52 protein-coding genes, 3 tRNA genes and 2 pseudogenes (2 of these 57 cut by a window edge) are annotated in these 56,009 nt (G+C 71.5%); 36 read left to right on the forward strand and 21 right to left on the reverse strand.

Annotation, left to right across the window (positions count from 1 at the left end):
- From HUT18_RS09855 to HUT18_RS09870, 4 genes are all read left to right on the forward strand, one after another.
- A protein-coding gene (locus HUT18_RS09855) for a hypothetical protein (protein ID WP_176099639.1) crosses the window boundary here: on the forward strand, positions 1-127 show its 3' portion. The gene continues 293 nt to the left of window position 1, outside the view; the window shows 127 of its 420 coding nt (coding positions 294-420); its start codon lies beyond the left edge, outside the window; the stop codon is at positions 125-127.
- 186 nt (positions 128-313) lie between these two features.
- Positions 314-1,579: an IS30 family transposase gene (locus HUT18_RS09860; protein WP_254878509.1), complete on the forward strand. Its 1,266-nt coding sequence runs from the start codon at positions 314-316 to the stop codon at positions 1,577-1,579.
- A gap of 260 nt (positions 1,580-1,839) precedes the next feature.
- A complete protein-coding gene (locus HUT18_RS09865) occupies positions 1,840-2,457 on the forward strand; it encodes a PASTA domain-containing protein (RefSeq protein ID WP_176099640.1) in 618 nt (205 codons plus the stop codon).
- A 322-nt stretch (positions 2,458-2,779) separates the two neighbouring features.
- Positions 2,780-3,796, forward strand: a complete 1,017-nt coding sequence (locus HUT18_RS09870) for a hypothetical protein (protein ID WP_176099642.1) — start codon at positions 2,780-2,782, stop codon at positions 3,794-3,796.
- A gap of 86 nt (positions 3,797-3,882) precedes the next feature.
- On the opposite strand, the gene HUT18_RS09875 is transcribed toward HUT18_RS09870, so the two are convergent.
- Positions 3,883-4,560, reverse strand: a complete 678-nt coding sequence (locus tag HUT18_RS09875; protein ID WP_176099644.1) for an HAD family hydrolase — start codon at positions 4,558-4,560, stop codon at positions 3,883-3,885.
- Positions 4,561-4,670: 110 nt separating this feature from the next.
- Here HUT18_RS09875 and HUT18_RS09880 point away from each other — a divergent pair, with 110 nt between their 5' ends.
- The 3 genes from HUT18_RS09880 to HUT18_RS09890 all read left to right on the forward strand — a co-directional run bounded on the left by HUT18_RS09880 (position 4,671) and on the right by HUT18_RS09890 (position 8,271).
- Positions 4,671-5,852: a helix-turn-helix domain-containing protein gene (locus HUT18_RS09880; RefSeq protein WP_254878961.1), complete on the forward strand. Its 1,182-nt coding sequence runs from the start codon at positions 4,671-4,673 to the stop codon at positions 5,850-5,852.
- A gap of 1,107 nt (positions 5,853-6,959) precedes the next feature.
- A complete protein-coding gene (locus tag HUT18_RS09885; protein WP_176099660.1) occupies positions 6,960-7,100 on the forward strand; it encodes a hypothetical protein in 141 nt (46 codons plus the stop codon).
- A gap of 55 nt (positions 7,101-7,155) precedes the next feature.
- Positions 7,156-8,271: a methyltransferase domain-containing protein gene (locus HUT18_RS09890; RefSeq protein WP_176099662.1), complete on the forward strand. Its 1,116-nt coding sequence runs from the start codon at positions 7,156-7,158 to the stop codon at positions 8,269-8,271.
- A 27-nt stretch (positions 8,272-8,298) separates the two neighbouring features.
- Here HUT18_RS09890 and HUT18_RS09895 read toward each other — a convergent pair whose 3' ends face one another.
- Complete coding sequence (locus tag HUT18_RS09895) at positions 8,299-8,586, reverse strand: hypothetical protein (protein WP_176096575.1); 288 nt, start codon at positions 8,584-8,586, stop codon at positions 8,299-8,301.
- 324 nt (positions 8,587-8,910) lie between these two features.
- Between HUT18_RS09895 and HUT18_RS09900 the strand changes: the two genes are divergently transcribed.
- Together HUT18_RS09900 and HUT18_RS09905 are read left to right on the forward strand one after the other, a co-directional pair.
- Positions 8,911-9,297: a lamin tail domain-containing protein gene (locus HUT18_RS09900; RefSeq protein ID WP_368661514.1), complete on the forward strand. Its 387-nt coding sequence runs from the start codon at positions 8,911-8,913 to the stop codon at positions 9,295-9,297.
- A 225-nt stretch (positions 9,298-9,522) separates the two neighbouring features.
- Positions 9,523-9,744, forward strand: a complete 222-nt coding sequence (locus HUT18_RS09905) for a hypothetical protein (RefSeq protein ID WP_176099665.1) — start codon at positions 9,523-9,525, stop codon at positions 9,742-9,744.
- Positions 9,745-9,982: 238 nt separating this feature from the next.
- Here HUT18_RS09905 and HUT18_RS09910 read toward each other — a convergent pair whose 3' ends face one another.
- On the reverse strand, positions 9,983-10,186 hold the full coding sequence (locus tag HUT18_RS09910; RefSeq protein ID WP_176099667.1) for a cold-shock protein: 204 nt from the start codon (positions 10,184-10,186) through the stop codon (positions 9,983-9,985).
- 403 nt (positions 10,187-10,589) lie between these two features.
- On the reverse strand, positions 10,590-12,035 hold the full coding sequence (locus tag HUT18_RS09915) for a Gfo/Idh/MocA family protein (RefSeq protein WP_176099669.1): 1,446 nt from the start codon (positions 12,033-12,035) through the stop codon (positions 10,590-10,592).
- Between the two features lie 482 nt (positions 12,036-12,517).
- Here HUT18_RS09915 and HUT18_RS09920 point away from each other — a divergent pair, with 482 nt between their 5' ends.
- The 3 genes from HUT18_RS09920 (at position 12,518) to HUT18_RS09930 (ending at position 15,891) form a co-directional block, all read left to right on the forward strand.
- On the forward strand, positions 12,518-13,558 hold the full coding sequence (locus HUT18_RS09920) for an SDR family oxidoreductase (protein ID WP_176099670.1): 1,041 nt from the start codon (positions 12,518-12,520) through the stop codon (positions 13,556-13,558).
- A gap of 223 nt (positions 13,559-13,781) precedes the next feature.
- Positions 13,782-15,305: an alpha/beta hydrolase gene (locus tag HUT18_RS09925; RefSeq protein WP_176099672.1), complete on the forward strand. Its 1,524-nt coding sequence runs from the start codon at positions 13,782-13,784 to the stop codon at positions 15,303-15,305.
- A 58-nt stretch (positions 15,306-15,363) separates the two neighbouring features.
- On the forward strand, positions 15,364-15,891 hold the full coding sequence (locus HUT18_RS09930; RefSeq protein ID WP_176099674.1) for a nuclear transport factor 2 family protein: 528 nt from the start codon (positions 15,364-15,366) through the stop codon (positions 15,889-15,891).
- 62 nt (positions 15,892-15,953) lie between these two features.
- Here HUT18_RS09930 and HUT18_RS09935 read toward each other — a convergent pair whose 3' ends face one another.
- Both HUT18_RS09935 and HUT18_RS09940 read right to left on the reverse strand, forming a co-directional pair.
- Complete coding sequence (locus HUT18_RS09935) at positions 15,954-16,742, reverse strand: spermidine synthase (protein WP_254878962.1); 789 nt, start codon at positions 16,740-16,742, stop codon at positions 15,954-15,956.
- A gap of 447 nt (positions 16,743-17,189) precedes the next feature.
- Positions 17,190-17,561 (reverse strand): hypothetical protein, encoded by a 372-nt coding sequence (locus HUT18_RS09940; protein ID WP_254878963.1) that lies wholly within the window; start codon positions 17,559-17,561, stop codon positions 17,190-17,192.
- A gap of 484 nt (positions 17,562-18,045) precedes the next feature.
- Between HUT18_RS09940 and HUT18_RS09945 the strand changes: the two genes are divergently transcribed.
- From HUT18_RS09945 to HUT18_RS09980, 7 genes are all read left to right on the forward strand, one after another.
- On the forward strand, positions 18,046-19,425 hold the full coding sequence (locus HUT18_RS09945) for a hypothetical protein (RefSeq protein WP_176099676.1): 1,380 nt from the start codon (positions 18,046-18,048) through the stop codon (positions 19,423-19,425).
- A gap of 415 nt (positions 19,426-19,840) precedes the next feature.
- On the forward strand, positions 19,841-20,812 hold the full coding sequence (locus HUT18_RS09950; protein ID WP_176099678.1) for a phosphatase PAP2 family protein: 972 nt from the start codon (positions 19,841-19,843) through the stop codon (positions 20,810-20,812).
- Positions 20,802-22,013, forward strand: coding sequence for a hypothetical protein (locus tag HUT18_RS09955; RefSeq protein ID WP_254878964.1), 1,212 nt, complete (start codon positions 20,802-20,804; stop codon positions 22,011-22,013). The genes HUT18_RS09950 and HUT18_RS09955 overlap by 11 nt, the downstream gene beginning before the upstream one ends.
- A complete protein-coding gene (locus HUT18_RS09960) occupies positions 22,010-23,881 on the forward strand; it encodes a hypothetical protein (protein WP_254878510.1) in 1,872 nt (623 codons plus the stop codon). Before HUT18_RS09955 ends, HUT18_RS09960 begins: the two co-directional genes overlap by 4 nt.
- Positions 23,878-25,353, forward strand: a complete 1,476-nt coding sequence (locus HUT18_RS09970) for an AAA family ATPase (RefSeq protein ID WP_254878511.1) — start codon at positions 23,878-23,880, stop codon at positions 25,351-25,353. The genes HUT18_RS09960 and HUT18_RS09970 overlap by 4 nt, the downstream gene beginning before the upstream one ends.
- 82 nt (positions 25,354-25,435) lie before the next feature.
- Complete coding sequence (locus tag HUT18_RS09975; protein ID WP_176099679.1) at positions 25,436-26,083, forward strand: dihydrofolate reductase family protein; 648 nt, start codon at positions 25,436-25,438, stop codon at positions 26,081-26,083.
- A 183-nt stretch (positions 26,084-26,266) separates the two neighbouring features.
- A complete protein-coding gene (locus tag HUT18_RS09980; RefSeq protein ID WP_176099681.1) occupies positions 26,267-26,617 on the forward strand; it encodes a hypothetical protein in 351 nt (116 codons plus the stop codon).
- 127 nt (positions 26,618-26,744) lie between these two features.
- On the opposite strand, the gene HUT18_RS09985 is transcribed toward HUT18_RS09980, so the two are convergent.
- A complete protein-coding gene (locus tag HUT18_RS09985; RefSeq protein WP_176099683.1) occupies positions 26,745-27,464 on the reverse strand; it encodes a DUF2470 domain-containing protein in 720 nt (239 codons plus the stop codon).
- Positions 27,465-27,686: 222 nt separating this feature from the next.
- On the opposite strand from HUT18_RS09985, the gene HUT18_RS09990 reads away from it, so the two are divergent.
- The gene (locus HUT18_RS09990) at positions 27,687-28,457 is read left to right on the forward strand and encodes a cyclopropane-fatty-acyl-phospholipid synthase family protein (protein WP_176099685.1); all 771 of its coding nucleotides are present in this window, start codon (positions 27,687-27,689) and stop codon (positions 28,455-28,457) included.
- Positions 28,458-28,868: 411 nt separating this feature from the next.
- A pseudogene (locus tag HUT18_RS33630) lies at positions 28,869-29,372 on the forward strand (bifunctional DNA primase/polymerase); the annotation flags it as partial.
- A 212-nt stretch (positions 29,373-29,584) separates the two neighbouring features.
- Here HUT18_RS33630 and HUT18_RS33635 read toward each other — a convergent pair.
- Positions 29,585-29,912, reverse strand: a pseudogene (locus tag HUT18_RS33635) (hypothetical protein); the annotation flags it as partial.
- Between the two features lie 321 nt (positions 29,913-30,233).
- On the opposite strand from HUT18_RS33635, the gene HUT18_RS10005 reads away from it, so the two are divergent.
- A tRNA-Lys gene (locus HUT18_RS10005) sits at positions 30,234-30,307 on the forward strand.
- Between the two features lie 56 nt (positions 30,308-30,363).
- Here the strand turns inward: HUT18_RS10005 and HUT18_RS10010 are convergent.
- Positions 30,364-31,956 (reverse strand): M6 family metalloprotease domain-containing protein, encoded by a 1,593-nt coding sequence (locus HUT18_RS10010; RefSeq protein WP_254878512.1) that lies wholly within the window; start codon positions 31,954-31,956, stop codon positions 30,364-30,366.
- Positions 31,957-32,363: 407 nt separating this feature from the next.
- On the opposite strand from HUT18_RS10010, the gene HUT18_RS10015 reads away from it, so the two are divergent.
- Positions 32,364-34,325 carry a bifunctional diguanylate cyclase/phosphodiesterase gene (locus HUT18_RS10015; RefSeq protein ID WP_254878513.1) on the forward strand — a complete coding sequence of 654 codons (1,962 nt, stop codon included), beginning with the start codon at positions 32,364-32,366 and terminating at the stop codon, positions 34,323-34,325.
- 154 nt (positions 34,326-34,479) lie between these two features.
- Positions 34,480-34,956, forward strand: a complete 477-nt coding sequence (locus tag HUT18_RS10020; RefSeq protein ID WP_217710478.1) for a DUF1203 domain-containing protein — start codon at positions 34,480-34,482, stop codon at positions 34,954-34,956.
- A 19-nt stretch (positions 34,957-34,975) separates the two neighbouring features.
- On the opposite strand, the gene HUT18_RS10025 is transcribed toward HUT18_RS10020, so the two are convergent.
- From HUT18_RS10025 to HUT18_RS10035, 3 genes are all read right to left on the reverse strand, one after another.
- Positions 34,976-36,106, reverse strand: coding sequence for an LLM class flavin-dependent oxidoreductase (locus tag HUT18_RS10025; protein ID WP_176104407.1), 1,131 nt, complete (start codon positions 36,104-36,106; stop codon positions 34,976-34,978).
- 242 nt (positions 36,107-36,348) lie between these two features.
- Positions 36,349-36,846, reverse strand: coding sequence for an FBP domain-containing protein (locus HUT18_RS10030; protein WP_176099692.1), 498 nt, complete (start codon positions 36,844-36,846; stop codon positions 36,349-36,351).
- 141 nt (positions 36,847-36,987) lie between these two features.
- On the reverse strand, positions 36,988-37,488 hold the full coding sequence (locus HUT18_RS10035; protein ID WP_176099693.1) for a hypothetical protein: 501 nt from the start codon (positions 37,486-37,488) through the stop codon (positions 36,988-36,990).
- Positions 37,489-37,857: 369 nt separating this feature from the next.
- Between HUT18_RS10035 and HUT18_RS10040 the strand changes: the two genes are divergently transcribed.
- A complete protein-coding gene (locus HUT18_RS10040) occupies positions 37,858-38,646 on the forward strand; it encodes a helix-turn-helix transcriptional regulator (protein ID WP_254878965.1) in 789 nt (262 codons plus the stop codon).
- Complete coding sequence (locus tag HUT18_RS10045; protein WP_176099695.1) at positions 38,643-38,825, forward strand: DUF397 domain-containing protein; 183 nt, start codon at positions 38,643-38,645, stop codon at positions 38,823-38,825. The genes HUT18_RS10040 and HUT18_RS10045 overlap by 4 nt, the downstream gene beginning before the upstream one ends.
- Positions 38,826-38,885: 60 nt before the next feature.
- Here HUT18_RS10045 and HUT18_RS10050 read toward each other — a convergent pair whose 3' ends face one another.
- Together HUT18_RS10050 and HUT18_RS10055 are read right to left on the reverse strand one after the other, a co-directional pair.
- The gene (locus HUT18_RS10050; RefSeq protein ID WP_176099697.1) at positions 38,886-39,623 is read right to left on the reverse strand and encodes an aspartate/glutamate racemase family protein; all 738 of its coding nucleotides are present in this window, start codon (positions 39,621-39,623) and stop codon (positions 38,886-38,888) included.
- 28 nt (positions 39,624-39,651) lie between these two features.
- A complete protein-coding gene (locus HUT18_RS10055) occupies positions 39,652-40,548 on the reverse strand; it encodes a decarboxylase (RefSeq protein ID WP_176099699.1) in 897 nt (298 codons plus the stop codon).
- Positions 40,549-40,837: 289 nt separating this feature from the next.
- Between HUT18_RS10055 and HUT18_RS10060 the strand changes: the two genes are divergently transcribed.
- Together HUT18_RS10060 and HUT18_RS10065 are read left to right on the forward strand one after the other, a co-directional pair.
- Positions 40,838-41,833 carry a D-2-hydroxyacid dehydrogenase gene (locus tag HUT18_RS10060; protein ID WP_176099700.1) on the forward strand — a complete coding sequence of 332 codons (996 nt, stop codon included), beginning with the start codon at positions 40,838-40,840 and terminating at the stop codon, positions 41,831-41,833.
- 28 nt (positions 41,834-41,861) lie between these two features.
- A complete protein-coding gene (locus HUT18_RS10065) occupies positions 41,862-43,295 on the forward strand; it encodes an amidase (protein WP_176099702.1) in 1,434 nt (477 codons plus the stop codon).
- A 35-nt stretch (positions 43,296-43,330) separates the two neighbouring features.
- On the opposite strand, the gene HUT18_RS10070 is transcribed toward HUT18_RS10065, so the two are convergent.
- Entirely contained in the window at positions 43,331-44,083 is a 753-nt protein-coding gene (locus HUT18_RS10070) for a YqjF family protein (RefSeq protein WP_176099704.1), read from the reverse strand.
- Between the two features lie 171 nt (positions 44,084-44,254).
- Positions 44,255-44,758, reverse strand: coding sequence for a DUF3830 family protein (locus HUT18_RS10075; RefSeq protein ID WP_176099706.1), 504 nt, complete (start codon positions 44,756-44,758; stop codon positions 44,255-44,257).
- 117 nt (positions 44,759-44,875) lie between these two features.
- Between HUT18_RS10075 and ehuB the strand changes: the two genes are divergently transcribed.
- The 5 genes from ehuB (at position 44,876) to HUT18_RS10100 (ending at position 48,202) form a co-directional block, all read left to right on the forward strand.
- Positions 44,876-45,805 (forward strand): ectoine/hydroxyectoine ABC transporter substrate-binding protein EhuB, encoded by a 930-nt coding sequence (gene ehuB, locus HUT18_RS10080; RefSeq protein WP_176099708.1) that lies wholly within the window; start codon positions 44,876-44,878, stop codon positions 45,803-45,805.
- Entirely contained in the window at positions 45,802-46,539 is a 738-nt protein-coding gene (gene ehuC, locus HUT18_RS10085; protein ID WP_176099710.1) for an ectoine/hydroxyectoine ABC transporter permease subunit EhuC, read from the forward strand. Before ehuB ends, ehuC begins: the two co-directional genes overlap by 4 nt.
- Positions 46,536-47,183, forward strand: a complete 648-nt coding sequence (gene ehuD, locus HUT18_RS10090; protein ID WP_176099712.1) for an ectoine/hydroxyectoine ABC transporter permease subunit EhuD — start codon at positions 46,536-46,538, stop codon at positions 47,181-47,183. Before ehuC ends, ehuD begins: the two co-directional genes overlap by 4 nt.
- 34 nt (positions 47,184-47,217) lie before the next feature.
- On the forward strand, positions 47,218-47,988 hold the full coding sequence (gene ehuA, locus HUT18_RS10095; RefSeq protein ID WP_176104409.1) for an ectoine/hydroxyectoine ABC transporter ATP-binding protein EhuA: 771 nt from the start codon (positions 47,218-47,220) through the stop codon (positions 47,986-47,988).
- 140 nt (positions 47,989-48,128) lie between these two features.
- Positions 48,129-48,202, forward strand: a tRNA-Lys gene (locus HUT18_RS10100).
- 97 nt (positions 48,203-48,299) lie between these two features.
- On the opposite strand, the gene HUT18_RS10105 is transcribed toward HUT18_RS10100, so the two are convergent.
- From HUT18_RS10105 to HUT18_RS33640, 3 genes are all read right to left on the reverse strand, one after another.
- Positions 48,300-48,839 carry a DUF3592 domain-containing protein gene (locus HUT18_RS10105; RefSeq protein ID WP_176099714.1) on the reverse strand — a complete coding sequence of 180 codons (540 nt, stop codon included), beginning with the start codon at positions 48,837-48,839 and terminating at the stop codon, positions 48,300-48,302.
- A 161-nt stretch (positions 48,840-49,000) separates the two neighbouring features.
- Entirely contained in the window at positions 49,001-49,747 is a 747-nt protein-coding gene (locus tag HUT18_RS10110) for a nucleoside/nucleotide kinase family protein (RefSeq protein WP_176099716.1), read from the reverse strand.
- A 63-nt stretch (positions 49,748-49,810) separates the two neighbouring features.
- A complete protein-coding gene (locus HUT18_RS33640; RefSeq protein WP_254878514.1) occupies positions 49,811-52,447 on the reverse strand; it encodes an SPFH domain-containing protein in 2,637 nt (878 codons plus the stop codon).
- A 13-nt stretch (positions 52,448-52,460) separates the two neighbouring features.
- On the opposite strand from HUT18_RS33640, the gene HUT18_RS10120 reads away from it, so the two are divergent.
- A complete protein-coding gene (locus HUT18_RS10120; RefSeq protein WP_176099718.1) occupies positions 52,461-52,727 on the forward strand; it encodes a hypothetical protein in 267 nt (88 codons plus the stop codon).
- A 515-nt stretch (positions 52,728-53,242) separates the two neighbouring features.
- On the opposite strand, the gene HUT18_RS10125 is transcribed toward HUT18_RS10120, so the two are convergent.
- On the reverse strand, positions 53,243-54,760 hold the full coding sequence (locus tag HUT18_RS10125; protein WP_176099720.1) for a peptidoglycan-binding protein: 1,518 nt from the start codon (positions 54,758-54,760) through the stop codon (positions 53,243-53,245).
- A 256-nt stretch (positions 54,761-55,016) separates the two neighbouring features.
- Between HUT18_RS10125 and HUT18_RS10130 the strand changes: the two genes are divergently transcribed.
- Positions 55,017-55,090 (forward strand) — tRNA-Lys (locus tag HUT18_RS10130).
- A 118-nt stretch (positions 55,091-55,208) separates the two neighbouring features.
- On the opposite strand, the gene HUT18_RS10135 is transcribed toward HUT18_RS10130, so the two are convergent.
- Positions 55,209-55,700 carry an ester cyclase gene (locus HUT18_RS10135; RefSeq protein ID WP_176099722.1) on the reverse strand — a complete coding sequence of 164 codons (492 nt, stop codon included), beginning with the start codon at positions 55,698-55,700 and terminating at the stop codon, positions 55,209-55,211.
- Positions 55,701-55,912: 212 nt separating this feature from the next.
- Between HUT18_RS10135 and HUT18_RS10140 the strand changes: the two genes are divergently transcribed.
- On the forward strand, positions 55,913-56,009 hold the start of the coding sequence (locus HUT18_RS10140) for a FadR/GntR family transcriptional regulator (RefSeq protein WP_176099724.1). The gene runs 668 nt beyond the window's last position; only the first 97 of its 765 coding nucleotides appear in the window; the start codon lies at positions 55,913-55,915; its stop codon lies off the right edge, out of view.

Genomic DNA, 56,009 nt, shown 5'->3' on the forward strand with positions numbered 1-56,009 from the left:
GCATTCGCTGCTCCTCCTCCTGACTGGCGGCCGCCCAGAGCGCGACGCTCCGGGCTGGGTCAAGGGTGCAGCTTGGACGGTTGCAGCCCTCGGCGGTGCCGCCGCCACCGGCTGGGTAACCGCCTGATACGAACCGCGTCTTACCCGATGCCATCCTGAACGAAGGCGGAATCTCTTGTAGTTGCATTCAGCAAGGCGGTGCGCCATCCTGGTGCCGCTTCCGGCGTGCCCGGAAACAGAACCTCGCAGCAGCCCCCGGCCGTACAGCTTCAGTTCAAGAGGTCGTTGCAACACCCGTCCGTAGGGAGTTGCAGTGGACTTCGATGTCAGGGAGGACCGTCGGCCGCAGGGGCCCAGGAAGCTCCTGAAAGAGCGTGAGCTCTACCTTTCCCTTGTGGATCAAGGAATGGGCAACGCGCAGGCCTGCCGGATCGTGGGGGTCCACGATCGGACTGGCAGGGAGTGGCGGTACGGACGGCCGAAGGGCCGGGTGAAGAGACCGCGGCCGAAGGCGAAAGATGCGCCCTCGGTCGCGGTCCGTGCCGTCAGGACCGCGAAGACGCGGCTGATCGAGGTCCGCGGGGACTCCCGGTATCTCGGTGAGGACGAGCGGATACACATCGCCGACCGGCTGCGGGAGAAGGCCACTGTCCGTGCCATCGCGGCCGAGCTGGGCCGCAGCCCCTCGACCATCAGCCGGGAGATCCGCCGCAATCGGCACCCCGTGAACGGCCAGTACCGGCCACACGCCGCGCACGCCCGGGCACGGGCCAGGCGGCCCCGCCCCAAGGGCGGGAAGATCGCTGCGTGTCTGCTGCTGCGTGACACCATCCAGTCGTGGCTGGGGCTGAAGTGGAGTCCCGAGCAGATCAGCCGGAGCCTGCGCCTGCACTTCCCCGACCAGCCGGAGATGCACGTGTCGCACGAGACGATCTACCAGGCGCTCTACGTCCAGGGCCGGGGCGAGCTGCGCCGTGAGCTCACGAAGGCACTGCGCACCGGCCGAACCCTGCGCAAGCCTCAACGCCGTCCCGACCAGCGGATTCCGCGCTTTCCGGCGCCGATGGTGATGATCAGCGACAGGCCGGCTGAGGTCGAGGACCGGGCCGTTCCCGGCCACTGGGAGGGAGACTTGATCATCGGCAAGGACAACGGCTCCGCGATCGGCACGCTGGTCGAGCGGACCACCCGCTACGTGATGCTGGTCCACTTGCCCGGCAACCGCGACACCCTCACCGTCCGCGACGCGCTGATCGACACGGTCAGCACGCTCCCGGCCCACCTGCGGCGGTCGCTGACCTGGGACCAGGGCTCGGAGATGGGCCTGCACCACCAGTTCTCCATGGCCACGGGCATGCCGGTCTACTTCTGCGAGCCCTCCAGCCCCTGGCAGCGCGGATCGAACGAGAACACGAACGGGCTGCTGCGGCAGTACTTCCCGAAGGGCACCGACCTGTCCCGGCACAGCCGTGAGCGCCTGGACGCCGTCGCCACCGAACTCAACGGCCGTCCACGCAAAACGCTCGGCTGGGAAACCCCAGCCGAGCGCCTCGCTAAGCTCCACACAACAGCCGCATGACCAGCGGTGTTGCCACGACACCTTGAATTCGCCACAGGTCGGGGGCTGTTCGCATTCCACCCACAGACTTCCGCGCGGGGTCAACCCATGGACCGCTCACAGGGGTTGCTGCTGGCGCTCGCCCCGCGCGGAACACATCACCCAGCCAGCCCAGCATCCGCGGCACTCAAGGGCGGCGTGTCACAGCGTGGACACACCATCAACACGTAGTACACACAGGGCGCATGATGAGCCCTCACCACACACCCCTGGGCGGTTCTATGCGCATTCATACCATCGGTGGCGCCGTCGCTGTCAGCCTCGTCAGCATCCTGGGCTTGGCCGCCTGCGGAGACTCCGGCACCGACGAGAGCCCACCGACGAGCAACCCAACTGACACCAGCACGGGCAAGGACGACGCCAAGAAGGCCGACCTGCCCAACATGGTTGGCAAGGGCCTCCAGAACGCGCAGGACGCAGCGCAGAAAGCGGGCTTCTACAACCTCACCTCGCATGACGCCCTCGGGCGCGCACGCACGCAGGCATTCGACCGCAACTGGAAGGTCTGCTCCCAGACCCCCACACCTGGCAGCCATTCCACAGACACAAAAGTCGACTTTGGCGCCGTGAAGGTCGGCGAGGACTGTCCCGCAAGCGACCAGGGCGAGCCAACGAAAGCGGGCGACACCATGCCCGACCTGAAGAACAAGGGCGTCAAGGCCGCGCGGCAGGCACTCGACAGCGGCACCACCATCACCGTCAAGGACGCCTCCGGCCAGGACCGGATCATTGCCTTGGAATCCAATTGGAAGGTGTGCTCCCAGGAGCCCGCCGCCGGAACGAAGCTCGACGGCCAGCCGGTCACACTCAACGCGGTCAAGACCGACGAATCCTGCTGACCCCTTCAACTCCGGGCCCGGCCGAGCATCCCCCACCTCGGCCGGGCCGTTGCGCGCCCGGAGGTGACCTGTGCCCGCAAAGAAGCCTCGTCCGGTCACCGACGAGACCCGCGCCGACATCCAGCGCCTGCATGCTGAAGGGCTCGTGCTGCGGCCGGAGTCGATGGTCATGAGAACGGACAGCACCGTCGCGCCCGGCACGTGTTCTCGATCAGTTGGCCGCCATCCGATCGCTGTGACGGCGGAGGCCCCTGAGCTGCACGGGGGACCGAGAGCGGTGTGGTGCAACGGCGCGGCACCGTGGGCCGCCTTATGTGAACCCATGAGCCTCTTCTCGCCCTTCCCCCGCCGACTCGCCACCGCACTCAGCGTGCTGACCGTCGCACTGACATCCCTGCTCACGGCCGCCACCGCACAGCAGCCCGTCGACCCGATCCTGGCTCAGCGACCGTTCCCGCCGACGGATGTCTCGCTGTTCACACCAGCGGTGTATCCGGCCTCCGGCCCGATGACTCCCGCCACAGGACCCGCTCCCAGCGAGCGCCAGCTCGCGCAGCGGCTCGCATCCACACTGGGGCAGCGCTGCCCGCCGCGCGCCGCCGAGGGCGTCCGGCTCTTCCTCGTCGACCCCGGACTGCGGCGCACCGTCCCCGACCCGGTGCTGCGGGCATCTGCCGCCTCTCTGCTGTGCACCTTCGGAGAGCCGGGTATTGCGGCGCTACGCAGCGGCACCGTCTTCACCCGCGCCCAGTTCGCCAACCTGCCGTCAGCATCCATTGCTCAGGTCGGACCGCCCGGGCCCGGTGAGACGCTGCCGAACATCCTCTTCAACCAGCGCTACCGCTTCGAGGACTTCCGGCAGCTTGGATCGACCATGTTCCACGAGACGCTGCACCAGGACCCGAGCCCAGGGAACAAGGAAGAGCTGACCGCTGCTGCTCTGGACTCGCTCGTCCAGGCCCAGGTCTACCTGACCGATCCCGCGCTCGCGACCTCCGGAACCGAGCTGACCCGCCGTCTCAACACCAAGCTCATGGCACGCATCAACAGCGGCCCCGGTCCCCGGTTGGGACTGTTCACCGCCAACGGCCCGAACGTCTACCCCGGCGGCACACCACTCCCCTCCTTCGCCGCCGCGTTCCCATCCGGTGGTCCAGACACACCAGGCAACCCCACCCTTCGCAACACCCTTCGTCTCATCGCCAACCCCGGCACGACTCCGCCGCCGAACACAAACTTCGACGACACCACCCTCGCCTTCATCGACACCAACCAGGGCCTCCAGCCCCTTCAGGTACTGCGAACGGCCCGGACGCTGCGACTCGACATCCCTGACTGAGTAGAGCCGGGCCCGGATCTCGTCCCACCTTCCCCCCGGTGGACAACGCCACAGCCCCCACCGCCTACGGGCGGTGGGGGCATTCGTCACGTCTGAAGCCGTACAACAGCACCGACTACCCGCTCCGTATCGGTGAGCCCTTCCAGTACCACTCGGGCGCCTGCGGCACGCAGCTCATCCGCAGTTGTGCGGCCCGTGGCCACAGCGACGACTCGAATCCCTGCCCCTCGACCCCCGGTAACGTCCGCAGGAGTATCCCCAAGGAACACGGCATCCTCGGCCCCAACTCGGGCGCGGGCCAACGCAGTCCGCAGCAACTCGGGCCGCCCTTCCCCGTCCTCAGCGAATGCGCCGATCGTGAGGTCGAGGTACGCATCGAGACCGAATACATCGAGCTTGACCTCCGCAGCACTCCGGACGTTCCCAGTCACGACGCTCTGCGGCACCCCGAGGTCAGCCAGGGCGGCGAGCACTGCCGCTGCCCCCGGCAGCGCATGCCCACGCTCCCGCAGCTCGGGCGCCCGCCGCACGTGTACATCCCCAAGCGCCGCGGCGAACCGGTCGAACAGCTCAGGGCTGTACTCCACGCCGTGAAGCCACGCCGTCTCCCGCAGGATCACCCGCTCCGTCGACCCCGTGACCGCTGCCTGCTCCCGCATCGGCAGACCGGTTACTGCCTCGAACGCCTCGGCCCATAGCTCCCGGCCGAGGCCCCGCGTCGCCATGAGCGTGTGGTCGATGTCCCACAGCACCAGCCGCAACACAACGGCTCCCCTCGTCAGATCAACCGGCCTTGCCCCCTGTGCGTAGCGTGCACCATACGCTGAGTACAAACTCACGGCGGAGGTAGGACATGGTCGCCCCCGATCTCCCCATGGGAGACCGAGTCAGGCACTACCGCGGCTCTCGGCGCCAGGACGTTCTGGCCGGGCTGGTCGGTATCAGCCCCGATTACCTGTCTCAGATCGAACGAGGCCTCAAGGTCCCTTCCTTGCCCATCCTCCACGCCCTCGCGCAAGAGCTGGGAGTACCAACCGCAGCACTGCTTGCCGAGGAGAGGCCGATGGCCGAGCCCATCGCCGACACCACCGAGTCCGAGGTAGCACGCGCACTGCTCGGCTACGGCCCTCCCCGCAGCACTGCGCCCGATCCGCCAGCCGTACTACGAGAGCGGGTTGAGTCTGCGTGGCGTAGCTGGCAGAGCAGCCCCACCCGCTTCACGGAAGCCGCCACGGTGCTGCCGGACCTCATCGCGGACACTGAGCACGCCGTCCGAAAGGCCCGGACCCTGCCCGATGACGCCGCCCGTCGGGCCGTGCTGAGGGCCGCCGCCGACCTGTACTGCCTGCTTCGCTCGTACCTTCGCCGCACGGGCCGGGTCGACCTCGCGACTCTCGCTGCGGATCGGGCGATGCGGGCGGCCGAGGATGCCGACGATCCGCTACGGATCGCTGCGGCGCAGTGGAACCTTGGTCACGTTCTCCTCGCCGCAGGCGACGCTGCGGAGGCCGAGGAGATGGCTCTGATGGCTGTCGAACAACTGGCGGCTCAGCAGATGGACGACGCAGACCGGACCGCGATGGCGGGCGCCCTGCATTTGGTGGCAGTTGTGGCGGCGGCGCGGCGCCGCAGGTGGTGGGAGGCACGCGACCGGCTTCGGCAGTACGCGGCGCCTGCGGCCCGCGCGGTGGCGGACAGCAGCAACGTGGCGTGGACGGTGTTCGGTCCTACCAACGTCGCGCTGCACGCTGTCTCGATCGAGATGGAGGCCGGGGAAGCGGGTGAAGCATTGCGTACGGCGGATGCCATCGACACGAGCGGACTTCCCTCGCTCGAAAGGGAGTTCACGTTCGGCCTGGAGGTGGCCCACTGTCACAGTCTGCGCCGTGACGATGCTGCGGCTCTCCTCTCCCTGCTCGGCTTGGAGGCCGTCGCCCCCGAGGATCTCGCGCGTACGCCGCTAGCGCGGCAACTGATCCTCACAGTGATTCGGCGTGCCCGTGCGATGCACGCGCGACAGGCCGAGCAACTCGCTTCGCGGATCGGGCTGGTGTGACCGAGCCTGCGGTTCACCCGAGCTGATAGTTCGGGTGGACCTACAGCCGCGTTCTTACTGTCTGTTCCATGGAGACCACGGGATGTAGGGGTGACGGTGTATCGCTGCCCGACCCCCGCGCGCTGACCGATGGTCAGGTGCGCGGAGCGGAGTGCGTCGGATGCGGCACAGACCTGACGCGCGCGGCGTTCAAGGTAGATCTTGGACAGCAGCCCTACCCAGGGCCCGGTGCGCGATCGATGTGGTTCCCACGCGCCTGTCCGGGCTGCACGTTCGGGGGCGAGAGATGAGCATCGAGACCGCTCGCCGCCCCTCAGACGCTGACGGCCTTCAAAGCGAGTACCGACGGCTCCTCGACCACCTGCATGAGTGCCAGGACTGCGGGACGTTTCCGCTGTGCGCCACAGGTGACCCGCTCATGCGCGTCTTCCGCGACGCCCTCAGCACGGCCATGCGAGCCGCGTCTGCCCCTCCGCCCGAATCTGACCAGGAGCTGCCCATGCCAGTCTGCGCGCGCTGCGATCGCCCCATCAAGCCCGGGGAGGAAGAGACCGTCACGTTCGAGCGTGTCTCGGCCGCGCCTGTATCCGTGACTCGTCACAAGAGCCCCTGCCGCAAACCGAAGTAACCCACAGCCCCCGCACGCTCGGTCGCGTCTCCTACCCCGTGGCGCGGATGGTGTGCGGGCCCGAGCGGCTGCTCGACGGCGATCTGTGGAGAGCAGCCGCCCACCCACTACCGCCCCTGCCAGGACAACCGCTCTGGGGGTGGGCACCGAATCCTCACACCTGGCAGGGCCCCAATCCCCCCGCTCCGGCGACCACGCCCCCCGGTTGCAGCCGGAGCGGGGCCGGGCGGCTGCCCGCCGCTGACCGGGCAGCCGCCCATCCACGCCCCGTGCCCAAGCAGGGCCGCAAAGAAGAGGACACATGGAACGCACCGTGACCGCATTCGCATACGGCAGCAACGGAGGCGGCAAGAAGCCCGAACCCCAGCCCACCCCGACACCCGCCCCTGCCCCTGCCCCTGCCCCTGCCCCTGCCCCTGCCCCTGCCCCTGCCCCCAACCCGCCCACCAACTAGGCAGATTCCAGGAAGGATCGACGACATGACACAGGCACACCTCGGCTCCCGCCAGCACGGCGGAGGCAGCGACCCGCTGCCCGGCGAGCCCTGGCCCGGTCCGCCCACGCCGCCGACGCCGGACGGTGGCCCCGGCGTCCCCAACCCGCCCAAGAAGGACCGCTGATTTGGCCTCCAACAGCCAGGCACGCCCCACCCACACCGGGCTGGGGCGTGCCCTCATGAGCGCAGGCATACTCACCCCCGACTGGGCGCCGTTTTACGCCGCCGTCCCCCGGAGCTTGTTCCTGCCCGAGACGATCTGGCCGTTCGACATGGACAAGGGCAGCAGCGTCACCGTCTCGCGCGCCACAGACCCCGAGACCTGGCAGGACTACGCACTCGCCGATGTCCCGATCGTCACCCAGTGGGACGACGGCGAGCACACCGGCCACGACCCCGGCACCGTCCCAACGTCCTCGGCCTCCATGCCCAGCGTCGTCTTCAGCATGCTGTCCGCCCTCGACGTACAGGCCGGGCACCGCGTCCTGGAGATCGGTACCGGCACCGGTTGGAGCGCTGCTCTGCTCGCCCACCGCCTCGGCCCCGGCAACATCACCACCCTGGAAGTCGACCCGGCCCTGAGCGAGAGGGCACGGGGCGCACTCCGCCGCGCCGGATACGCAGTGGGAGCGGTGTGCGCGGACGGCGCCCTCGGATACCCCCGGCGCGCCCCCTACCCGCGGATCATCGCGACGTGCGCAGTGCGCGCGATCCCACCTGCCTGGATCGAGCAGTGCGCACCCGGGGGCGTCATCGTCACCCCCTGGGGCACGCACTGGGGCAACGGTGACGCAGTGGTCAAGCTCGTGACCGCAGCCAACGGCCGTAGCGCTACAGGGCATTTCGTCGGCCCGGTCGAGTTCATGAAGCTGCGCGACCAGCGGCAGCCACCCGTCCAGCACAAGGACTACGTCACCCCCGACGCCGAGCGCGAGGAGAGAACCAGCAGCCTGACCGCGGACGAGTTCCTCGGCGACCGCTTCGACCCTCTTCAGTTCGCCCTCGGCCTACGTGTCCCGCAGTGCGTTCGCGTCGTGGCCACGCCTGAGGACGGACGGCAGCCGGTGTGGCTGTACAGCCTCGCGGACCGCTCCTGGGCCTGCGCCCTCTTCAAGGGACAGCAGCCCACCCAGGTCTGGGAGTCCGGACCGCGCCGCCTGTGGGCCGAGGTCGAGAGCTCATGCGCATGGTGGAACAGCCACGGCAAGCCCGCCCACGATCGGTTCGGGCTCACCGTCACACCACACGAGCAAACCGCCTGGCTCGACAGCCCGGACAACCACTGGCCTGTGTGAGGCCCGGTGTCACCTATTTGGGCACCCCTAATCCCCGCACCGCTCCCAGAAGTCCGGAGTGCCGTGGGAGATCACGAGGCCGTACGACTCCACCAGCCCGCAGTCGTTCTGCTCGGTCCACTGGTAGGCGAGGACCGACCAGACCACGGCCACGATCACCGCCACCACGCCCGGCACGCTCCAGTGGGAGCGACCGTCGGGGCCTTCGCCTCCGTTGTGGGGCGGCCGTTGGGGCGGATCGTGCTTGGGGGGCTCCCAGTTCGGCCCGTTCCAGCCGGGAGGCCGCCACCCGCCCTCTCCCTCGTCGTTCGGCATGCCTGTCAATATCCCGCGCACGTTCCGGCCGGTGCAGCTTGCAAACCGGCCAACTCCCCTGAGGCGAGTGGGGTTTGCTGCCCAGCTCACCTACGCCTTCCCAGCCGGACACTTCGGCGGGGGCGCCCGGCGCACAGCTCAACCACCGGAAAATGAGGAGGAGTTGACGAGGTTCGTGAAGGCGGAGTGAAGAATGTGAGGTAGCTTGTCGGTCTGCCGGGATCCAAGGGGGGTGCCCGGCTCTCGACCCGAGGAGTCTCCATGTCTCGTATCCGTGCCGTTTTACCTGCCGCAGCCGCCGTGTGCGCCGCGACGATCGCTCTCGTGCCGTCCCAGGCGCACGCCGCCAGTGCGATCCAGGTCCACAAGGTCCACTACGACAGCCCGGGCAGCGACCGGGGCGGCAACAGTTCGATCAACGGTGAGTACGTCGAGCTGAAGAACACCAGCCGTTCCGCGATCGAGCTGCGGGGCTACCGGATCAAGGACCAGTCCGGGCACTGGTACACGTTCCCGTCGTACCGGATCGGCGCGGGCAAGACCGTGAAGGTGCACACCGGCAAGGGCAGTACGAGCGCCGGGCATGTGTACCAGGGCCGCGGCTGGTACGTGTGGAACAACGACAAGGACACCGCCACCCTCTACAAGGGCAGCAGCTGGGCCGACTCGTGTGCGTACAACTCCACCAAGGTCGACTACAAGATGTGCTGAGCGGCCGCCTGACGCGCGCCCTCGGCGGCGGACGGCCTCCTTTCGCCCACGGGCGGGAGGAGGCCGTCCAGCGCCCGCTGAGCCCGCCCACCGAGCCCGCTCGCCGCCGGCCCGCCCGCCGCGCCTCCTCGGTGGGCCGACAGGGGCCCGGGTGACCTCGTATGAGCACGATCTCGTCGCCCCGACCACAACTCCGGAGCCCGGCGGGCACATACTGAGCGCACGATGACGAAGCCCCCAGCGCCTCGGCGCCATCTGCCCACCAGCCCCTTCAACGCTCCGGCCGCTCCCCCGGTCAAGGAGTTCGCGCTCGACGACCGCGTCTCGCACGACCAGTACGGCCTGGGCCGCGTGCTTCAGGTCGAGGAGGGGGTCGCGCTGCTCGTCGATTTCGGTTCCCGTCAGGTCCGCGTCCTCAGCCCGTACACGAGACTGCACAAGCTCTGATCACCGGGCCGCGCCACGGCCCGCCGACCGCCGCACGCCCACCGGAGACCGGCCCTCGTCCGGCAGCGGTCTCCGGGCAGTCCCCGAGCAGCACCCGAGCACTACCCGACCCCGAGCAGTACCCGAGCAGCCACCGCACCCGTACCGCCCCCGTACCCCAAAAAACGGGACCGGGCCCGCACCTTTCGCAGTGAGACTGCGAGAGGTACGGGCCCGGTCGGGCAGTGCGCCGCGGCGATTAGGCCGGGACGATGTTCTCCGCCTGCGGGCCCTTCTGACCCTGCGTGACGTCGAAGGTCACCGACTGGCCCTCGCGGAGCTCACGGAAGCCCTGGGTGGCGATGTTCGAGTAGTGGGCGAAGACGTCGGGGCCGCCACCCTCCTGCTCGATGAAGCCGAAGCCCTTTTCCGCGTTGAACCACTTCACGGTTCCCTTAGCCATGTGAATCTCCCTGAGTGTGAGGCAGTGCCGGAAATCCGCACCTCGCGGATTCCTCGTCGCCGCATTGAGCCCCACTCTCCGAAGGATCCGCCGCCGATGGACTCCGACGCGCCGGACAAGGCCGGGGAGCGCCGGTGTGCATCGGTGGGATCCGAAAGACCCGGAAAGCCCGGAAAACAGTAATGCGCCTGACGGAGCAATCCCATCAGGCGCACATAAAGTTCATGGGTACCAAAACTGCAACGCGGAAACCGTAGCATGCCCGGCAGTCCGGCCCCGCCGATTTACGGCGGGGCCGGGTCCCGTGGGGGGATCGGGGCGCGTGACCTCCCTCACGGTGGCGGCGGTGCCACCGGAACCGGCCGGAGGGGGCCGGAGGGGCGGGTGCGCCGGGCTGACCGGGTCAGCGCACCGGGGGCATGTCCAACGGCTTGGAGTCCAGGCCGGGGCGCTTGCCGACCCAGGAGCCGCGGGTGAAGTCCGGCACCGCGACCGAACGGCCGCCCGCCTCAAGGGACTTGACGCTCAGCGGGACGGCCGAGCACCAGGCGGCGGAGTCGTAGACGTCGAAGTCGGGGACCAGGCCCGCGCGCATCGCCTGCACGATGCGCCACTGCATGATGTAGTCCATGCCGCCGTGGCCGCCGTTCTCGGCGTCCTCACCGTTCTTCACCCACAGCCAGTGGTCGTACTCCTTCTGGTACGCGGCGAAGCCGCGCCACTCGTGGCCGCTGTGGTCCGGCTCGAAGTAGATACGGGCGCCGGTCTCGTCGGTGCCGGTGTAGTCCTCGAAGATGCCGCGGCTGCCCGCGAGGGTGTTGATCCTGCTGTACGGGCGCGGGGAGCTGACGTCGTGCTCGGCGCGGATCAGCCTGCCGTTCTCGGTCTTGATCAGGCAGGTGGTGAGGTCGCCCTCGACGTAGGTCTCCTTCCAGGACGGGTGGCCCTTCGGCACGAAGCGCTCGCGGTAGTCGGCCAGGCCCTTGGGCTCGGTCGCGGTGGCGCTGAGCGTGGCGAAGCGGTCGCCGCGGTTGATGTCCATGGCCGCCGCGATCGGCGCGAGCCCGTGCATCGGGTAGAAGGACGCGCGGCTGCGGGTGTGCCACAGACGGCGCCAGGAGTCCGTGTAGTACGTGTCGGAGAACAGCAGCTCGCGCAGGTCGTGCAGGTAGCCGCCGTGGCCGTTGGTCAGCTCGCCGAAGGCGCCGTCGTGGGCCATCTTCAGCATGGCCAGCTCGTTGCGTCCGTAGCAGCAGTTCTCCGCGAGGATCAGGTGCTTACGGGTGCGCTCACTGGTGTCGACCAGGTCCCACAGCTCGTCCAGGCCGGTGGCGATGGGCAGTTCGACGGCGGCGTGCTTGCCCGCGAGCAGGGCGCCCTTGCCCTGCTCGTAGTGGAACTCCCAGGGCGTGGCGATGTAGACGAGGTCGATGTCCTCGCGCTTGAGGAGTTCCTTGTACGAGTCCGCCGTGCCGCCGAACTCCAGGGGCCGCGGCTTGCCCTCCGCGACCAGCTTGTCCGCGGTGCGCTTGGTGCGCTCCGGCCGGATGTCGCAGACCGCGGTGACCGTACAGCCGGGTATGACGGACCAGCCGACGGTCATGTCGTGACCGCGGTTGCCGAGGCCGATGACGCCGACACGGACGGTCTGCACGCCCTCGTACGGCACGTTGATCATGGACTTCTGGCCGCGCGCACGCCTGGGCGCGGCGGCGGCCTCAAGGGCGGTCGCGGCGGTGCCTGCCTTCGCGGGCGCAGCCTGGGCGGAGCCCATCCCGGCCGCGAGGGCACCCGTGGCGAGGGCACCACCCAGGACCAAACGGCGTGGGACAGCGGGGATTTCAGGCATCGGCGATCCGTCTCCTGTGAGTGGGGTGACTGGAGGGCAAGAGGGGTGGCTGGTGCAACAGGCCGACTGGTGTGAGGGCCGACTGGTGTGAGCCACATCGCAAGCACTGAAAACTGTCGCGGGGTTACCCGGTAGATGTCAATAGACGCTCAAAACAAGCTTGTTTCAAACAGAAAACGTCATCCAGGGGGTGGTTCGGTACCGCTCTCCCCTTCTGTGACACCCCCTGCCACCCCTGATCACCAGCAACTCCCCGACTGAACTGGGCACCTCCACTGGCCAGTTCGGCCTCGAATCGCACGGATCCGAACAGAAACTCTCAACAGAGCGCGCCGAAGTACGCCGTAAGACACAGAGGAGCGCATACGAAAACGCGCGCGGAACGTGAACGAGCCCCTGCGCGGACCCTGCCGGCGGCGCGCGAGGGCACACCCGGGCCGCTCCATCCGCCCGTTGTCAGAGCCTCCTGACAGACTCACAAGATGACTTCGAGGACCTCACAGAGCGGGACGAACAAGGCATCGGGCGGAGCGGAAACAGAGGCGGCCGGCTGGGCGCCGGACCCGGCGGCGCTCAAGGGGCACGTCGCCCTGGTCGCGGGCGCGACGCGCGGTGCCGGGCGGGGAGTCGCGGCCGCACTCGGCGAGGCGGGCGCGACGGTCCTGTGCACCGGCCGCAGCAGCAGGAACGGGTCGCTGCGCTCGGACTACGGCGGGCGCGACGAGACCGTCGAGGAGACGGCCGAACTGGTCACCTCGCTGGGCGGCGAGGGCGTCGCGATCCCCGTCGACCATCTCGACGCGGACCAGGTCGCGGCCCTCGCGGCGCGCGTACGCGGCGAGTTCGGGCGGCTCGACGTCCTGGTCAACGACATCTGGGGCGGCGAACTGCTCACCGGCGGCCCCGCCCAGTGGGACACCCCGCTGTGGGAGCTGAACCTCGACGACGGACTGCGCCTGCTGCGGCTCGCGATCGACACTCATCTGATCACCTCGCACCATCTGCTGCCGCTGCTGATCGAGCGGCCGGGCGGTCTGGTCGTCGAAGTGACCGACGGGACCATGGCGCACAACGCGGACCGGTACCGCATCTCCGTCTTCTACGACCTCGCCAAGATCTCGGTGAACCGGCTGGCCTTCTCGCAGGGCCACGAGCTCGCCGCGCACGGCGCCACCGCCGTCGCGCTCACCCCCGGCTGGCTGCGCTCGGAGATGATGCTGGAGCACTTCGGCGTACGCGAGGACAACTGGCGCGACTCCCTGCGCCCCGGCCCGGACGGCCGGCCCCCGTCCGCACCCGCCGACTTCGCGCTCTCCGAGACCCCGCGCTTCGTCGGCCGCGCGGTGACCGCACTGGCCACCGACCCGGAACGGGCCCGCTGGAACCAGCGCTCGGTGGACGCGGGCAGCCTCGCCAAGGAATACGGCTTCACGGACGTCGACGGTTCGCGGCCGGACTGCTGGCGGTACATCGAGGAGGTCGGGGAGCGAGGTCTTACGGCGGACTACGCGGACTTCCGGTAGCGGATTGCCGGTGGCCGAACTCCCGATGGCCGAACTCCTGATGGGAGGGGAAGGGAGGGGAGGGATGAGGCGGTGCGGCACCGTGTGACTCGCCGGGCCGGAACCCTCCCGCCCCCCTGCCTCAACTCCCCACTCCCCTAAGGGAATTGGTAGGGAAAGCCCCACCACGGATCGACCCGCGAGCAGGATGGGGCCGGGGCACGGGACGGGCGAGTCTTGCCGTATGACGACTCACGCACGCAAGGCCGTGCTCCTCACCCTGACCGCCGCCGCCGTGGCGAGCGCGCTCACCGCCGCCGGACCGGCCGGTGCCACCGGATCCGGCACCGGCGCGCGCGGCGGCACCGCCCCCGCCCTCGACTGGCGCCCCTGTGACCAGCCGAACGGTCCCGCCGGTCAGGAGTGCGCGGACCTCTCGGTGCCGCTCGACTACAGCGAGCCCGACGGGCAGCGGATCAGCCTCGCCGTGACCCGGCTGCGCAGTGACCGGCCCGAGGCGCGGCGCGGCACCCTCGCGGTGCTGCCGGGCGGGCCCGGCGGCTCCGGGGTGCAGCGCCTGACCCAGAAGGGCAAGGCGCTGCGCGAGGCGACCAAGGGCCAGTACGACCTGGTCGCCTTCGATCCGCGCGGGGTCGGCGGGAGCACCACCGCGAGCTGCGAACTCGCCCCGGAGGACCGGTACTTCACCACCCTGCGCTCATGGCCGGGCCCGGACGGCGACATCACGGCGAACCTCGACCGGTCCCGGCGTACCGCCGAGTCCTGCCACCGCAACGGCGGCGCGGTGCTGCGCAGCTTCAGCACCGCGAACGAGGTCCGCGACCTCGACCTGCTCCGCCGGGCTCTCGGGGAGCGGAAGCTCTCGGCCTGGGGCAGCTCGTACGGGGCGTACGTCGGCGCGGTGTACGCGCAGAAGTTCCCGCGGCACACCGACCGTGTGGTGCTCGACAGCAGTGGCGACCCCGATCCGCGACGGGTGGCCCGGGGCTGGCTGGCGAACATGGGGCAGGCCGCCGACGACCGCTTCCCGGACCTCGCGGCGTGGGCGGCCGACCCGGAACGCGAGGCCGAGGGTCTGCGGCTCGCCGAACGGCCTGAGGACGTACGGCCGTTGATACTCGCGCTCGCGGAGAAGCTGGACCGCGAGCCGCGTACGACCACCACGCCGGAGGTCCCGCTCACGGGCACCGTCCTGCGCCAGGCCCTCCAGAGCACCCTCTACAGCGATGCGGCGTTCCCCCAGTTCGCCGCGCTGGTCAAGGCGGCGCAGGACCCGGCCCGTACGCCCGAATTGCCCTCGGCGCTCGCCCGTCCGATGACCGACGAGGAAGCCGCCATCACCATGGGCGTCATCTGCAACGACGTGCGCTGGCCGCGGCTCTCCGACGAGGAGTTCCGGCGTGCGGTCGCGAAGGACCGGACCCGGCACCCCCTCACGGCGGGCCTGCCGGTGAACGTCACCCCGTGCGCCTTCTGGAAGGACCGGCCGACCGAGGAGCCGACCCGTATCACCTCCGAGGGCCCCTTCAACATCCTCATGATCCAGGGCCGTCGCGACCCCGCCACCCCGCACTTCGGCGCCCTGGAGATGCGGCGCGCGCTGGGTGACCGGGCCCGTATGGTCACCGTCGAACACGGCGGCCACGGGCTCTACTTGGGCGACGGCAACGCCTGCGGGAACGAGGCGGTGACCACCTTCCTCACCACGGGGCGGCGCCCGTCGGAGGACGTGTCCTGCCCGGACTGACACGACCCCGGGCAACCGGGCTTGACCTCAACAACACTTGAGGTTGAACGATCTCCTCGTGACCACGCAGACGCATCAGACGTACGACACCGCACACCACGTCGAGCTGACCACCCTCGTCAGCCGCTACTTCCGCTCGCTGGACGAGACGGCGGCCGACGGGGGCTGGGCGGCCGAGCGGTTCTTCACGCGGGACGCCAGTACGCGGACTCCGATCGGCGATGTCGAGGGGGCGGCGGCGATCGCCGAGCACACCCGCACGGCGCTCGGCAGGTTCGCCGCCACGCAGCACGTGTCCAGCGATGTACTCACCGAGGTCGACGCCGACAGCGGGCGCGCCGAGGTCTCGTGGAACGCCCTGATGACCCATGTCCACCACGAATCCACCCTGGAACGGCGAGGGCCCGGGGCCACTGCCCTGTTCACGGTGGGCGGCCATGTGCGGGCCGAGGCCCAGCTCACCGAGGCGGGCTGGCGCTTCACACGGATGTCCATCCGCGCCGTGTGGCGCACCGGTGAGCCGCCCTTCCTTCCGGAGGAGGTGCTGGCTCAACTTCCCGACGCACCCGGGGAGTTGAGCAAGTGAGAGGAGCGTGCACCGCCGGTCCACCGGGGCCAACCGGCCAACCGGCCAACCGGCCAACAGCCTCAGTCGAAGACATCCTTCGGCGGTGCGGGTGAGTCCACGGCGTCCGCGTCGGTCACCGGGGCGGCGCCGCCGGTGAAGTCGAGCAGTTCGCCGCCGGTCAGTACGCGGCAGGGGTGGGCGTCCCCGGCCGCGCGCCGGGTCAGCTCGGCCACCGGCAGCGGCGTACCCGAGGCCACGAGGACCGTGTTGCCGAACCGCTTTCCGCGCAGCACCGGCGGATCGGCGAGCAGCACGAGTTCGGGAAAGACGGTCCGGGCCGTGGCGATCTGGCGCCGCAGATGGGCGAGCGGCGGACCGTCCGCGAGGTTGGCCGCGCAGCTGCCGCCCGGTGCGAGCACCCGGCGCAGCTCGGCGTAGAACTCGCCGCTGGTCAGGTGTGCGGGGGTGCGGGCGCCGCCGAAGACGTCGACGAGGATCAGTTCGGCCCAGCCGTCCGGGAGTCGCCCGAGGATCTCGCGGGCGTCGCCGCCGCGCACCCGGATCCTGGCGTTCGGGTCCAACGGCAGCTCGCTGCGCACGAGTTGGACGAGTCCGGCGTCCTTCTCGGCGATCTGCTGAGTCGACCGCGGCCGGGTCGCCGCCACATAGCGGGCCAGGGTGAACGCGCCGCCGCCCAGATGCAGGACCCGCAGCGGAGCACGTGCGGGCGCGACGGCGTCGATGACATGGCCCAGCCTGCGCTGGTACGGGAACTCCAGCCGGGTGGGGTCGTCGAGGTCGACGTGCGACTGCGGGGCGCCGTCCACCAGCAGGGTCCAGCCGCGCGCCCGCTCCCGGTCCGGGACCAGTTCGGCGAGGCCGCCGTCGACGGGTACGCAGAGCGTCCCGGCATCCCGCGTACCACTGCCGGAACGGCGAGCGGACCGCCCGCCCCTGCCCTTGCCCGTACGTTCCTTCGCCACGCGGCCATTATCGGCGGGGCGGGAGGCAGGGGCGCACCGAGCGCTACGGCAGCGGGCCCGACGAGGGGCGCGGACAGGACAAGCGGAAGGGCGCGCCGCGCACCACCGCGCACAGCGCACCGTACGGCGCACCGCGCACCCGGCGCAGACCACCGGCGCGGGCCGCGCACACAAGCCGCACACGCCGTTCACGCGGGCGCACGGACGGCGCAGGCGAGGGCGGAGAAGTCTGGACGCGAAGAAGCCGGACGCGAAGAAGCCCGAGGAAACCCAAGGAAACCCGAGGAAGCCTGGAGCAGCACCCGCGCCCCACGGCCCGCGCAGCCCGCCCCCTCACTGGCAGCTGTCCGCCGCCTCGATCGTGCGCGCCGCCTCACCCAGTGCCGCCCGCAGCACCTTCGGGTCGGTGACCGGGTCGGCCTCCTCCGGCGAGAGCAGCCAGCCGGTGGCGCCGGGCGGGTGCGGGGTGCCGGTCGCGCCGTCGCGGGGTGCGGGGGCGCCCTCGGCACGGGTGCAGTCGCTGCCCGGTACGTCCCAGGCGTCGGCGGTGCCCCAGGGGACGAGGAAGCTCAGGGTGTCGTGGTCGTCGTCGTGCAGGACCGGGCCGACCGGCTCGTCGTTCTGCCGCCGCAGGATGTCCACCGCTTCCAGCCCCTGCCGGGAGGGGACGGTGACCAGGTCCGGCGGATCGGCCGGGCCCGGCACGAACGGCGGCCCCTCGTACGGCCCGCCCCGCCCGCACAGGCCGTCCCTCTCGGACACTCCGCCCCGCTCGGACAATCCGTACCGCCCGGACGGCTCGCCCCCTTCACACGGTGCGGACGCGGACAACCGCGTTCCCGATGCACTGGCGTCCATCCCGGCCTCGAACACGGAAAATCCTCCTCGCGCCCCCGCAGGAACGCTTCGCCCTGTCACCGCAAGGTCCAACGGCGCCGCGGGCGGACGGCTACGGCCCAACTGCGCCGTAATGGATGGCAGTTCATAGCAGAACCGGGATGGGATATCCGGTTTGTAGGCAAACCCGCTGTATCCACTCCCTCACGCACGGTACGTTCGGGCCCGCTGGACACAGGCGCGCCGTCCCGCGGCGCCTTCGCGGGGGCCGCCCACCGGCAACTCCCCCCGCACACCGGCACGAAGCACACGGGGCGCGGGACGCACGAGGCGCGCAGGAGGAGTTGCCCAGATGGCGTCGTTACCGGGTTCCGTGCCGACACCCGCACCGGGTTCGCCCCGGCCGAACCCCGTCTTCCGCGCGTTGCGCGGGCAGCGTTCGCCGGGCGAGTTCGCCGCCGCGGTCCGCCGGGCGGCCCGCGAGATCGGTGAGCGGGTGAGCTGCGACGCACGGTACGTGGGCCGGGTGGAGGCGGGCGAGATCCGCTGCCCCAACTACGCGTACGAGCGCGTGTTCCTGCACATGTTCCCCGGCCGCACCCTCGCCGACCTGGGCTTCGCGCCCCGCTCCCAGGTACGCGGACGGGCCCCGGCCCCGATGCGGCCCGAGCCTTCGACCGCGTACGGCGACACCTCCCCGTACGACCCGGACCCCGGCACGAACCCGAACCCGAACCCTGGCAGGAACCCGGACCCGGGCACGGATCCGTACCCCGACCCGGACCAAGACCCCAGCCCTCCCCCGGCCACCACCGCCGCCCCGCACCCCTCGGGCGAGCACGAGGCCCTCGCCGTGGAGGAGGCCGTGCGGCGGATCCGGCTGCTCGACGACCGGCACGGGGCCGAGGGCCTGTACCGCAGGGCGGCGGGGCCGCTGCGGGCCGCGTACGCGCTGCTGGACTCGGGGACCGCGCGCCGGTCCACGGCCGGGCCGCTGCACCCGGGTGCCGGTGAACTCGCCCTGTCCGTCGGCTGGTTGGCCCACGACTCGGACCGGCCCGAGGACGCCCGCTCGCACTACGCGGAGGCGCTGGCCACCGCGCGGCTGACCGACGACGAGCACCTGGAGGCGCACGCCTTCAGCAATATCGCCTTTCTGGCCCGGGACGCGCACCGGCCGCGCGAGGCGGTACGCGCGGCGCAGGCCGGGCAGCGGGCGGCGCACGGGCTCGGTTCGCCGCGGCTGCTCGCACTGCTCGCACTGCGCGAGGCGGGCGGCTGGGCGGGGCTCGCGGACCGGGCGGGCTGCGTGCGCTGTCTGGCGCGGGCGGAGACGCACTTCGAGCGGGGCCCGTCGCCCGCGGACCCGGAGTGGATGAGCTTCTTCGGGGCCGCCGAGTTCGAGGGGCTGCGGGCGCAGTGCTGGGCGGCGCTCGGCGACTGGCGCTCGGCGGCCCGGCACGCCCGCCGGGCGGTGGCCGCACAGGACGCCCACTTCACCCGCAACACCGCGCTGTACACCGCCGAGCTGGCCACGGACCTGGCGCGGGCCGGACATCCGGAGGAGGCGGCGGCCGAGGGCGGGCGGGTGCTCGGCCTGCTCGGCGAGGTGGAGTCGGCGCGGGTGCGCGCGCTGCTCGGACGGACCGTGCGGGTGCTGCTGCCGCTGCGCAGGAATCCGGCCGTCGGTGACTTCCTGGAACGGCACGCCGCGCAGTCGCGCACCACGTGACCGACGTGAGCTTCGCCACTTCTCCCGGGGTCCGGCACCCCTGCGCGAAACGGCCGTGACCCGCCCCACACCGCCCCCGAGCGCCCCAGCGCCCGGGTCCCACCGGGCCGAACGGCCGCCGCGGTCACGTTCCTTGCCCCACGCACGATTCGCGGCCTCGCGCGGGACTGCATACGGTAACTCCCCGTACACCTGAGGCGGGTGGAACAAATGGGGCGGAAGCTGGCAGGATTGCCCACTTGTGGCTGGTGACCGGAACTCCCCGCAAGCAACCGGGGGGCTCAGCGCTGCGTCTGTGAGGACCGGGGCATTCTCCGGCTCGGTGCACGAAGGCCCTAAAAGGGGGTCTCGGAACAGGCCCTAAAGTGGGGCGACCGGTCCGCGGGCCGCAGTAGCCGAAGAGGAGGGCGATCGCATGCCGCACAGCGACGCGGCGGACGCCGGGCAGTCGGGGAAGTCCCGGTTGCGCTGGTGGACCGAACTGCCGCTGCTTGTGTTGGTGTACGCCTTCTATACGGCAGGCCGCCTGCTCGCCAGAGGCGACGAGTCCACCGCGGTCGAGCACGGCCTGGCCATCCTGGACCTGGAGAAGGCCCTCCGCATCAACGCGGAGCACCCGCTCAACCGCCTGTTCCGCAACGAGATCTGGATCGGTGTTCCGGCGGACTTCTGGTACGCCTCGCTGCACTACGTGGTGACCCCGGCGCTCCTGGTGTGGGTCTTCCGCCGCCGCAAGGAGTACTACCGCTGGGCCCGCACCTGGCTCATGTCCTCCACCGTGATCGGCTTGATCGGCTTCACGCTCATGCCGACCTGTCCGCCGCGCCTGCTCGACAAGAAGTACGGCTTCCTGGACACCATGGCGCAGTACTCGGACTACGGCTGGTGGGGCGGCGAGGCGAGCGCGCCGCGCGGTATGAGCGGGATGACCAACCAGTTCGCGGCGATGCCGAGTCTGCATGTCGGCTGGGCCCTGTGGTGCGGAGTGATCCTCTGGTACCTCGGCCGCGGACGGCTCTCGAAGGCCGCCGCGGTGGTCTACGCGCTGGGCACCACGATCGTCGTGATGGGCACCGCCAACCACTACTTCCTGGACGCCGTGGCCGGCGCCGCCACCATGGGCCTCGGTCTGCTGGTGACGCGTCCGGTGCTGCGGCTCGCGCAGAAGGTGCGCGTCCGCGTACAGGAGCGCTTCGCACCCGCGACGGTCACCGCGCCCGTGGCAGCGCCGAGTTCGGCGATTGTCGGTGCCAAGTGCCAGACTTCGGCGGGTGAGCGAATTCCCGGACAGCGCCAGGAGGCGCAGCAGCCCACTGCCGGTCCCGCGGACCGGGGAGCGGACAGCGAAGAGGCCGCAGGGGAGAGCGCTCCGGCCGCTGCTCGCTGAGCTGCGCGGTCCGGCGCTGGCGCCCCGGCCGCTGGACGCCCGCGCGCTCGCAGCACTCGCCGCCAACCCCGGCTGCCGCCGCCGCGTCCTGCTCGACGGCGCGGGCGTGGACAAGGCCGCCCTCGCCACCGCCCTCGGCTCCCCGTCCGCCTTCGGACAGTCGCAGTTCGCACTGGTACGGGGCAACGCCTTCGAGGCCAAGGTCAAGGCGGACGGCGGCGCCGAGCTGCTGCGCCTGGTCCACGCGCGGATCGCCCCCGGTACGGAAGCCCCGGCGCCGGACACGATCCGTACTCCCGACCTGTCCGCCGCGGGCCCCGAGGGCCGCACCGCCCGTACGGCGCTCGCGCTGCGCGAGGCGGTGACGGCGGGCGCCGAGGACGGCGCCTGGACGCTGCTCGACCATCCGCTGCTCGCCCTGGACGTCGCCGGTTCGCCCGCCTATCTGGAACCGGACGCGGTCGTGGTGCGCCCCGACGGGCGCTGGACCGTGGTGGAGATCAAGTCCTTCCCGATGATCGACGGTTCCTCCGACCCGGCCAAGGTGGGCGCCGCCGCACGGCAGGCCGCCGTCTACGTGCTCGCCCTCCAGGACGTCGCCCGCCGCCTGCCGCCCGCGCCCGACGAGAACAGCGGCGATCACGGCCACGAACCGGACCGCGGCCCGGTCGACGAGCAGGTGCTGCTCGTCTGCCCGAAGGACTTCTCCAACCTCCCGGCCGCCGCCGCGGTGGACATCCGCAGGCAGCTCGCGGTCACCCGGCGCCAGCTCGCCCGGCTGACCCGTATCGAGGAGATCGCCGCCGCCCTGCCCGAGGGCATCAGCTTCGACCCGGGCCGCCCCGAGTCCGAGCTGCACGCGGCGGTCGCGGCGGTGCCCGCCTCGTACGCGCCCGAGTGCCTGGCCGCCTGCGAGCTGGCCTTCCACTGCCGGGCCCGCTCCCGCGCCGAGGGCGAGGTGACCACCTTGGGCCGCTCGGTCCGCGCCGAACTGGGGTCCCTGTCCACGGTGACCGAAGTGCTCGCGGTGGCCGAGGGTGAGCAGGGCAGTACGGACGATCCGACGGTCGCGGCCCTGCGCCGGGCACGCGCGCTGCGCGCACAGGCGCTGGCCGCCGCGCACGCGCACGCCCCCGCGCCGGACGCGCCGCCGTCACCGTCCACGGCCACTTCGGATACTGAGGAGGGGAGCCGCGCATGAGCCTCATCGGCGACCTCGCCCGACTCGAAGCGGTGCGCGAGGGCCGGGCCCAGCCCGCCGCGACGGTCCTGCACCGGCATCTCTCGGACCGCCCGCTGGTCCTCGTACCGCTGACCACGGCGGGCGAGACGGGCGCCCCGCTCGGCGCCCTCGTGGGCACCGACCGCGCGGCACCGCGGCTGCTCCTGGTGCCCCAGCCGCGCGACCGCGACCTGCGCTTCCAGTTCCTGTCCCACCTCGCGGACCTCGTTCTGCCCTACGTCGAGGAGTACGCGCGCCACGCGGAAGTTCCCGAAACCAGTCGGGGCAAGGCGCGGAAGGCGCAGCCGGACTCCCCCGAAGCCGAGGAGCCCGAGCCCGAACTGTGCACCGACGCCCCGCAGTTGATCGTGCCGAGCCGTTCGGGCATCGAACTCCTGCGGCTGCTGGGACGCTCCATGCGCTTTCGCCGGACCGCCGAACAGGACCCGGAGAACGCCTACCCTGCGCCGCCGCACGTCCCGCTGCTCGGCCGCTGGCTCACCCACTTCGCGGAGCGCTCCCGGGTCCCCGGCTCCAGCCTGCTGCTCGCCATGACGGACCTGCTCTCGCGGCACTGGGCCACCGGCCAGAGCAGCCTGGAGGACCAGCATCTCGGCGCGCTGCTCGCGTGGATCGAGGCGGGCGCGCCGGGCGGTAGGGGCACTGCGGGTGACGGCGCCGAGGCCGCGCTGTACGCCGAGCTCGCCCGTGATGCCCACGGCCAGTTGCGCTGCCCGCCCGCGGGTCCGGCCACCGACCCGGCCTTCGACAACCGGCTGCTCGCCCCGGCGATCGAGCGGTACGACCGGGCCCGCGCCGCCCATGCCGCGGCCGAGGACGGCTCCGCCGCCGATGCCGCACTGGGTCAACTCACCGCCGCGGAACGGGAGATCGGCGAGCTGGTGCATTCGGTGACCGCGCCCACCTGGGAGGCCGTCTGGCGCGGCATCGACCTGGTGCGCGCCCTTCCGGCGGCCGCCCACACGGAGCAGCGCTGGGAACGCGACCGCTGGTCCTTCACCGCCCACCGCGACCGGGTCACCGCGGGCGAACCCCCGCAGCCGCGCCGCGACGACGCGGTCACCGCCGCCCGCAAACTGGCCACCCGCGAACGCGAACAGGCCCGCCTCGAAGCCCAGGAGGCCCTGGACGACCCGCTGGCGATGGCGGTCCGCCGCCTGTCCGGCGAAGCCTTCGCGGGCGAGGTCACCGAGGTCACCATGGCCTGGTCGGACGGCAAACGCCCGAGCCCCCGCCCCCTGGTCACGGTCCGCACCGAGGACACCCCGCACCTCGACGCGGGGACGAAGGTCTACCGCGCGCTCGGGGGCAAACAGCAGTCGGCGGAGTTCGTGGGGTACGTACGGCTGGAGGAGTCCGGCGGCGGGGACATGGACCGGGGCATGCCCGAGAACGAGGGCGGGGATGGGGACGGGGACGGTGACAGGGACGGCGCGCAGGAGGGAACCGCACCGTCCGTCACTTCCGCTGTGCCCCAACAAGTCCGGCAAAACGGCGAGTTGGACACCTCACCGAGCGGGAGCGGGCCGGAAGCCGGAACGGAAACCGAGCCGGACAGCAACCCGGAATCCAGGACGGCGGCCACCGGAACGATCGGCGAGACGCTGCTCGTCCTGCGGATCACCGACCGGATGGGCCGGGGCAAGGAGCCGGAGCCCGGCTCGGTGCCCGACAAGGGCGACGAGGTCTGCTTCACCCTGTTCGCGCACGAACAGCGCGGCGGCGGAAAGCTCCCCGAACCGGAGGACACCCCGTGGACCCACGGCGGCCCACCCGGTGAACTCACCGAGGAACCGGACCGGTTGACCCCGGAGGACCTGCTGTGAGCGAGTCGAGGCAGCCGGAGACGGCCGTACCCACGCGCATGACCGAGCCCACGAACGCCCCCGCGCTCACGGGCGCGGGAGCGAGTGCGGGCACGAGCACGGGCACGGGCACGGGCACGGGCACGCGACCAGGACAGGAGGAGCCCGCCCGCTCCCCCGGCGAGGCCGCCGACCGCGCCACCGCGCGCATCCTGGCCGAGACCCTGCACGGGCAGGCGCGCGGAGTGGTCGTCGACTCGCCGCCCGGCGCCGGGAAGTCGACCCTGGTGGTGCGCGCGGCACGCGAACTCGCCGCCGCCGGGCGCCCGTTGATGGTCATCGCGCAGACCAACGCCCAGGTGGACGACCTGGTGCTCCGGCTCGCCGCCAAGGACCCGGAACTCGGCGTCGGACGGCTGCACAGCAGCGACCCGGACCCGTACGACAAGGCGCTCGACGCGCTGCCCGCGGTGCGTACCTCGGCCAAGGCGGCGGACCTGACGGGTCTGGACGTGGTGATCTCGACCGCCGCCAAATGGGCGCACGTTCAGGGGGTGGAGCCCTGGGGTCACGCGATCGTGGACGAGGCGTACCAGATGCGTTCGGACGCGCTGCTCGCGGTGGCGGGGCTGTTCGAGCGGGCGCTGTTCGTGGGCGACCCGGGGCAGTTGGACCCGTTCGCGGTGGTGGGCTCGGAGCAGTGGGCGGGTCTTTCGTACGACCCGTCGGCGAGTGCGGTGTCCACCCTGCTCGCGCACAATCCGGATCTGCCGCAGCTCAGACTGCCGGTCTCCTGGCGGCTGCCCGCCTCGGCGGCGCCGCTGGTCTCCCGCGCCTTCTATCCGTACACGCCGTTCACCAGCGGCACCGGTCCGGCGGACCGCGGTCTCGACTTCCGTGTGCCCGGGGACGGTTCGGGCCCGGACCGGGTGCTCGACGAAGCCGCCGCGACGGGCTGGGGACTGCTGGAACTGCCGCCCGCGCACACGCCGCGCACCGATCCGGAGGCGGTACGCGCGGTGGCCCTGGTGGTCGCGCGGCTGCTAGCCCGCGAGGGGCTCGCGCACTCGGAGTCGTCGGCGCAGCCGGTACCGGTGACGGCGGCGCGTGTCGCGGTCGGCACCGCGCACCGCGACCAGGCGGCGGCGGTACGCGCGGCGCTGGCCGAACTCGGCGTCGACGGCGTCACGGTGGACACCGCCAACCGCCTCCAGGGCCGCGAGTACGACGTGACCGTGGTGCTGCACCCGCTCTCCGGCCGCCCCGACGCCACCGCCTTCCACCTGGAGACCGGCCGCCTGTGCGTGCTCGCCTCCCGCCACCGCCACGCCTGCGTCGTGGTCGGCCGCGCCGGTGTCCCCGAACTCCTCGACGCCCACCCGTCGACGGAGCCGGTCCAGCTCGGTGTGACGGTCAAGTTCCCGGACGGCTGGGAGGCGATGATGTCCACGTGGGACCACTGGTCCGAACATCGGGTGGCTTGGCGGCCCTGACCCACCCGCACCCGGCGGGCGACCGATGAGTTTCTCCCGCCCCGGCAGTCTCACCTCTACCGACCAACACAGGAGGAAACACGTGACGCAGCTGCTGCGGGTCCAGAACTTCAGCGTCTCGGGGGACGGGTTCGGCGCCGGTGAGGGCCAGTGCCTGGAGCGGCCGTTCGGCGACGCGGATCCCGGTGCCATGTTCTCCTGGGCCGGTGCCACGGCGAGCTGGCCCAACCGCACCGACCCCGGTGGGAGCCGCGGTCTGGACGACTACTTCACGCGGGACTTCACCAACAACATCGGCGCGGAGATCATGGGCCGCAACAAGTTCAGCCCGCAGCGCGGCCCCTGGGAGAACCACGACTGGCTCGGCTGGTGGGGCGACGAACCCCCGTTCCACACCCCGGTGTTCGTCATGACCCACCACCCGCGTCCCTCGTTCACGCTGTCCGACACCACGTTCCACTTCGTCGACGCCGACCCGGCCACGGTCCTGGCCCAGGCAAAGGAGGCGGCGCGGGGCAAGGACGTCCGGCTCGGCGGCGGGGCCACCGTCATCCGGGAGTTCCTCGACGCCGACCTCGTCGACACCCTGCACGTGGCGGTCTCGCCGGATGTGGAGATCGGCTCCGGGGCGCGGCTGTGGGAATCCCCCGACGAGCTGCGCGACCGGTTCCACCTGGAGGTCGTGCCCAGCCCGAGCGGCGTGACGCACCACCTGTTCTGGCGCAAGTGAGCCAAGGGCGCGTACTGGGGACGGACGGGCCCCTTCCGTAGCACCCGACAGGCCCCCTTGCGCGGCACGGGACAATGGAAGGTGGTCACCGGTACAGCGACTGTCCGCGCGGCCGAGGGTCCGGGCCCGGGCCGAACGGAAGGTACGGCGACGCAGGCCGTCCAGAACGCACAGGAGGACACGATGGCGGAGCCCGAGCGGCCCCGGACCGAGCCACGGCTGCGCCCCGCGCCGCTGCTCTTCGAGCCCACGCAGGCGGCGGGCGACCCGGAGCACTTCTTCGACCTGGAGTCGATCGAGGACCCGCGGCACCTCCTGGACCGCGCGACCGAGCTCACCCACGCCTTCCGCGCGGCGGCCGACCGCTCGATGGAGTTCCAGGCGCTGGCCGCCGCCCAGCTCGCCGATCCGCGCCGCTTCGACCGGCTGACCCCGGACGCCCTGGCACAACGCGCCGGGTGGACCGAGGACTACGCCCGCCGGATGATCGAGTTCGGGCGGGACCTGCAGCGCGGAGCCGACGCCGACATGTGAGCGGTGTCCGAGGGGACCCCCGACCCCGTCAAGTCCCGTACTCGGGAGGCTTGTTGGGCCCGAATCCGGCCGTCCGCGATCTTTCGCTCGTCTCCCGTCTCCCGTCTCCCGTGTTCCGTGTTCCGGGTCAGCGGCGCGGCGTCATCCGGTGTGGGCAGCCCGAGGCGCGGTCGAGCAGCAGGTGGAGGCGTTCCACGGCCTCGCCCGCGTGGGTGGCGGGGGCGTGGAAGAGGAGGCGGGCGTCGCAGGAGCCGCGGAGGCGTTCGAGGCGCAGCACGATTCCGTAGCGGTCCATGCGCAGGGGACGTACGCGGGTGACGCCGAGGAGTTTCCTGGCCGGGAGCAGCCGGGAGAGCAGTTCCACCGCGTCGGCGTGCGCGGCGTCCAGGTGGCCGAGCAGGTCCGCCTCGTAGCTCGCGAGCGGATCGGCCTCGGCCAGGTCGTACTCGTGCGGCTCGACGGTGTAGGGGCGGCCACGTTCCTCCAGACAGGCGCGCGCCAGGCCGAAGTTGAGCGCGCCCGCGCCGACGCCCGGGGTCAGACAGCCCGCGAGCGTGACCCGGGCCCGTACCCGGTCGCGGACGGCCGTCGGGGCGATGTCGGTGAACTCGACGACCGCGGGCAGTTCCCCGTGTGCCGCGCGTACCTCGGCCGCCAGCTGGCTGTCCGGGGGCTCGTGCAGGACGAGCCGTCCGGACCGGTCCACGGCGTGCAGCCCGACCAGGTCGAGGCGGTGGCCCTGGGTGGTGACGGCCAGCGACGTGGCCGCCGCGAGCACCGAGCGGACCCGTTCGGCGGGGGTCGGTTCCGCGTGCGTGGGTTCCGCGGGCTGGTCCACAGAAGACATGCGCTTCCCCTTCGGCGACTTCAAGTTGGCACTGCGAGCTGAGCCGCTCCGGACGAGCGGCTTTAAGTTAGGTGAGCCTAACCTTAGATACCCCGCACTCTGCTTGTGAACCCCGCCTCCGCGATCCCGCGCCGCCACCCGTACGGCACAGCGGCCTCCAGGGAGGTGGCGGCGCCCACGAATTCGGATGCGCATGTCGAACTCGCCTGCCAGGCTGCGCCGGTGAACCGACAAGAGCTCTCCACCCTCGCCCACCGCCGCCACCCCATCGCCGCACCCCTGTCCGACGATTCCGTAGACGCCCTGCTCGACGAAGCCCTGCCGCACGAGGACGCCCGCGTACTGGATCTCGGCTGCGGCGGGGCCCCGTGGCTGCTGCGCGCCCTGAGCAGTCGGCCCCGGCTGCGCGCCACCGGCGTGGACGTCTCGGCGAGCGCGCTGCGGCGCGCCCGGGAGGACGCCCACCGGCTCGGCGTACAGGACCGCCTCGACGTGCACCAGTGCGACGCCGCCGGATTCCGTGACCCCGAACCCTTCGACCTGGTGATCAGCGTCGGCGCCACACACGCCTTCGGCGGCCTGCTGCCGACCCTCGAAGCCGCGCGCACCCATCTGGCCCCGGGCGGCAGCATCCTGGTCGGCGACGGCTACTGGGAGCGCACCCCCTCCCCCGAGGCGGTCGAACTGCTCGGAGAATGCGACGACTTGGCGACCACGGTCGAGAGCGTCACGGCCGCGGGCTGGACCCCGGTCCACGCCCACCTCAGCACCCGCCGCGAACTCGACGACTACGAATGGTCCTGGACCGGCTCCCTCGCCTCCTGGGCCCTGGACCACCCCGACCACCCGGACAGCGACCAGGCCCTGCGGACGGCACATGCCCACCGCACGGAATGGCTGCGTGTCTACCGCGACTGCTTCGGGTTCGCGTGCTTCGTCCTGCGCCCGACGGGAGGCCGGGAGCCCCGGGAGGAAGGCGCCGGGGTGCAGTAATCCGCATAGGCGCAGGGGCTGTTGGGCGAGGGGTGCGCGTCCCGCGCACTCGGCACGCAGCGTGAGGGCATATGCCTGAGGCGCACGCGCAAGATACTCCGGTGCGGCAACTCCTGTCCGGCTTTCCGGCAACTCTGGGAAACCCACTGCTCACAGCGAGTACACCTGTATCGCATGAGCAGCCCTTGGCACCCCGCGACCGCGTCCCCCGCTCCCGAGTCCCGCCACCCGCTCCCCGCCCTGCCGGGACCCGCGCCACTCGGCACCGGCCGTGACCGCCACCCGCTGTTCGGCGGCGGCCTCGGCCACCTCGGCGGTTACGGCGACCCCGGCGGCCTCGGCGACTTCGACGACCCGTTCGGTGCCGGGCCCGCCTTCCCCGACGCTCCCGGCGGCGGCCTCGACGCGTACGGGGCCACCGCCGAGGGCGCCCGCTGGCTCGCCGCCGCCTCCACGCACCCGCACAGCACCCTCGCCCTGTGGCGCGAGCGGCCCGCCTCGCCGGTGGTGCTCTCCTGCGGGCAGCACTTCGACGTGGTCAACGCTCCGGCCGTGTTCGGGCGCCGGATGCTCGACCGGCTCCTGGAGGAGGGCGCCGGGTCGGGACCGGTCGCCGCCCACCGCGGCCGCGTCCTGCTCTTCGCCGCGCCCGGCACCGCCGCCCGGCTGCCCTCGCTGCTGCACTGGGAGGAATGGGGTTCGGCGGGTTCGCGCGCCGAGGTGCCGGTACTGCTCTGTCACGGCCGCGGCGACGCGGTGACCGTCCCGCCGCCGAGCGCGGCGCACGCCCCCGACGTCCCGGCCGGCGCCGGAGCCAGACCCGACTCCCGCTGGCTGGTCGCCCCCGACAGCGGATCACCCTGGCTGCCCGGGCCGGACATCCTGCTCTGGGCGGCGGTACGCGCCGCACGCGCGGGCGCCCCGCACCGCCCCTCCCGGACGGGTGGGACGAGCGGACACGAAGGGCGCCAGGTTCTCCCGGGTCAGTGGCACGATCCGTCCGGCGCCGCGCACACGACGGGCGTCCCGGGCGGCGGGGCCAGGAAGACGACCGGCCTCGTGTGAGCGCCCCGGCGTTCTGTCAGGCCCCGTTCCGTCAGTCCCGGTTCCGTCAGCCCCCGGTTCCGTCAGTCCCCCAACTCCGACTGGGACGGGGTGACCGACGGCGACGTCTCGTACGTCGCGATCAGGCGGGCGAGTTGCCGGCCCGCCGCACGCAGGGGCTCCTCGCTGCGGGTGACCTGCGCCGTGACCTCGGCACCCTTCCAGGGTGCTGACGACCGTGGTGGCCAGGTCCCGGGCGTCCTCGGCGGAGATGCCCGAACGCAGCAGCTTGTCGCGGACCAGTTGCTCCCAGCCGCGCAGCGCGGTCGCGCACACCTGCTGGATCTCGGAGTCGGTACCCAGCGTCTCCAGCGCCGCGGCGGTGACCGGGCAGCCGTCGGTCCAGCCGGCCGACAGCTTCTCCAGCCTGGTGGAGCTGATGAAGAAGCCGTGACGCGATGGAGGGCCCGACCCCGCGGCCATGCGCTGAAGACAGCCATGCACTGAGGAAGAACTCGCGGTACGAGGAGCCCGTGAAGGCGCCGCGCCCGCTCACCTCCGGCCCGTCGGCCCCGCCCCGCCCCGCCCCGCCCGGCACGGCACGGCACGGCCGACAGCGGACCCGAACGGCCCGTCACAGCCGGATCACAGCAGGCCACAGGCCCCGGGGAGGCCGCGGATTTCGATTTTTCCCCGCGCCGGAGCTGATGCTAAGGTCTACGACGTCAGCAGGCGCCGCTAGCTCAGTTGGTTAGAGCAGCTGACTCTTAATCAGCGGGTCCGGGGTTCGAGTCCCTGGCGGCGCACAGACGGTGAGAAGCCCCTCGCGAAAGCGGGGGGCTTCTCACGTGTCCGGGGGCACTCACTCCGGCCGGATGCGCACCTTCCAGTCGCCCTCCGCCGTACGCCCGTGCACCGAGATGCGCACCCGTTCGCCGGGGACCCTGAAGCTCTCGCCCGTACGCAGCGGGGCGTCGGCGAGCGGCGGATAGACCGAGTCGCCCCAGCACGCCTCCGTATCCGGATGGGTGTCGACCACCTCGACCGGGCCCTCGCCCGAGGCCGCCTCGCCGCGGACCTCGTACAGGAGCACGCCCTCGGTGCAGGTGGTGCGGTCGTTGCCGACCCGGCTGCGGGCCTCGACCGCGAGCACGCTGTCGCGCCCGGTACGGATCACCGCGAGCTTCTTCCCCGGCGCGGGCGCCGCCACCGGGGCACGCCGACCGAGGGCCGGTGCCCGTACCGGTCCCACGGTGTTGCCGCGCAGCATGCTCCGCAAGGGAGGCGAAGGCGGGGGCGCGTACGCCGGGCTGCCGCCGTGCGGCGCGGAGGGATGCGCACCACCCGGCGCGGGCGGCGCCCCGTCCGAGCGCGCCGCGACCCGCACGCCCGCCCCGAGCACCTGTCCGCCCGCGCCCGCAGGAGCGCTCACGCCCGCGCTCGTACGTGCCTCCGTGCTCGCGCCCGTGCCGACGCCGGTGGCCGCCCTCGCCGACGCTCCCGAGGCCAGCTCGGTGGCCGGATCCCGCCGCATCCGCGACCGCCGGTCGACCGGTGACTTGGACACCGCCTCCAGAGTGACGTCCTGGCCGCCCTGTACGCACACCACCTGCGGGTCCTTCAGCCAGCCGAAGCGCCATTTGTGCCAGGCGAAGAAGTCGGGGGCGAGGCCGAACTGGCTGCCCATCAGGTCCCAGTCGCCGACGAAGGTGTCCCAGTCGCCCTTGCCGTCGGAGGGGCGGTGGTAGAGGTCCGGCAGGTCGAAGACGTGGCCGGTCTCGTGGGCGAGGACGTTGCGGTCCGGGGGGTGCCGTTCGAAGACGGTCACGATACGGCGCAGGTCCGTGCCGTCGGCCCGCATCGGCTTCTCGAAGTTGACGACCTTGGTGGCGTCCGAGTCGACACCCGGAGCGTCGGGGTCAGCCACGAAGTAGACGATGTCGTACTTGGCGAAGTCGACGTGCGGATCGCTGACGGCGAGCGCGTCCCGCAGATACGCGCCGCGGCGGTCGCTCTTCCAGTCGCGCCGTACCTCGTAGTCGGTGGACGGCCGCGGCATCCGGATCCAGGAGCTGCGCGGGTGCGCGCGCAGCCGGAACTTCCCGTACGAGGCGCGTTCGAAGAAGTCGGTGGTCGAGGGGAAGTGGTCGGCGGCGAGGGTGCGCGGGGTGAGCAGTGGCCCCGAGTCCGGGAAGGACAGGAAGACCATCACGGCGTCAAGAGTGCGCCGGGGACGGGGATATGCGCCGTTCCAGCTGGAGACGCCCTCGGAGTGGTGGGCGGCCGTGCGAGTCAGACGGCACGGTCCCGGGCCGGTGTCGGCGGTGGCGGCGGGCGCGGCGACCAGCGAGGTGGCCGCGAGTGCGCTGAGCGAGGTGGCGGCGGCCGCGGCGCTGCGCAGGCGCGGCCACTCCCCGGGACGGGTGAGCCGTCGGACGAGGAGCTGACGCGGCACGGCGACCTCCGGGTGCGGGACTTGGGGCAGCGCACCCAGACTGTTGTCAGTTCATATGATTCGTCCTGTTTATCTGGCCCGGGCGAGTGAGTAGCCGCTACGCCGAACGGGGCCGGAAACGATGAGAGAGGGGCCCGGGAAAGATGCGGGAACACCCGGGGGCGCGCACGGCGCGCGGGTAACGCGTATGCCACCGACCGTGTACGGAAACGGAATCCATGGGCCAGGGTTGACGAACCGTGCGGGTCACGGCTGGAACGCGCCGGTGAGCAACCTCTATGATCGGCACACTTTCCCGGCGGTGTCGGCGTGAGTCACCGGCGCACCGAGCCGCCACTCAGCGACATCGATGCGACCGAATCCGATCCGACCCGATCCGAGAAACGACAGCACTGCGGGAGTCAGTGGTGAGCGGAACGTCCGAAGGACCTGCCGTCGCGGCGGCCCCCGACCGCTCTCCCGTCATGTCGCACGCGGCGACGGTCCCGCACCGCGCCGCCTTCGCAGCGGCCCCGCTGGCCCTCGCCGTCGTCGACCACCAGGGTCTGGTGATCGACGCCAACCGGGCCTTCCACTCCCTCTTCGGTACGCACACCGCCGAGGACGGGCCGGGCGGGTCGGTCGAGTCGGGCGGGTCGGCAGGACCGGTCGCCCACCACCCCAACTCCCCCGCCCCCGAGGCCCGTTCGGACTCCGCGGCCGACGCGGACACTCCGGGCGGCCGAGCCGGTACGCACCGGACCCCGGCCCGCCGTCTGGTCGCCGCCGAGCTGCTCGACCTGGCCTCGGACAACCGCACCTGGCAGGCGTACCGCGAGGTGCTGCGCGGCGCGCAGACCCGGCTGCGCTGCACCCGGCGCTTCAAGCACTCCGACGGGCACTCGCTGTGGGCGCAGGTGAGCGTGTCCCCGCTGAGCGGCGGCGAGGAGCCGGGCGTGGCCCTGGTCTCGGTCACCGACATCAGCGCCCGCCGCGACCTCCAGGCGAGGCTGCGCCACCTGCAGATGCACGACCCGGTGACCCGGCTGCCCAACCGCGCCCTGTTCTTCGAACGGGTCACGGCCGCCCTGGAGACCAGTGGCTACGCGGACCTGGGCACCGGCCGGATCGGCCTGTGCTACCTGGACATCGACGGGTTCAAGGCGGTCAACGACACCCTGGGCCACCGGGTCGGCGACCAGCTGCTCGCCGCGGTCGCCGAGCGCCTCACCCGCTGCGCGGACCGTACCGGCTACACGCGTAGCGGCGTACCGCTCGTCGCACGGCTCGGCGGGGACGAATTCGCCCTGCTCGTCGAGGAGTCCACGGGCACCGAGCAACTCGCCGATCTCGCGCAGTCCGTACTCTCGGCCGTCCAGGAACCCTTCGAACTCGGCGGCCAGCGGCTCGCCGTCTCCGCCTCGATCGGGGTGGTGGAACGTCCCGCCGAGGGCACCACCGCGACCGAACTCATGCAGGCCGCGGACACCACGCTGTACTGGGCCAAGGCCGACGGAAAGTCCCGCTGGACCCTCTTCGACCCGGAGCGCAACGCCCACCGGATGACCCGTCAGGCCCTCTCCTCCACGCTGCGCCCGGCCGTGGACCGCGAGGAGTTCGTCCTTGAGTACCAGCCGCTCGTCGGGCTCGGCGACGGGGTGCTGCACGGGGTCGAGGCGCTGGTGCGCTGGCGGCATCCGCAGTTCGGTCTGCTCACGCCGAATCGGTTCATCTCCCTTGCGGAGGAGGACGGTTCGATCGTGCCGCTCGGCCGCTGGATCCTGCGTACCGCCTGCCGCCAGGCCCGCCGCTGGCAGCTGGAGCATCCCGACACCCCGCCCGTGTACGTCAGCGTGAATGTGGCGGTGCGCCAGGTCTGGGACTCCGACCTGGTCGCCGATGTCGAGCAGATCCTCGCCGAGACCCGACTCCCGTCCCATCTCCTGCAGTTGGAGCTCACCGAGTCCGCCGTGATGGGCTCCACCGGGCGCCCCCTGGAGACCCTGCGCGCCCTGCGCGACCGGGGCGTCCGCATCGCCATCGACGACTTCGGCACCGGCTACTCCAACCTCGCCTACCTCAGCCGCCTCCCGGTCTCCGCCCTCAAACTGGACGGCTCCTTCGTCCGCGGCTTCCGCTACCCGGACCACACCGACCCCACCGACGACGCCGTGCCCAACCCCGCCGACGAGGTCGTCGTCGAGGCCATGGTCCAACTCGCGCACCGCCTCGGCCTGACCGTCACCGCCGAATGCGTGGAGACCGCGGACCAGGCGGCCCGCCTGCACCGCGTCGGCTGCGACACCGGCCAGGGCTGGCTGTACTCACGGTCGGTCGCCCCGGAACGGATCGGGCAGATGCTGGGAGCGGGGGCTCGGCTCAAGGTCTGAGCCGACCCGTAAGTCGGCGCGAAATCAGGGCCGTTGGCCTCGGTGCGCAATCAGGGCCGTTGGCCTCGGTGCGCAATCAGGGCCGTTGGCCTCGGCCCAGCGCGACGTCCGATACCCGCCAGCACAGCACGCGCGTCGCCGGAAGCCTGGAAGGGTGACCGCGACATCGACCACCACATTCCGTATCCACGCGCTCTCCGCCCGGACACTGGCCGAGGTGCGCGCCAGTGGCGCCGACGCCATGGGGATCCCCGCCGAGCACCGCGTCGCCGAGGGGGGTGAGCCCCTCCGCTGCTGCCTTCGGGACGCGGGGCCCGGCGACCGACTCCTCTTGTTCGGCTACGAACCCCCACTTCCGGCCAGCCCGTACCGCGAGAGAGGGGCCGTGTTCGCCCATGCGGAACCCTGCGCGGGCCTCACCGACGACGCCGCCTACCCACCGCAGTGGCGCGGGCGGCCCCAGGTGCTGCGGGCGTACGACGCCCGTGGCTGGATCCACGAAGCGACCACGCACGACGGCCGGGACCCGGAAGCGGTGATCGCCGAACTGTTCGCCGATCCCGAGGTGGTGCGGATCCACAGCCGCAACATCGCCTGGGGCTGCTACATGTTCGCCCTCACCCGCCCGTGACGCCGCCGGGCGGGTGCGCTCACTGTCCGCCCGGCAACTCGTAGGCGTCCGCGACCAGTTCGTACGAGCGCAGGCGCAGTTCGCCGCTGTGGCCGTTGGCGGTGAGCATCAACTCGTCGGCGCCGGTGCGCTTTTGGAGGGCGTCGAGTCCGTCGCGGACCTCGTCGGGGGTGCCGTGGATGACGTTGGAGTTCCAGCTCTCCACGAACTCCTGTTCCAGAGCGTTGAATTGGTGCGCCTCGGCCTCTTCCGGGGTGGGGATCAGACCCGGGCGTCCGGTGCGCAGACGGACCATGTTCAGTGCCGCCGCCCGGACTTGGCGTGCGGCTTCCCTCGCGTCGTCGGCGGCGAAGGCGGAGACACCGATCAGGGTGTACGGGGCGTCGAGTACCGCGGAGGGGCGGAAGGCCTGGCGGTACAGGTCGAGGGCCGGGACGGTGTTGTGGGCCGAGAAGTGGTGCGCGAAGGCGAAGGGCAGTCCGAGCATTCCGGCCAGACGGGCGCTGAAGCCGGAGGAACCGAGCAGCCACACGGGCGGCCGCGCGGGCGACTGCACCCCGCCCGGCGCACTGCCCTGTACCGGACCGGGCACGGCGTGGATGCGGGAGTACGGGTGCCCGTCGGGGAAGTCGTCGTCGAGGAAGCGGACGAGCTCGGCGAGCTGCTCGGGGAACTCGTCGGCGCCTTCGGAGAGTTGGGCGCTGCGGCGCAGTGCGGCGGCGGTCGCGCCGTCGGTGCCCGGTGCCCGTCCGAGACCGAGGTCGATCCGGCCCGGGGCCAGTGCCTGAAGGGTGCCGAACTGCTCGGCGATGACCAGCGGCGCGTGATTGGGCAGCATCACCCCGCCCGAGCCGAGCCGGATGCGCTCGGTGTGCGCGGTCAGCCGGGCGAGGATCACCGCCGGGGAGGAGGAGGCGACCCCGGGCATCGAGTGGTGTTCGGCCACCCAGTAGCGGTGGTAGCCACGGCGCTCGGCGAGCTGGGCGATGCGCACGCTGGTGGCCAGCGCGTCACTGGCCGTACGCCCGGCTCCGACGGTGACGAGGTCGAGCACCGAGAGCGGCACCGGGGCGGTGCCGTGCGCGGTGCCCCGGATCTCGTCACGGGTGTCGTCACGGGTGTCGACGTGATCGGACGCATCGCCGCGCACGTCCGTTGCCGACTCTCCCGCCGTGCCCGCTGTGCGCGCCGCGCCCGTCGAGGCCTTCGCGTCCCTCGCGCCCCTAGCGTCCTCGCCCACCCTGCCGCCTCCTGTGCCGCGTCGCGTCGTCCGTACCGTCCGTACCGTCCATGGCGTACGTACGGTCCGTACCGTCCACCGGTACCGTCCGTCGTCGTACGAACGGGAGGGGCTCCCCGCTTATTCCTGTCACTCCTGGCGAGGGCGAGCGATCAGTCCCGCAGCCGGTCGAGGAAGGCGAAGAGATTGCGCTTCGTGCGCTCGATCTGCTCTTCCAGGCTGAGGGACTCCTCGAAGCGTCCGCCGCCCGGCGCCGGGGTCTTCTTGCCGCGCAGATAGAGCGAGCAGGCCAGGTCGGTGCACATGTACAGACCCGCCGAGTTTCCCTCGCGTCCCGCCTTGCCCGCCTTGGGCGCGGTCATCAGGGAGACGCCGTCGGTGGGGTGGGTGGTGAGGCACAGGCCACACATACTGCGCCGGAGCTGACCGCGCGCCCGGGCCGGGAAGCGCAGCGCGACCCCGGTGAGCACCCCGTCCCGCTCGACGACCAGCGCACATCGCTCGGGCGCCGCCGGATCGCGCCACCCGAGGAAGTCCAGGTCCTCCCACGGCTGTTCGGGCAGTCCGCGCGGCAGGGCCATGCGCTGTGCCTCGCCCTTGGAGCAGTTGACGAAGGAGGCGCGGATGGCCTTCTCGGTGAGGGGTTCCATGGCGGGGAAGCTATTCCGCCTGGATGTATGAGGCAAATGGTTAACGCGGGCGCCCCCGGACGGCGCCGCGCCCCTCCGTCACCCGTCCATGCCTCTCTTCATGTCTCAGGTCACGTCTCAGTCCATGTCTCAGGTCACGTCTCAGTTCATGTCTCCGTCCCCCTCCTCGTCCCGGCCCGTCAGCTCCAGCGGCATCAGCACCTGCTCGTCCTCGTAGAACCGGGTGTGGCAGCTGAAGCGGGGCGGCGCTCCCTGGACCCGGTCGGCCTGGTGGCTCAGCCAGCGGAGCAGTTGCTCGAGGAGCCCGAACTCGTCGCTGTGCACGACCTGGCGGGAGGAGAGCGCCCAGCCCGGGCGGCTTTCGCCCTCTCGGAAGGCGAGTTCGGCGAAGGTGATACCGCCGATCCTGGGATCGGCGGGGCCCCGCTGGGTCAGCAGTGGGTACCGGTCGATCTCCCACTGGCCCTCGGGCAGCGGCTCGCCGTCCTCGTCGACCGTTGTCAGCGGCCAGTGGTCGACCACGATCGGGAACTTCTCGGGGCACGACCCCTGCCCGAAGTGCCAGCGGAGTTCGGCCAGTTCCTCCTCGGTCAGGTCGGCGGGGAGTTCGGCGGTGATGAGTACCTCATGAAGATCTGCCACCCGGCCGAGGGTAATCAGCGCCTGTGACAGCCGGTTCGGTCTGGGGGCGCAGGGGCGCGCGTGCCGGCGGGCGACCACGTACGGGCGCACCAGCGTACGAGGCTCACCGGTGGACTTCACAGTGAACCACTCGTCACTCTGGGTGAGTTGGCAGGAGATCACCTACACACGGGGAGACGGCCGCCGATGAGCCCGAACGACGAATACGCCGCAGACCACCACAGCGGCCCGAGCGGTGAGTACGACGCGAACGACCAGAAGCACGACCGCGCGCACAAGTACGAGGAGGCGGTGGACGACGAGGCACAAGAAGACGACGAAGAGGCCCCGTCCGGACCGGGGAAACGCGAGCCCGACCCGTCCCTGAGCATGCGCACCTTCGGCGCGGTGGTGCACGCCTTAAGGGAGTTCCACGGTTACAACCGTGAGGAGTTCGCCTCACTGATCGGCTTCTCCAAACACACCGTCGCCTCGGTCGAGTTGGGCCGCCGCATGCCCGATGAGGACTTCGTCGAAGGCGCCGAGACGCACACCGGCAACACGGGGGCACTGCGCAAGTCGTCGGAGTTCCTGGCGCGAGGGGAGCCGGGGATCGCGGCGTGGTTCCAGCGGTGGGCGCGGCTGGAGAGGCGGGCGGTGAGCCTGAGTACGTACGAATGCAGGCTGGTGCCGGGGTTGTTGCAGTCGGAGGGGTACGCGCGGGCGGCGTTCGACAACAGCATTCCGCCGCTGTCCGACGAGCAGGTGGAAGCTCAAGTGGTTGCCCGTCTGAAGCGCCAGAAGCTGATCAGCGAGCGCCCTCACACTTCGTTCAGCTTCATCATCGAGGAGCACGTCGTCCGACGCCGACTGGGTGGAACCGAGGTGATGCGAGATCAGTTGGACCTGCTCCTGGCTCTCGCCGAGCTACGCAACGTGACTGTGCAGCTCATGCCGATCGACAGCCTCAGCCACGCCGGTCTCGACGGCCCACTGTCCGTACTCGAGACCGCGGATGGCAAACGCTTCGCCTACTCGGAGGGGCAGAACACCGGACGGCTGATCTCCGACGCGAAAGAGGCAGCCGTTCTGCATCGGCGGTATGCCACACTCCGCTCACAGGCCCTCAATCCCCTTGATTCCACGGGCCTGTTGAGGAGCATCAGAGGAGCGCCATGAGCGACGAGCTTGCCTGGTTCAAGTCCAGCCACAGCGGCACACAGGGTGACAACTGCATCGAAGTCGCCCTCACCGAGCACACCATCCACGTACGCGACTCCAAGGACACCACCCGCAGCCCCTTCGCCGTCCAGGCCCCGGCCTGGACCCGGTTCCTGGAGTACGCCGCACAGGGCTGAACCGCACACCGCCGACGAAGGGCCGCCGCGCATGCATCGCGGCGGCCTCGGCGCGACGGACTAGTCCCGCACCTGCACCACCGGCTCCCGCGTGAACAGCGCCCCCAGCTGCGGGGCGTTGACCCGGCGGTCCGCCAGGCGCAGGCCCTCCCAGACGGTTACCTGGTTGGCCGTGAGGAGGGGCTTGCCGAGTTCCTGTTCCACCTCGCGCAGGTGGGCCGCGGTGTGCAGGGCGGTGTCGGGCATCAGGACGGCGTCGGCCTGCGGGTGGTCGGCGGCGCGGGCCAGGGCGAAGACCTCGTCGCGGCCCCAGGTGCCGACCTCGGCGGCGGTGATGATGCCGCTGCCGCGCACCGAGAGGACCTCGGCACCGGCCGCCTTCAGGAAGTCGGCGAACAGGCCCGCCACGTCCTCGGGGTAGGTCGCGGCCACCGCGAGGCGGCGTACGCCGAGCTCCTGTACCGCGTGCGCGAAGGCGAACGACGTACTGGAGGCGGGCATGCCGGCGGCCATGGCCAGCTTGCGGACCTGTTCGTGGGCGCCGTCCCAGCCGAAGACGAAGCTGCCGCTGGTACAGGCCCACACCACGGCCTCGGCGCCGGACAGACGCAGTTCCTCCACCCCTGCCGCCAGCCGCTCGGCCGAGCCCATTTCGAGCAGCGCGTCGACCCGGTGGGCGTCCTCACCGATGTCGGTGTGGACGAGCTGGAGCCGGATGTCGCTGCCGAGGAGCTGCTCGATACGGGGGTACTCGTCCTCGGCCGAGTACCCGGGGTAGAGGAATCCGATGGCGGTCACGTGCGCCTCCTTCGTTGGCCTGACAGGGTCAGGACCACGGCGGCGGACCCTCTGGCAGGGCCCCCTCGCCGGTGGCCGGGGCCGGCGGCGCACCGGTGTCGACGGGCCCCGCCGACACGGGCCCGGTGCCGAGCGGCCCGGTGTCCAGGCGCGGCGGTTCCAGGTGCGCCGAGCCGGGGCGGGCGCTCGGGTCGAGCAGCGCCTGGTACGGCCCCACGGCACGCGTACCCAGCCTGCGCAGTGCTGCCCACATGGTGACCTGGTTGGCCGAAAGCACGGGCATCCTGAGCTCGGCCTCCAGCTGCGGGATCACGTCGTACGTGGGCAGATTCGTACAGCTGATGAAGAGGGCGTCGGCCTTTCCGGTGAACCCACTTACAGCATGCCTCGCCATGTCGACCACGTCGCGGTAGGGCACTTTCCAGATGTGCCGGGTCAGGCCCATGAAGGCCCGGCCCACGACGGTGACGCCGTCCTCGGCGAGGTACTCCTCCAGGGAGTGCGTGACGGACATGGTGTAGGGCGTGACGAGCCCGATGCGGCGGGCGTCGATTTCGTCGAGGGCTTCGAGCAGGGCGCCCGAGGTGGTGACGGCCGGGACCTCCCCGGCCCTGGTCATCGCCTCGCACATGGCCTGCTCGCCCGCGCGGCCGCCGACGAAGCTGCCGGAGGTGCAGGCATAGGCGAGCACCTCGGGACCGGTCGCGCCGAGCGCGCGCACGGCCTCGCCGAGGGTCTCGTGCTCACTGACCAGACGGGCGAGGTCCAGGCTCACCTCGACCGGTACGTACGGGGTGCGGGTGACGTGCAGGGAGACCTCGTCGGGGACCCAGCGCCACAGCTCGCGATCCAGCGCGAAGTCGAACGGGGCGACAACGCCGACACCGCGCTGTGGGTGGGGACCACCCAGAAATGAGACGTCCATAGCAGGCCCCTTTTCGGGCGTGCGGAGGGCCGACCGGTTGGCCGGAATGGGAATTGACCGGCACATGCCGGGACGTCGGGACGGGGCGATGCGGATCGCGAATGGGTCCGTATTGACGAAGGTAGGGTCGGGTTGCGAGCGTGGTCAATGCTGTAGTCGATCCGCAGTTCCGAGCCGATGGAAATTACCGGTTCCCGACCCGTTCGGCGGCGCCTTCGCAGCCGTACGGAAGCAGGTTCCCGACCCCTCCTAGAGAAGCGGACCCGCATTGCGAAACGGTTTCTCGGCCATGTCCGAACAGACTCCTGAACCGACTCCCCGGCAGGCTCCCGCCGCGGATGCGCAGCCGACCGTCCTGGTACTCGACGCGCAGCCGCTGCCCCGCCTCGGCAGGCTCACCGGCCGGGCCCGTGTGCGGCACACCGACGAGGCGGGCCTGGCCGCGCTGCTGCCGTCCGCCGATGTGCTCCTGGTCTGGGACTTCCTCTCGCACGCGGTGCGCGAGGCATGGCCCGGCGAGGGGCCGCGGCCGCGCTGGGTGCACACCGCGAGCGCGGGCGTCGACCATCTGATGTGCCCCGAACTGGCCGCATCCGACACGGTGGTCACGAACGCCCGCGGCATTTTCGATCAGCCCATCGCCGAATACGTCGCCGCACTGGTATTGGCCATGGCCAAAGATCTTCCCCGGACACTGGAATTGCAGCGCGCCCGGCAATGGCGGCACCGCGAATCGGAACGCCTGTCCGGAACCCGTGCCTGTGTGGTCGGTTCCGGACCGATCGGGCGGGCGATCGCACAGACGCTGAAAGCCCTCGGAATCACCACGGCACTGGTCGGGCGCAGGGCCCGTACCGGCATTCACGGCCCCGAGGAGCTGGACCGGCTGCTCGCCCGCGCGGAATGGGTGGTGTGCGCGGCGCCGCTGACCGAGGACACCCGGGGCATGTTCGACGCCCGGCGGTTCGGGGTCATGCAGCCCTCGGCGCGGTTCGTGAACGTGGGACGCGGCCAGCTCGTCGTCGAGAACGACCTCGCCGAGGCGCTGGCCAAGCGGTGGATCGCGGGCGCCGCCCTGGACGTGTTCGAGGACGAGCCGCTGCCCGAGAGCAGCCCGCTGTGGACGGCGCCGGGACTGATCGTCTCGCCGCACATGAGCGGCGACACCCTCGGCTGGCGGGACGACCTGAGCGAGCAGTTCGTGGACCAGTACGAGCGGTGGGCGGCCGGGGCGCCGCTGCTGAACGTGGTGGACAAGGAACGCGGGTACGTGCCAGGGCACTGACCACCCCATCGATCCCCCGAGGAGTGCGATGAGCGACCTCAAGGCGAGCGGCCCCAGGGCGAGTGACCTCGCCAGGCTGACGGCGGCCGAACTCGTGGCGGGCTACCGGACGGGCGAGTTCGGCCCGGTCGAGGTGACCGAGGCGGTCCTGGCGCGGATCGAGCAGATCGATCCCGTCGTCAACGCCTTCGTACGGATCCTGCCGGAGGAGGCGCTCGACCAGGCGCGCGCCTCGGAACGGCGGTGGCAGCGCGGCGAACCGGCCGGGCTGCTCGACGGGGTCCCGGTCACCGTGAAGGACATCCTGTTGCTGCGCGGCGCGCCCACGCTGCGCGGCTCGCGCACCGCGCAGACGCAGGGCAGCTTCCCGGAGGACGCGCCCTCGGTGGCCCGGCTGCGCGAACACGGCGCGGTGTTCGCCGGGAAGACGACCACCCCGGAGTTCGGCTGGAAGGGCGTCACCGACTCGCCGCTGTCCGGCGTGACCGGCAATCCGTACGACCCGCTGCGGACCGCGGGCGGCTCCAGCGGCGGCAGCGCGGCGGCCGTGGCGCTCGGCTGCGGGCCGCTGTCGCTCGGCACGGACGGCGGCGGCTCGGTGCGCATCCCGGCCTCGTTCAGCGGGATCTTCGCCTTCAAGCCGACGTACGGGAGGGTGCCGCTGTATCCGGCGAGCGCCTTCGGCACGCTCGCGCACGTGGGCCCGATGACCCGGGACGCCGCCGACGCGGCCCTGATGATGGACGTCATCTGCGGCCCCGACGCACGCGACTGGTCCCAGCTCGGACCGGTGGCGGGCGGCTTCCGCGAGCAGCTCGGCGGCGGGGTGCGCGGGCTGCGGATCGCGTACTCGCCGTCGTTCGGCGGGCAGGTGGACGTACGGCCGGACGTCGCGGCGGTGGTACGGCGGGCCGTCGAGCAGCTCGCGGCGCTCGGCGCGCACGTGGAGGAGGCCGACCCCGGCTTCGCGGACCCGGTGGCCGCCTTCCACACCCTGTGGTTCAGCGGGGCGGCCCGGGTGGTGGAGCATCTGCCGCCCGAGCGGCGGGCCCTGCTCGACCACGGGCTGCGCGAGATCTGCGAGGAGGGCGCCGCGCACAGCGCGCTCGACTACCTCGCCGCGGTGGACGTACGGATGGACCTCGGCCGCCTGATGGGCGCCTTCCACCAGGACTACGACCTGCTGGTCACGCCGACCCTGCCGCTCACCGCCTTCGAGGCGGGCGCGGAGGTGCCCGGCGGTTCCGGCCTCACCCGCTGGACCGGCTGGACCCCGTTCACGTACCCGTTCAACCTCACCCAGCAGCCCGCGGCCAGCGCGCCGGTCGGCCTGGGCTCGGACGGGATGCCGGTGGGCCTCCAGTTGGTGGCGGCACGGCACGAGGACGCACGGGTGCTGCGGGCGGCGCATGCGTTGTACGAGGCCGGGGTGGCGGGGGTGGCGGAGAGTACGGCGGTGTGAGGGGCCGGGGCGCCTCACGAGTCGAGCGGTGAGGGCTAGGGAGTCGGGATTCCCGCCGGGCGGGCCGGGCGGCCGAGACGGACCGGTACGCCCGGGGACCACAGGACGCTCGCCGGGGCCTGGGTCGGGGCGGGGAAGCCGGCCGCCTCGACCAGGTTCTCCTCACAGGTGAGCAGTTCGGCCCGGTGCAGCGGCCAGCGCGGGTGGTGGTTGGGCAGATAGGCCGCGCCGCCGAAGAAGGCGTTGTGCATGCCCCAGCGGGCGGTGAGGAAGTGCTCGAGCTCCGTCGGCTCGGCGATGGGCTCCCCGGGGCGTACGACGAGACGGCTGTGCGCGCCGCGGGGCCCCGGCCAGCGCCGGGAACTGGTGTAGGTCACCGTGTCGCCCACGGTGCGGACCGTCATCCGCGACCACAGATAGGGCAGCCGGAAGCCGAGCCTGCCCATCACCACCGGGATCAGTCGTGAAGCGTCCATGGACCGGAAGACGACGCCGCGCCGCCCGTGCGAGTCCACCGAGTACAGCCGCACATTGGTCTCCGGGAAGGTCCCGAGATACGGCACCCCGGGCAGGCCGAGCCAGCCGACCCGGTGCATCCGGAAGGCGACCAGGCCGACGTAGGCGGCACCCTCGTGCAGATCCGGGACGGTGCCCTCGGGCAGCAGCGGCGCCACGAGCTCGGGGGCGACGGCCCAGTGCACGAAACAAAGGTCGAGCCACTGCTGGGTCAGCAGTGGCACGGGTATGAGGCCGGGGGCATCCGGGGTCACGGCTTCGGGCGGGTGCACGCCGAAAGAATGGCACAGGGGTCACGGCGCCGGGAGTGCGCGCGGGCGCCAGGGCCCTTACCCTGCGCCCGGCGCTCACTGGTCACGACCGCCCGCGCACCCCGGGACCCGCACGCCCTCTTGCGCCGCCGGGCGCCCGGGGGCGTACGCGGGCGCCCGGTCCGGCCGTGCTCACACTCGCCGGAAGGTGAGTGATTCGCCGAGCGCCCCCGCCCGCCACAGGTCCTGGCAGGCGTCGGCCATCCGGTCCAGGCCGTCCACCACGCTGCCCCAGACGATGCCCGGGATCCACCCGAGGTCGCCGTTGAGCAGCAGGTTGTTGCGCTCGTAGAAGAGGGCGAGGTCGACCACGGCGGCGCCCGCGCGCACATCGCCGCCCGCCTGGTTGTAGCCGTAGGACTTGGTGCCCAGCTGGGTTCCGTTGAAGGAGAAGTAGCACAGGTCTCCCGGAATGGGCGTCACGGTGGGATTCTCCAGTGGGGGCTCTTCACTCGCGAAAGGTTCAAAAAGCGCGTAAATCTCGTTACGCGCGTACTTCGCGTGATACACGTCCCCGCCCAACGGGAGTGCGTCCCACACCGCGGCACAGGTGAGGGGCGCGCGGTCGTCGAGCAGCTTCGCAGTGCAGTGCACACCGCGCTTGGCAAGGGAGACCTCGATGAATCGCTCAGTCATGGCCCCAGTCATGAACCCAATGTGCCCCCGGGGTCAAGGGTGCGGGGAGTGTCCCGCGTGTCATGGGGGCCGAAAGTGATCCGCATACTCCGCATGAGTCGGGGTAGCCGCGCGCCCATGGCTCCGACTTCGGAAAGACAACATCGAGAACCGGGCGGTATACGCCGGCGGTCGCTGTTCGCGGGGGCAGCAGCGCTCGGCATGGTGGCCGCCGTGGGCGCGGCGGGCTGTACCCGCGTCCCGGACGAAGGGACGGTGGAGGGCGGCGACCTGCTCGAACGCCTCCGCGACTCCGGGACCGTGAAGATCGGAATCGCCGGTGAAGTGCCCTACGGCTACATCGACGAGGACGGCGACGCGACGGGCGAGGCCCCGGCGATCGCGAGGGTGATCTTCAAGCGCCTCGGGATACCCAACATCAAGGCGGTGCCGACCCAGTTCGGCGCGCTCATACCCGGCCTGAAGGCACAGCAGTTCGACGTCGTCTCCGCGGGTATGTACATCACCCCGGTCCGCTGCGAGCAGGTGCTCTTCTCGGACCCCGACTACCTCATGCTCGACGCCTTCATCGTCCGCAAGGGCAACCCGCACGGCATCAAGTCCTACGAGGACATCGCCAAGAAGGGCCTGAAACTGGCGAGCGGCACGGCCTACGCCGAGATCGCCTACGCCGAGGCCGCGGGCGTCAAGAGCGTCCTCGAACTGCCCGACCAGGTGGCCGGGCGCGACGCCGTCGCCCAGGGACGGGTGGACGCGTTCGCCGGTACCAACGTCACCGTCAAGGACGTGGTCAAGGGCAACGGCCGGGTCGAGGCCACCGAGGCCTTCCAGCCCGTGGTCGACGGCAAACCGGCCTACGGCGCTGGCGGCTTCGCCTTCCGGCTCACCGAGAAGAACTTCCGCGACGCCTTCAACCGGGAGCTGCACAAGCTCAAGAAGAGCGGCGAACTCCTGCGGATCGTCAAGCCGTTCGGCTTCACCCAGGAAGAGATGACCGATCTGACGGTCCCGGACCTGTGTCCGCCGGGCAAGGGAGCCGCCCAATGATGTCCTCGGAGTTCTTCTGGGAGTGGTTCCTGCCGGGCATCTGGATCACCATCCAGGTCACCCTCTACAGCGCGGCGCTCGCCGGAGTCGTCGCCTTCGCCATCGGCACCCTGCGCACCTCCCGGCTGTGGATCGTGCGCTTCCTGTCCGGTGCGTACTTCGAGATCTTCCGCGGCACCTCGGCCCTGGTGCTGATGTTCTGGATGGCCTTCGCACTGCCGATCATGCTGCGCATCCAGTTCGTACCGATGGCGGCCGGTGTCCTCGCGCTCGGACTGACCTACGGGGCGTACGGCTCCGAGATCGTCCGCGGCGCGCTCGCCGCCGTACCGCCCGCCCAGCGCGAGGCGGGCATCGCGCTGAACTTCTCGCGCTCCCAGCGGCTGTGGAAGATCGAACTCCCGCAGGCCTGGCCCGAGATGGTGCCGCCGTTCAACAACCTGCTGATCGAGCTGCTGAAGGGCACCGCCCTGGTGTCCACCATCACGGTCGCCGACATGACCTTCGCGGGCGGTCTGCTGCGCCTGGCCAAGGGCGACAGCGCGCCGATCTACACGCTGCTCCTGGTGCTGTACTTCATCCTCGCCTTCCTGCTCACGCGCGGTATGCGGGTCGTGGAGCGGCACGCGAAGAGGCGGGTCGGCCAGGTCCCCGAGAAGACCGGTTTCTTCAGCGGACTGCGTGAGAAGTCGGCGACCGACGCCCTCACCGGCAGCACGGGGGGTGTCAAGTGAGCTGGAACTGGGACAACGTCGATGCCTTCATGCCGCTCTTCTGGGACGGCGTCATCGTCACCCTCAAGGCGCTGTTCTTCGGCACCCTGATCGCCTTCGCCCTCGGTCTGGTCTGGGCGATCGCGAAGCGCTCGGACCAGAAGTGGATCAGCTGGCCGGTCTCGGCCGTCACGGAGTTCATCCGCAACACCCCGCTGCTCGTCCAGCTGTTCTTCCTGTTCTACGTGGTGCCCGAGTGGGGCCCCTCGATGTCGCCGCTCACCACCGGCATCGTGGGCCTCGGCCTGCACTACTCGACGTACACCGCGGAGGTCTACCGGGCGGGCATCGACGGTGTGCCGATCGGCCAGTGGGAGGCCGCGACCGCGCTGAGCCTGTCGAAGCGCCGCACCTGGACCGCGGTCATCCTGCCGCAGGCCATCCGACGGGTGATCCCCGCGCTCGGCAACTACGTCGTGGCGATGCTGAAGGACTCCCCGATGATCGCGACCATCGGCGCGCTGGACATTCTGGGCGAGGCCCAGAGCTACAGCCAGGAGACCTTCACCACGGAGGCCCTCACGGTCGTCGGTGTGGCCTTCATCGTCATCGCCTACCCCGCTTCTCTTCTTCTGCGAGCCCTGGAGCGTCGTCTTGTCCGCTGACACCAACCTCACCAAGGACCAGCCGAATCCGGCGGTGGACGGCAGCGAGCTGATCCGCTTCGACAAGGTCACCAAGCGATTCGGCAGGAACGTCGTCCTCGACGAGCTGGACTTCTCCGTGAACTCCGGCAAGCACGTGACCCTGATAGGCCCCTCCGGATCGGGCAAGACCACGATCCTGAGACTCCTGATGACCCTGCTCACGCCCGACGAGGGCACGATCAAGGTCGGCGGCGAGTACCTCACCCACGAGCAGAAGAACGGCAAGCTGGTCGCGGCCGGCGAGAAGCACGTGCGCGAGGTCCGCAAGAACATCGGGATGGTCTTCCAGCAGTTCAACCTGTTCCCGAACATGAAGGTGCTGCGCAACATCACCGAAGCACCGGTCAGCGTCCTCGGCCTGCCCAAGGACGAGGCCGAGCAGCGCGCCCGCGAGCTCCTGGACATGGTCGGCCTCGGCGACAAGATCGACGCCTACCCGACCCAGCTCTCCGGCGGCCAGCAGCAGCGGGTGGCCATCGCCCGCGCCCTGGCCATGCGCCCGCAGGTGCTGCTCCTGGACGAGGTCACCTCCGCCCTCGACCCGGAGCTGGTGGCGGGGGTCCTCGACGTCCTGCGCGACATCGCCCACACCACCGACATCACCATGCTCTGCGTCACGCACGAGATGGGCTTCGCCCGGGACATCTCCGACCAGGTCCTGATGTTCGACTCGGGCCGGGTCATCGAGTCCGGTACGCCGGAGAAGATGTTCAGCGACCCGGAACACGAGCGGACCAGGGAGTTCCTCAGCGCGGTGCTCTGAGCACCACCCCGTACGCACGGAGCCATCGGGGCCCCGGCGTCCGCGCGCCTGCCGCCCTCCAGCGGCGGGTCCGCGGACGCCGGGGCCCTCGCCGTCCGGTCCGGAGCACCCGCCCGGACCAGGTACTATTACCGAGTCACGCGCCGCTAGCTCAGTTGGTTAGAGCAGCTGACTCTTAATCAGCGGGTCCGGGGTTCGAGTCCCTGGCGGCGCACAGTGAACGGAAGGCCCCTCGTGAGAGCGAGGGGCCTTGTTCGTGTGAGCGGGGTTCGGGCGGGGTGCCCCCGGCGGGGCGGTGACCCGCGCGCGCCTCAGGGCTCGACGCCCCATTGCCCGTCGCCCCATTGCCCGTCGTCCCAGGGGTCGCCGGGTGCGTTCCAGGAGTCGCCGGGTATGTGAGGGTCCTGCGGCCCGGAGTCGAAGGGGGACATGGTCGCGATGCCGAAGAAGACCGCCCCGAACACGACGACCGTGGTCAGCACGAGGGCGACTCGGGCGACGTTGACCGCCGTACCGGGCGGCCTGGCGGTGGCCCGTGCGGGATACGTGGAGTCGTAGCGCACCATCACCACATCGCCCTCGATCACACTCCCCGGGCCACCGGTCTCCTCGAACCGCACCGGCGTGCCCGCCCCGGTCCAGAACTCGTAGACGTGGTGCAAGTGCGTGCGCACCCCGTGGTTCCTGCCTCCGCCGCTGACGGTCGTGAACGTGCGTATGCACCGGCCCTCCGCCAACACCCCGTGGCGCCACAGGCGTTGCAGCACGAACGCCCGGTGCAACTCCATGGTGGCGAAGGCGCCCATCATCAACAGGCCCAGCAAAGGCACTGCCAGGAAAAGCAGTTCCATGTCTCCCCCTCGTACTCGGCTGGACATCCGTCCCACCACACCGCCTGGTCAGGGCGGCTCTGACGGGTACGTACCCAGCACGGAGGGGGCCGCGCCTCAAGTAATCCTCAGAGTTTCCGGCCGCGAATCCACCGCCGGTGGACCACCAATGTGCGGGCGGGCTACGGCAGTTGGTCGAGTTGCGGCAGCACTCGGTCCGCGCGGCTGCGGGAGGCCGCCACGAGGAGGGCGTTCGGTTCGTCGTTGGTGGCGACCCAGTCGTGGGCGGCGCGGGGTGTGCGGCCGTGGGACACGTGCCGGTCCACCAGTCGCCGCTGCCGCTCCCCCGGCGATGCCTCCAGATACCAGCACCGCGTCATCAGTTCACGCGCCTCGCGCCAGCCGGGGAGGTCGCAGGCGAGGTAGTTCCCCTCGGTGACCACCAGCCGGGCACTCGGCGGTACGCGGTGCCGGGCGGCCACCGGCTCGTCCAGACCACGGTCGAAGTCCGGTACGTAGAGGTCGTGTTGGGCCCGCTGCTCGTCCTCGTCCAGGACTCGGGCGAGCAGCGCCGCGTAGCCCCGTACGTCGAAGCTCGGCTCCGAGCCCTTGCGGTGGGCCAGGCCCAGCCTGCGCAGTTGCGCGTTGGAGAGGTGGAACCCGTCGAGCGGCAGATAGGCGGCGCTTCCCGCGCCGTGCAGCCGCTCGGTCTCGGCGACCAGGGCGCGGGCCAGCGTCGACTTCCCGGCGCCGGGCGGGCCCGCGATACCGAGGACTGCCCGGGTCCTGCCCTCGGTGAGGTGCCAGGCATCGGCGGCGAGAGTGGCGAGGGCAGAGTTAACGGCGTGAGTGGAGTGAGCGGGGTGAATCGGAGGGTCGGGGAGAAGGGCGGGGAGAGGGGTGGGGTCGTGCTGTCCGTGGCTGGCCATGGGCCGTGACATTACGGACCGCCGCGCCCCGGGGGGTCCCGGGGTGCGGGGATCCGCCGTCCGTTATGCCTCGACCGGGGCGTTGTCCGCCACCCGCGCCGAGCAGAACGCCACGGTCAAGTCCCGTACCAGGGACTTGCGTTCGTACTCGTCCAGCTCGACCAGGCCGCGGCTGGTGAGGCGGTTGACGGTGTCCTCGACCGAGTCCAGGACCGAACCGATGAGCGCGTCACGGTGCTGCACGTCCCAGACGAAGGCGCGGTGCCGGTGGACGGCCGCCGCCACCTCGGGCGCGTAGTCGAGCGAGACCGCCTGGACGGAGAAGACCTCCAGCCCCGCGGGCCGTCCGTCGTCGGCCACCAGCCGGGTCAGCTCCTCGCCGACGGTCTCGGCATCGCGCAGGCTCGGGCCGTTCACGTACGCGCCGGGGGCGTCGCGCCCGGTGTCGGTCGGCAGGTGGGGGAAGACCCGGGCGACCGCCGCCTCGACACTCTCGCGCAGATAGCGCTCGTGGTCCTCGACGCCGAGCAGGGCCCGCGCGGTGTCCTTGATCCGCCAGACGACCAGGATGCTCACCTCCACGGCGAGTCCCTGTACGTCCACCGCGGGCATCGGTTCGCTGCGCCAGTGCCGCAGTCGTACGTCCGCCTTGCGCCGCATCACCAGCGGGCTGACCCAGACGAGTCCGGTGTGCCGGACCGTCCCCCGGTACTTCCCGCACAGCGTGAGCACCCAGGCCCGCCCCGCCCGCCCCCGGGTGAGCCCCGCGAGCCCGAACAGCGCGAGCAGCAACGAGAGTACGAGCACCGCCGTCTGCCCCGGGCCGAGCCCGTCCCCGGCCAGCGACGACAGGCTCAGGGCCCGCAGCACCGCGCCCGGAAGCATGCCCGCCCAGGCGAACGAGAACGCCGTCCCGATCAGCCCGAGCGTCCCGACCCCGAGCCCGACCGCCCCGGGCAGCACCGGCGCCGGGTACTCGGCGGGCACGTTGTCCGTACGCGGCGTACTCCGCGCGCCGGGCTCCAGAAACGCCATCGCGTTGTCGGCTTTGGACCAGCCGCGAGTGCGGGAGTTGGGGGGTTGGGGGTCGCGGGGCTGGGGGTCGCGTCCCTTGGGATCGCGGCGTTGGGGGTCACGTCCCTGGGAGTCGCGGCGCTGGGGGTCGCGTCCTTGGGGGGCGTGTCCGTTGGGGCTGCGGCGGGTGGGGGGCTGGCCGTTGGGGGTGTGGTTAGGGCTCTGTCCGTTGGGGCTCTGTCCGGTGAGGCTCTGTCCGTTTGCGCGGTGCCCGTTGGGGGGCTGTCGGTCGGGGTGGTGCGCCTCGTGACGGGGTGCGTCGCGGTCGGGGCGGGTGGCGCGGTGGTCGCGGTCGGTCGCGTCCTCGGTGGGGGAAGTGGCGTGGCGGGGGCGGCCGTTGAGGAAGGCGGCCGTACGGACGGGGGCGCGGTCGTCGTCCGTACGTGCGTCGGTGGCTGGGCTGGTGTCCCTGTCCAGATCCGCGCTCGCGTCCGCGCCGGTACCTGCGCCTGCGTTCGGCTCCGCGTCTCGTGAACTCCCTCCGCTCATTGGAGTGTTGGGCGGCGCGGTGGTGCGGGTTTCGACGATGCGGGACCCGCTGCCGTTGACCTTGCCGGACCGGAACCTGGCCAGTGGCCCACGCGGGGCGCGCCCGGCGCCTTTCCCGTCCTTGGCGTCCCCTTCCGGACCGTCCTGCGTGTTCCGCATGACCTCGGCGCCTTGCGCGTCCTGTTCGGGCGGGACGGGACGGCTCGGTCCCGGGTCCGTCCACTCGTGGGCCGTGGCGGGCGCGGTGTGCGAACGGCGCGCCTCGGAGCGGGCGGTGGCCGAACCCGTGGGCGAGGCGCCCTCGCCGTCCTCCTCCTGCCGCTCCTGCCGCTGCTCCTGCCCTCGGCCGGTGACCCCTCGCCCGGGCCCGGGATCCGCGGGCACTGCGGAGGACCCCGACCGCGAGAGGTCGTAGCGAGGCAACGTCGCCATGGCCCGCGCCCGCGCGGACCCGGGAAGCGCGGCATCCGAGACATCCGCATCGTCCATGGCGTCCATGGCCTTCGCAGTGTCCGCGGTGTTGGCAGTGTCCGCGGCGTTCGCGGCATTCACGGCCTCGTGGCGGGCGGGAGCCGGAGCGGCCGGGCGGTCCTCGGAGCCGTAACTCGCTTGTTCCGCACCGGAGTCGGCGCCGGCGTCGAAGCCAAAGCCGATCGACTCGGAGTCGGCCGGTCCGGAGCCGTTCGGCCCGGGGCCAGAGTGTTCGGATGCCGTCGCCCGGCGGGACGGCTCCGGCTCCGGCTCCGTGACCGTTGCCGCCTCGCCGTACCCGGAGGCGGGGTCGGCCTCGGCGTCGTACACGCCGTCGGAGAGCGCGCCGGGCCGGTTCGATGGCACGGCGTGCTCGGGCTTACGCGCCGTGGAGCGTGCCGCGGCCCCGGAGTAGCGCGGCGCGGTAGCCGGACCGCTCGGTGGCGCCGAAGGGCCGGACGGACCGGACTCGGGGCGGGACGGGGACGGCGACTGCGACGTCGCGTGCGGGTGGAGTGGCGGATGGGGGTGCGCATGCGCGGACTGCGCCGCGTGGTGCGGCAACGGGTTCGTGGCGGGGTGGGAACGGACCCCGCTGTCGAAGGCCGTGTCCGGGTCCAGGAGGACGTGGACCGGGGCCTCGTAGTCCTCCGGCCCGGCGGTCAAGTACGGGGATTCCGTGGGCAGTTCCGACCGCGCGTGCGAGGTCGGCGCCTGGGAGTCCGAGGGGTACGAGGTGGAGGCGTACGACTCCGGCCCGTACGACTCTGGCCCGTACGAGTCCGACCCATACGGCTCCGATCCATACGACTCCGACCCGTACGAGTCCGCCCTATACGAGTCCGCCCTATACGGCTCCGGTCCGTACGACTCCGACCCGTACGAGTCCGCCGACTGCGCTCCCGTGAGCCGCGCGTCCGTGAACCGCCCGTCCGTGGACTCGTAATCCACGGATTGCCCATCCCCGGACCGCCCGTCCCCGTACGCCCGCTCCTCCCCCCGCGACTCCTCGTGCCGCGAATCCCAGGACCACTGATCCCAGGACTGCTGATCCCAGGACTGGTGATCCGACGACTGCTGGTCCCGCGACTCCCGCCCCCCGCTCGGCGACTCACCGCCCACCAGGGCCTCCCCGCCCACCCCGGCGGCCCCAGGGACTCCGGCGTCCGGGTCCACCCCCACGTCCCGGACCACCCTGCCCTCCCGAACCACCCCGGCCTCCCGGCCCACCGCCGTCGCCTCGGCGGTCGCCCCCGTGGCCGCTTCGTTCCGGGGTGGCCCCGACGTCGTGCCGTTTCCCGGCTCGTCGGGGGTGCCCGCCGTGTCCGTGGTGTCCGTCGCCCTCATGCCTGCCTCCGCGTTCGCAAACGATCGTCGCCGCCGTCCGCCCCTTGGTGAATCAGAACCCCACCCACCCCGAAGCCCTGGTACGACAGTCCGCCGCGTCCCCCGAGCGGCCGGTCAGGAGAACAGCCGCTGCCAGGTTTCCGGGCCCGGGAAACCGTCCGCTCTGGAACCCCGCCACCCCTGCGCACGCTGGAAGGACGCCACCGCGCGGCGGTCGTTCTCGGTCCATCGCGGCCCGGTTCCCGCGGTGTAGAAGCGCCCGTACCCCTTACGGACCAGTTGCCGCCCCAGTCGCGCCACATGAACGTTCGACTTCCCGGGCCGAAAGTGCTCCCGCCCCGGGAAACCGGACGGGGCGGACGCCGCTCCCCGCAGCTCCCGTACGCCGCCACGCGCCTCCCGCCCGCCAAGGCCCGGGACACCGGCCTCCGTACCTCCGGACGTCCTGGCCGGTCCGGACGTCCGCGCATCTCCAGGCATCCCCGCACCTCCAGGCGTCCCCGTACCTCCGGACACCCCCGACCCGCCCTGCGCCGCCCGACTCCCCCGGCCCGGCCCACCGCCCGGCCCCGCGCCCCTCCCCGGAATGTCCCGCCCCTCCCCCCGAACGAGCAGCCGCCAAGTCGCCGGGCCCGGGATGCCGTTGGCCTCGGCACCGCGCCAGCCCTGGGCCCGCTGGAAGGCGGCGACCGCGCGGCGGTCGGAGTCCGTCCAGACAGGGCCCGGTCCCGAGGGGTAGAAGTGGGCGCCGCCCCGGGCCGCCAGGAGGGCGCCGAGCCGGGTGATGCCCGCGTGGCGTACGCCGGGCGCGAAGACCGACAGGCCCGGGAAGGCGTCGCCGAGTGCCGGGGCGGGGGCGCCGGGGGCGCCGTCGGTGAGGCCCCGGTAGCGGTAGGGGATGTAGTCGTTCGCGTGCGACCAGTACGGGTAGGGGGTCTCGCGGGCCAGGGTGTGCGGGCGGGTCTGTTCGTAGGCGAGGTAGGAGCGGTGCGCGGCGTCGCGCCAGCCGCCGAAGACGGTGACGTGGGAGCCGCGGTTCGGGTCGGCGGGGTTGTGGAAGAGCAGGATGTCGCCGGGCCGCAGCTCGTCGCGGTCGATGCGCTCGCCGTACTCGGCGAGGCTGCCGGTCCAGACGTTGGTGCCCAGCCCCCAGGCCATCGAGACGAAGCCGGAGCAGTCCTGCCGGTAACCGTCGTGCCAGAAGCCGCTCATGCTGTACGGGACCCCGGCCGTCACCCAGGCCTTCGCCCGCCGGACGATCTCGGCGCGGGTGGTGGGACCGGGCAGCGTCGCGTATCCGGTGCCGTGCAGACCGCTCTGGCCGCCCTGCGGGGTGGCGCCGGGCCCGGCCGCCTCACCGGGAGCCCCGGTCACCGCACGGGCGGCCCCCGCGGCGTGCACGGAGGCGCCCGCCGCATGGGCGAGCGGCACGGTGCCCGGAGCCATCGCCGAGCCGAGCACGCCCCCGGCCGCCGCGGCGACCACCAGGACCCGGCCCGCCGTACGCCGCGTCCCGGCCGCGTGACCCGGTGCGGGCCGGGCTCCCGCCGGGGCGGTGCCCACGAACAGGCGGCAGCCCGGGCAGGGGCAGGTGCCCTCGGGTTCGTACTCCTCGAAGACCGGAACCGGCATGCGATGTACCTCACATTTCCGCGGCGGGAAGTCCGGGGGTGGTGCGTGGGGAATGCGTCGGTGTGCGTGATGGCGCGTGGGGCGGCGGGACGAAGGCGCTCGGTCGAATTCACACTTTCCCCACGAGCAGGGGTAATCGCACATGGAGGGCTCGAAAGAGGTAATGCGGGGTTTTCCGGGACATGCGTGATAAGAGGGCCGTCGAAAATTGGTCGGGGGCACCCCAGGAGTTCGGGTAGAGTTCTCGCGTCAGCAGGCGCCGCTAGCTCAGTTGGTTAGAGCAGCTGACTCTTAATCAGCGGGTCCGGGGTTCGAGTCCCTGGCGGCGCACAAGCAAGACAGCAAGGAAAAGGGCTTCCCGGTTCGCCGGGAAGCCCTTTTTCGTCGCCATCGCCGCCCCCGCACTACGCGAGGGCGTGCGGGGGCGTGTGGATCAATGCGTCTCGGATCAGCTCGTCCCGGATCCGCCCGGCTCGGCGGGTGCGGTGAGGATCGCCGGGCCGGGGTCGACCACCTCGCGCGGGTAGTCCATCTTCCACTCGTTGAGTTCGAGGGACGGCAGATGCATCAGGCCCACCGAGACGAACTGCTCGGTGATACGGCCGTCGCGTATGCCGATCGTGATCGTCTCCACGCTCATACCGCGCTCACCGGTGGGCTCGTTACCGAGGAAAGGGCCGGTGTTGTGCCAGTGCATCGCGAAACGGAAGGACGCCTTGTCGCCCTCGGGGCTGTAGAACTCGTCGTGCAGCACCAGTCGCACCCCGGGAAAGCCCTCGTGCACCGACCTGCAGAACGCCAGGATGAACGGGATGCCCTTGGCGCCCCACATGAACGGCGTGTAGAAGACCGCGTCCTCGTGGTGGAGCGCGGCCAGGGTGTCCCAGTCCTGGTCTCCGAGCGCCTTCATGTAGCGCTGGACAAGCGTGGGTTCGCTCATGATCGTCCCTTTCGTCTGCGGCCACCGGGGCTGGGCGGCTGCCCTGGCGGCCGCCCCCGAGGCCATGCCTCGTGTGACCGACGAAACCGGGCCGCCGAATGTGACAGGCGGAGCCGATTCGCCTCCCGGGGAAAGTGATCCAGGTCTCGGAATACCGTGATCTGGGTCTCCGGCGACTCCCCCACCGCACACGCCCCGGCTACCTTTGGCCCATGGCGCGCAACATCCAGGAGCGGATCAAGAAGCTCATCATCGACGAACGGCTGCCGTCGGGCGCCCCGCTGCCCACGGAGCCCGAGCTGATGAAGC

It is taken from the genome of Streptomyces sp. NA04227 (assembly GCF_013364195.1).
In the GTDB taxonomy this organism is placed as follows: Bacteria; Actinomycetota; Actinomycetes; order Streptomycetales; family Streptomycetaceae; genus Streptomyces.

What these genes read in the sequence shown, in the direction of transcription:
- HUT18_RS09865 (WP_176099640.1), top strand. Translation starts at nt 1,840, where the DNA reads ATGCGCATTCATACCATCGGTGGCGCCGTCGCTGTCAGCCTCGTCAGC.
- HUT18_RS09870 (WP_176099642.1), top strand. Translation starts at nt 2,780, where the DNA reads ATGAGCCTCTTCTCGCCCTTCCCCCGCCGACTCGCCACCGCACTCAGC.
- HUT18_RS09880 (WP_254878961.1), top strand. Translation starts at nt 4,671, where the DNA reads ATGGGAGACCGAGTCAGGCACTACCGCGGCTCTCGGCGCCAGGACGTT.
- HUT18_RS09885 (WP_176099660.1), top strand. Translation starts at nt 6,960, where the DNA reads ATGACACAGGCACACCTCGGCTCCCGCCAGCACGGCGGAGGCAGCGAC.
- HUT18_RS09890 (WP_176099662.1), top strand. Translation starts at nt 7,156, where the DNA reads ATGAGCGCAGGCATACTCACCCCCGACTGGGCGCCGTTTTACGCCGCC.
- HUT18_RS09895 (WP_176096575.1), bottom strand. Translation starts at nt 8,586, where the DNA reads ATGCCGAACGACGAGGGAGAGGGCGGGTGGCGGCCTCCCGGCTGGAAC.
- HUT18_RS09905 (WP_176099665.1), top strand. Translation starts at nt 9,523, where the DNA reads ATGACGAAGCCCCCAGCGCCTCGGCGCCATCTGCCCACCAGCCCCTTC.
- HUT18_RS09910 (WP_176099667.1), bottom strand. Translation starts at nt 10,186, where the DNA reads ATGGCTAAGGGAACCGTGAAGTGGTTCAACGCGGAAAAGGGCTTCGGC.
- HUT18_RS09915 (WP_176099669.1), bottom strand. Translation starts at nt 12,035, where the DNA reads ATGCCTGAAATCCCCGCTGTCCCACGCCGTTTGGTCCTGGGTGGTGCC.
- HUT18_RS09920 (WP_176099670.1), top strand. Translation starts at nt 12,518, where the DNA reads ATGACTTCGAGGACCTCACAGAGCGGGACGAACAAGGCATCGGGCGGA.
- HUT18_RS09925 (WP_176099672.1), top strand. Translation starts at nt 13,782, where the DNA reads ATGACGACTCACGCACGCAAGGCCGTGCTCCTCACCCTGACCGCCGCC.
- HUT18_RS09945 (WP_176099676.1), top strand. Translation starts at nt 18,046, where the DNA reads ATGGCGTCGTTACCGGGTTCCGTGCCGACACCCGCACCGGGTTCGCCC.
- HUT18_RS09950 (WP_176099678.1), top strand. Translation starts at nt 19,841, where the DNA reads ATGCCGCACAGCGACGCGGCGGACGCCGGGCAGTCGGGGAAGTCCCGG.
- HUT18_RS09960 (WP_254878510.1), top strand. Translation starts at nt 22,010, where the DNA reads ATGAGCCTCATCGGCGACCTCGCCCGACTCGAAGCGGTGCGCGAGGGC.
- HUT18_RS09980 (WP_176099681.1), top strand. Translation starts at nt 26,267, where the DNA reads ATGGCGGAGCCCGAGCGGCCCCGGACCGAGCCACGGCTGCGCCCCGCG.
- HUT18_RS09985 (WP_176099683.1), bottom strand. Translation starts at nt 27,464, where the DNA reads ATGTCTTCTGTGGACCAGCCCGCGGAACCCACGCACGCGGAACCGACC.
- HUT18_RS10030 (WP_176099692.1), bottom strand. Translation starts at nt 36,846, where the DNA reads ATGGAACCCCTCACCGAGAAGGCCATCCGCGCCTCCTTCGTCAACTGC.
- HUT18_RS10040 (WP_254878965.1), top strand. Translation starts at nt 37,858, where the DNA reads ATGCGCACCTTCGGCGCGGTGGTGCACGCCTTAAGGGAGTTCCACGGT.
- HUT18_RS10045 (WP_176099695.1), top strand. Translation starts at nt 38,643, where the DNA reads ATGAGCGACGAGCTTGCCTGGTTCAAGTCCAGCCACAGCGGCACACAG.
- HUT18_RS10055 (WP_176099699.1), bottom strand. Translation starts at nt 40,548, where the DNA reads ATGGACGTCTCATTTCTGGGTGGTCCCCACCCACAGCGCGGTGTCGGC.
- HUT18_RS10060 (WP_176099700.1), top strand. Translation starts at nt 40,838, where the DNA reads ATGTCCGAACAGACTCCTGAACCGACTCCCCGGCAGGCTCCCGCCGCG.
- HUT18_RS10065 (WP_176099702.1), top strand. Translation starts at nt 41,862, where the DNA reads ATGAGCGACCTCAAGGCGAGCGGCCCCAGGGCGAGTGACCTCGCCAGG.
- HUT18_RS10075 (WP_176099706.1), bottom strand. Translation starts at nt 44,758, where the DNA reads ATGACTGAGCGATTCATCGAGGTCTCCCTTGCCAAGCGCGGTGTGCAC.
- ehuB (WP_176099708.1), top strand. Translation starts at nt 44,876, where the DNA reads ATGGCTCCGACTTCGGAAAGACAACATCGAGAACCGGGCGGTATACGC.
- ehuC (WP_176099710.1), top strand. Translation starts at nt 45,802, where the DNA reads ATGATGTCCTCGGAGTTCTTCTGGGAGTGGTTCCTGCCGGGCATCTGG.
- HUT18_RS10105 (WP_176099714.1), bottom strand. Translation starts at nt 48,839, where the DNA reads ATGGAACTGCTTTTCCTGGCAGTGCCTTTGCTGGGCCTGTTGATGATG.
- HUT18_RS10110 (WP_176099716.1), bottom strand. Translation starts at nt 49,747, where the DNA reads ATGGCCAGCCACGGACAGCACGACCCCACCCCTCTCCCCGCCCTTCTC.
- HUT18_RS10125 (WP_176099720.1), bottom strand. Translation starts at nt 54,760, where the DNA reads ATGCCGGTTCCGGTCTTCGAGGAGTACGAACCCGAGGGCACCTGCCCC.
- HUT18_RS10135 (WP_176099722.1), bottom strand. Translation starts at nt 55,700, where the DNA reads ATGAGCGAACCCACGCTTGTCCAGCGCTACATGAAGGCGCTCGGAGAC.